At 50.5% G+C, this 57671-nt stretch carries 54 protein-coding genes, 2 pseudogenes and 1 CRISPR repeat array (2 of these 57 only partly in view); of the genes and pseudogenes, 2 read left to right on the top strand and 54 right to left on the bottom strand.

The genetic code is table 11. From position 1 onward, the window contains the following. Both ACESZP_RS04935 and aroD read right to left on the bottom strand, forming a co-directional pair. Positions 1 to 18: the beginning of a S8 family peptidase gene (locus ACESZP_RS04935; RefSeq protein WP_499708215.1), read on the bottom strand. 1716 nt of this gene lie to the left of the window's left edge; the window shows 18 of its 1734 coding nt (coding positions 1-18); the start codon lies at positions 16 to 18; the stop codon falls past the left edge of the window. A 145-nt stretch (positions 19 to 163) separates the two neighbouring features. Then, complete coding sequence (aroD, locus tag ACESZP_RS04930; protein WP_499708214.1) at positions 164 to 925, bottom strand: type I 3-dehydroquinate dehydratase; 762 nt, start codon at positions 923 to 925, stop codon at positions 164 to 166. Positions 926 to 1048: 123 nt separating this feature from the next. Here aroD and ACESZP_RS04925 point away from each other — a divergent pair, with 123 nt between their 5' ends. Then, complete coding sequence (locus ACESZP_RS04925; RefSeq protein ID WP_178039607.1) at positions 1049 to 1753, top strand: S1 RNA-binding domain-containing protein; 705 nt, start codon at positions 1049 to 1051, stop codon at positions 1751 to 1753. A gap of 74 nt (positions 1754 to 1827) precedes the next feature. Here the strand turns inward: ACESZP_RS04925 and ACESZP_RS04920 are convergent, their stop codons facing one another. The 23 genes and pseudogenes from ACESZP_RS04920 to ACESZP_RS04810 form a co-directional block, all read right to left on the bottom strand. Next, complete coding sequence (locus tag ACESZP_RS04920) at positions 1828 to 2364, bottom strand: DUF3592 domain-containing protein (protein WP_499708213.1); 537 nt, start codon at positions 2362 to 2364, stop codon at positions 1828 to 1830. 243 nt (positions 2365 to 2607) lie between these two features. Next, positions 2608 to 3678 carry a DUF3137 domain-containing protein gene (locus tag ACESZP_RS04915; RefSeq protein WP_499708212.1) on the bottom strand — a complete coding sequence of 357 codons (1071 nt, stop codon included), beginning with the start codon at positions 3676 to 3678 and terminating at the stop codon, positions 2608 to 2610. Positions 3679 to 3693: 15 nt separating this feature from the next. Then, positions 3694 to 4812 carry a hypothetical protein gene (locus ACESZP_RS04910; protein WP_499708211.1) on the bottom strand — a complete coding sequence of 373 codons (1119 nt, stop codon included), beginning with the start codon at positions 4810 to 4812 and terminating at the stop codon, positions 3694 to 3696. 18 nt (positions 4813 to 4830) lie between these two features. After that, the gene (locus ACESZP_RS04905) at positions 4831 to 5598 is read right to left on the bottom strand and encodes a hypothetical protein (protein ID WP_499708210.1); all 768 of its coding nucleotides are present in this window, start codon (positions 5596 to 5598) and stop codon (positions 4831 to 4833) included. Positions 5599 to 5610: 12 nt separating this feature from the next. Further along, positions 5611 to 6537 (bottom strand): hypothetical protein, encoded by a 927-nt coding sequence (locus tag ACESZP_RS04900; RefSeq protein ID WP_499708209.1) that lies wholly within the window; start codon positions 6535 to 6537, stop codon positions 5611 to 5613. A 28-nt stretch (positions 6538 to 6565) separates the two neighbouring features. Then, on the bottom strand, positions 6566 to 6805 hold the full coding sequence (locus ACESZP_RS04895; protein ID WP_178039614.1) for a DUF2442 domain-containing protein: 240 nt from the start codon (positions 6803 to 6805) through the stop codon (positions 6566 to 6568). An 85-nt stretch (positions 6806 to 6890) separates the two neighbouring features. Continuing rightward, positions 6891 to 9371, bottom strand: a complete 2481-nt coding sequence (locus ACESZP_RS04890; RefSeq protein WP_499708208.1) for a helix-turn-helix transcriptional regulator — start codon at positions 9369 to 9371, stop codon at positions 6891 to 6893. 182 nt (positions 9372 to 9553) lie between these two features. Continuing rightward, complete coding sequence (locus ACESZP_RS04885) at positions 9554 to 11086, bottom strand: sodium/proline symporter (protein ID WP_499708207.1); 1533 nt, start codon at positions 11084 to 11086, stop codon at positions 9554 to 9556. 261 nt (positions 11087 to 11347) lie between these two features. Then, the gene (locus ACESZP_RS04880; protein WP_178039617.1) at positions 11348 to 11938 is read right to left on the bottom strand and encodes a TetR family transcriptional regulator; all 591 of its coding nucleotides are present in this window, start codon (positions 11936 to 11938) and stop codon (positions 11348 to 11350) included. A gap of 92 nt (positions 11939 to 12030) precedes the next feature. After that, on the bottom strand, positions 12031 to 13017 hold the full coding sequence (gene add / locus ACESZP_RS04875; protein ID WP_349164494.1) for an adenosine deaminase: 987 nt from the start codon (positions 13015 to 13017) through the stop codon (positions 12031 to 12033). A 27-nt stretch (positions 13018 to 13044) separates the two neighbouring features. After that, positions 13045 to 13719 carry a transaldolase family protein gene (locus ACESZP_RS04870; protein ID WP_349164493.1) on the bottom strand — a complete coding sequence of 225 codons (675 nt, stop codon included), beginning with the start codon at positions 13717 to 13719 and terminating at the stop codon, positions 13045 to 13047. A 179-nt stretch (positions 13720 to 13898) separates the two neighbouring features. Then, positions 13899 to 15941, bottom strand: coding sequence for a hypothetical protein (locus ACESZP_RS04865; RefSeq protein WP_499708206.1), 2043 nt, complete (start codon positions 15939 to 15941; stop codon positions 13899 to 13901). Continuing rightward, positions 15938 to 16366, bottom strand: coding sequence for a cytidine deaminase (gene cdd / locus ACESZP_RS04860; protein ID WP_178039621.1), 429 nt, complete (start codon positions 16364 to 16366; stop codon positions 15938 to 15940). The genes ACESZP_RS04865 and cdd overlap by 4 nt, the downstream gene beginning before the upstream one ends. A gap of 14 nt (positions 16367 to 16380) precedes the next feature. Beyond that, positions 16381 to 16806 (bottom strand): GNAT family N-acetyltransferase, encoded by a 426-nt coding sequence (locus ACESZP_RS04855; protein ID WP_499708205.1) that lies wholly within the window; start codon positions 16804 to 16806, stop codon positions 16381 to 16383. Between the two features lie 107 nt (positions 16807 to 16913). Then, positions 16914 to 18179 carry a saccharopine dehydrogenase C-terminal domain-containing protein gene (locus ACESZP_RS04850; RefSeq protein WP_178039623.1) on the bottom strand — a complete coding sequence of 422 codons (1266 nt, stop codon included), beginning with the start codon at positions 18177 to 18179 and terminating at the stop codon, positions 16914 to 16916. Between the two features lie 64 nt (positions 18180 to 18243). Further along, positions 18244 to 18387 (bottom strand): hypothetical protein, encoded by a 144-nt coding sequence (locus ACESZP_RS04845; RefSeq protein ID WP_499708204.1) that lies wholly within the window; start codon positions 18385 to 18387, stop codon positions 18244 to 18246. Between the two features lie 85 nt (positions 18388 to 18472). Further along, positions 18473 to 18793, bottom strand: a pseudogene (locus tag ACESZP_RS04840) (FGGY-family carbohydrate kinase); the annotation flags it as partial. Positions 18794 to 18874: 81 nt separating this feature from the next. Continuing rightward, positions 18875 to 19204 (bottom strand): annotated as a pseudogene (locus ACESZP_RS04835) (response regulator); the annotation flags it as partial. A gap of 74 nt (positions 19205 to 19278) precedes the next feature. Next, positions 19279 to 19470, bottom strand: a complete 192-nt coding sequence (locus ACESZP_RS04830) for a small, acid-soluble spore protein, alpha/beta type (protein ID WP_178039625.1) — start codon at positions 19468 to 19470, stop codon at positions 19279 to 19281. A 65-nt stretch (positions 19471 to 19535) separates the two neighbouring features. Then, complete coding sequence (secA, locus tag ACESZP_RS04825; RefSeq protein WP_178039626.1) at positions 19536 to 22109, bottom strand: preprotein translocase subunit SecA; 2574 nt, start codon at positions 22107 to 22109, stop codon at positions 19536 to 19538. Positions 22110 to 22308: 199 nt separating this feature from the next. Then, a complete protein-coding gene (hpf, locus tag ACESZP_RS04820) occupies positions 22309 to 22833 on the bottom strand; it encodes a ribosome hibernation-promoting factor, HPF/YfiA family (protein WP_178039627.1) in 525 nt (174 codons plus the stop codon). 72 nt (positions 22834 to 22905) lie between these two features. Beyond that, positions 22906 to 23676, bottom strand: a complete 771-nt coding sequence (gene hisA / locus ACESZP_RS04815) for a phosphoribosylformimino-5-aminoimidazole carboxamide ribotide isomerase (RefSeq protein ID WP_499708203.1) — start codon at positions 23674 to 23676, stop codon at positions 22906 to 22908. 130 nt (positions 23677 to 23806) lie between these two features. Next, positions 23807 to 25069 carry a peptidoglycan-binding protein gene (locus ACESZP_RS04810; protein WP_499708202.1) on the bottom strand — a complete coding sequence of 421 codons (1263 nt, stop codon included), beginning with the start codon at positions 25067 to 25069 and terminating at the stop codon, positions 23807 to 23809. Between the two features lie 142 nt (positions 25070 to 25211). Between ACESZP_RS04810 and ACESZP_RS04805 the strand changes: the two genes are divergently transcribed. Continuing rightward, positions 25212 to 26168: a sugar-binding domain-containing protein gene (locus ACESZP_RS04805; RefSeq protein WP_178039630.1), complete on the top strand. Its 957-nt coding sequence runs from the start codon at positions 25212 to 25214 to the stop codon at positions 26166 to 26168. A 5-nt stretch (positions 26169 to 26173) separates the two neighbouring features. Here ACESZP_RS04805 and ACESZP_RS04800 read toward each other — a convergent pair whose 3' ends face one another. The 29 genes from ACESZP_RS04800 to ACESZP_RS04660 all read right to left on the bottom strand — a co-directional run. Next, a complete protein-coding gene (locus tag ACESZP_RS04800; RefSeq protein WP_499708201.1) occupies positions 26174 to 27676 on the bottom strand; it encodes an FGGY-family carbohydrate kinase in 1503 nt (500 codons plus the stop codon). 43 nt (positions 27677 to 27719) lie between these two features. Further along, positions 27720 to 29711: an oxidoreductase gene (locus ACESZP_RS04795; protein WP_499708200.1), complete on the bottom strand. Its 1992-nt coding sequence runs from the start codon at positions 29709 to 29711 to the stop codon at positions 27720 to 27722. Beyond that, entirely contained in the window at positions 29708 to 30421 is a 714-nt protein-coding gene (locus ACESZP_RS04790) for an MBL fold metallo-hydrolase (protein WP_499708199.1), read from the bottom strand. The genes ACESZP_RS04795 and ACESZP_RS04790 overlap by 4 nt, the downstream gene beginning before the upstream one ends. A gap of 10 nt (positions 30422 to 30431) precedes the next feature. Then, the gene (locus ACESZP_RS04785) at positions 30432 to 31610 is read right to left on the bottom strand and encodes a lactonase family protein (RefSeq protein WP_499708198.1); all 1179 of its coding nucleotides are present in this window, start codon (positions 31608 to 31610) and stop codon (positions 30432 to 30434) included. Between the two features lie 40 nt (positions 31611 to 31650). Continuing rightward, on the bottom strand, positions 31651 to 33285 hold the full coding sequence (locus tag ACESZP_RS04780; protein WP_499708197.1) for an ABC transporter substrate-binding protein: 1635 nt from the start codon (positions 33283 to 33285) through the stop codon (positions 31651 to 31653). A gap of 23 nt (positions 33286 to 33308) precedes the next feature. After that, a complete protein-coding gene (locus tag ACESZP_RS04775) occupies positions 33309 to 34268 on the bottom strand; it encodes an ABC transporter ATP-binding protein (RefSeq protein ID WP_499708196.1) in 960 nt (319 codons plus the stop codon). Positions 34269 to 34271: 3 nt separating this feature from the next. Further along, positions 34272 to 35252, bottom strand: coding sequence for an ABC transporter ATP-binding protein (locus ACESZP_RS04770; RefSeq protein WP_499708195.1), 981 nt, complete (start codon positions 35250 to 35252; stop codon positions 34272 to 34274). A 15-nt stretch (positions 35253 to 35267) separates the two neighbouring features. Beyond that, positions 35268 to 36152, bottom strand: coding sequence for an ABC transporter permease (locus tag ACESZP_RS04765; RefSeq protein WP_499708194.1), 885 nt, complete (start codon positions 36150 to 36152; stop codon positions 35268 to 35270). Next, positions 36149 to 37135 (bottom strand): ABC transporter permease, encoded by a 987-nt coding sequence (locus ACESZP_RS04760; protein ID WP_499708193.1) that lies wholly within the window; start codon positions 37133 to 37135, stop codon positions 36149 to 36151. The genes ACESZP_RS04765 and ACESZP_RS04760 overlap by 4 nt, the downstream gene beginning before the upstream one ends. 33 nt (positions 37136 to 37168) lie before the next feature. Then, complete coding sequence (locus tag ACESZP_RS04755; RefSeq protein ID WP_499708192.1) at positions 37169 to 37846, bottom strand: hypothetical protein; 678 nt, start codon at positions 37844 to 37846, stop codon at positions 37169 to 37171. Between the two features lie 13 nt (positions 37847 to 37859). Then, positions 37860 to 38537, bottom strand: a complete 678-nt coding sequence (locus ACESZP_RS04750; protein WP_178039638.1) for a nuclear transport factor 2 family protein — start codon at positions 38535 to 38537, stop codon at positions 37860 to 37862. 15 nt (positions 38538 to 38552) lie between these two features. Next, complete coding sequence (locus ACESZP_RS04745; RefSeq protein ID WP_499708191.1) at positions 38553 to 39329, bottom strand: SDR family NAD(P)-dependent oxidoreductase; 777 nt, start codon at positions 39327 to 39329, stop codon at positions 38553 to 38555. 220 nt (positions 39330 to 39549) lie between these two features. Next, positions 39550 to 40089, bottom strand: coding sequence for a Uma2 family endonuclease (locus ACESZP_RS04740; protein ID WP_499708190.1), 540 nt, complete (start codon positions 40087 to 40089; stop codon positions 39550 to 39552). A gap of 150 nt (positions 40090 to 40239) precedes the next feature. Beyond that, on the bottom strand, positions 40240 to 40779 hold the full coding sequence (locus tag ACESZP_RS04735) for a Uma2 family endonuclease (protein ID WP_499708251.1): 540 nt from the start codon (positions 40777 to 40779) through the stop codon (positions 40240 to 40242). Positions 40780 to 40994: 215 nt separating this feature from the next. After that, a CRISPR array of direct repeats spans positions 40995 to 42482; the repeat unit is 32 nt; unit sequence ATTTCAATCCACGCTCCCGCGAGGGGAGCGAC. Between the two features lie 165 nt (positions 42483 to 42647). Next, positions 42648 to 42938 carry a CRISPR-associated endonuclease Cas2 gene (gene cas2, locus ACESZP_RS04730; protein ID WP_158364165.1) on the bottom strand — a complete coding sequence of 97 codons (291 nt, stop codon included), beginning with the start codon at positions 42936 to 42938 and terminating at the stop codon, positions 42648 to 42650. Positions 42939 to 42946: 8 nt separating this feature from the next. Next, positions 42947 to 43978 (bottom strand): type I-C CRISPR-associated endonuclease Cas1c, encoded by a 1032-nt coding sequence (cas1c, locus tag ACESZP_RS04725; RefSeq protein WP_499708189.1) that lies wholly within the window; start codon positions 43976 to 43978, stop codon positions 42947 to 42949. After that, positions 43975 to 44640: a CRISPR-associated protein Cas4 gene (cas4, locus tag ACESZP_RS04720; RefSeq protein ID WP_499708188.1), complete on the bottom strand. Its 666-nt coding sequence runs from the start codon at positions 44638 to 44640 to the stop codon at positions 43975 to 43977. The genes cas1c and cas4 overlap by 4 nt, the downstream gene beginning before the upstream one ends. Beyond that, entirely contained in the window at positions 44640 to 45551 is a 912-nt protein-coding gene (gene cas7c, locus ACESZP_RS04715) for a type I-C CRISPR-associated protein Cas7/Csd2 (protein WP_499708187.1), read from the bottom strand. Before cas7c ends, cas4 begins: the two co-directional genes overlap by 1 nt. Beyond that, positions 45552 to 47282, bottom strand: coding sequence for a type I-C CRISPR-associated protein Cas8c/Csd1 (gene cas8c / locus ACESZP_RS04710; protein ID WP_499708186.1), 1731 nt, complete (start codon positions 47280 to 47282; stop codon positions 45552 to 45554). Further along, the gene (gene cas5c, locus ACESZP_RS04705) at positions 47279 to 47941 is read right to left on the bottom strand and encodes a type I-C CRISPR-associated protein Cas5c (RefSeq protein WP_499708185.1); all 663 of its coding nucleotides are present in this window, start codon (positions 47939 to 47941) and stop codon (positions 47279 to 47281) included. The genes cas8c and cas5c overlap by 4 nt, the downstream gene beginning before the upstream one ends. A gap of 312 nt (positions 47942 to 48253) precedes the next feature. After that, the gene (gene cas3 / locus ACESZP_RS04700) at positions 48254 to 50404 is read right to left on the bottom strand and encodes a CRISPR-associated helicase Cas3' (RefSeq protein ID WP_499708184.1); all 2151 of its coding nucleotides are present in this window, start codon (positions 50402 to 50404) and stop codon (positions 48254 to 48256) included. 149 nt (positions 50405 to 50553) lie between these two features. Beyond that, positions 50554 to 51411 (bottom strand): hypothetical protein, encoded by an 858-nt coding sequence (locus tag ACESZP_RS04695; protein WP_499708183.1) that lies wholly within the window; start codon positions 51409 to 51411, stop codon positions 50554 to 50556. Positions 51412 to 51489: 78 nt separating this feature from the next. Then, complete coding sequence (locus ACESZP_RS04690; RefSeq protein ID WP_499708182.1) at positions 51490 to 51915, bottom strand: metal-sensing transcriptional repressor; 426 nt, start codon at positions 51913 to 51915, stop codon at positions 51490 to 51492. A 98-nt stretch (positions 51916 to 52013) separates the two neighbouring features. Beyond that, complete coding sequence (locus ACESZP_RS04685) at positions 52014 to 53486, bottom strand: ATP-binding protein (RefSeq protein WP_499708181.1); 1473 nt, start codon at positions 53484 to 53486, stop codon at positions 52014 to 52016. Beyond that, the gene (locus ACESZP_RS04680) at positions 53483 to 54688 is read right to left on the bottom strand and encodes a VWA-like domain-containing protein (protein WP_499708180.1); all 1206 of its coding nucleotides are present in this window, start codon (positions 54686 to 54688) and stop codon (positions 53483 to 53485) included. Before ACESZP_RS04680 ends, ACESZP_RS04685 begins: the two co-directional genes overlap by 4 nt. A 163-nt stretch (positions 54689 to 54851) precedes the next feature. Further along, a complete protein-coding gene (gene asnS / locus ACESZP_RS04675) occupies positions 54852 to 56243 on the bottom strand; it encodes an asparagine--tRNA ligase (RefSeq protein WP_499708179.1) in 1392 nt (463 codons plus the stop codon). A 201-nt stretch (positions 56244 to 56444) separates the two neighbouring features. Next, positions 56445 to 56798, bottom strand: a complete 354-nt coding sequence (locus ACESZP_RS04670; protein WP_349164459.1) for a hypothetical protein — start codon at positions 56796 to 56798, stop codon at positions 56445 to 56447. Positions 56799 to 56959: 161 nt separating this feature from the next. Next, entirely contained in the window at positions 56960 to 57355 is a 396-nt protein-coding gene (locus tag ACESZP_RS04665) for a hypothetical protein (protein ID WP_499708178.1), read from the bottom strand. 67 nt (positions 57356 to 57422) lie between these two features. Further along, a protein-coding gene (locus ACESZP_RS04660) for an ABC transporter ATP-binding protein (RefSeq protein ID WP_499708177.1) crosses the window boundary here: on the bottom strand, positions 57423 to 57671 show its end. The gene runs 1671 nt beyond the window's last position; only the last 249 of its 1920 coding nucleotides appear in the window; its start codon lies beyond the right edge, outside the window; its stop codon occupies positions 57423 to 57425.

Genomic DNA, 57671 nt, shown 5'->3' with positions numbered 1-57671 from the left:
TATGGTGGGATTGTTCATTAAATCACCACATTTTCTATTTCTTATTCACAGATTATGCACGATCTATACCTGGCTCCCTATTTTGCCATCTATTATTTTAGAAAAAAATATCTTATGCTTTTCTAATTCCATCAAAAGTCAGAGCAGCAGATATAAAAGCCTCTCACTCCTGCTGCCGCAGCACCTCCAGCGCCATCTTAAGCTCCGGCACGTTCACCTGCCCCGGCGCGGAAGCTACGCCTGCACTTCCGAAGGTCATAACAGAGCCGAAGACTTCTCCTGCCAGACGGCTCACCGCTCCTTTTGCTCCCATGGACATGGTGACAACGGGCTGCTTTGCATACTGCTCCTTCATTTCCCAAGTGGCAGACAAAAGAGTCAGTACGTCGCCTGCGTCCCGGGGCATCGCAGCCAGCTTCAGCAGATCCGCGCCGCAGTCCTGCATCCGAGTCAGCCGCTCGATAATTTCCTCTTTTGCAGGCGTCTTTTCGAAATCATGGCTGGACGCAATGACTCTGATCCCTTTTTTTCTGGCCTCCTCACAGATATCCCGGAGCAGCGCCTCTCCCCGGAACAGTTCCACGTCAATCAGATCCGCCTGCCCGGACGCCAGCACAGTCCGCAGAAATTCCGCATAAGCTTCAGCGCCGATACTCTGCTCACCGCCTTCTTCCTTTGTGCGGAAAGTCACAAGAAGCGGAAGTTCACCCAGCTCTCCGCGCAGCCGCTCCAACATTTCTTCCAGTTTTTTCTTATCAAATACCTCTTCATACCAGTCGGCGCGCCACTCCGCCAGATCCGGCTTCGCCGCTTTCAGCTCTGCCGTCCGCAGCGCAATCTCCTCTCTGGTGCGGCCCGTTATCGGAACGCAGATCTTCGGTCTTCCTTCTCCAAAAACAATCTTTCTTATTTTCACTCGATTCATCTATTTTTCTCCTGATTCCGTTTGCTTTTTGCACCATTTTACCATATAATAGAACTATTGGACAGCGGATTTCTCAGAAATCTGTCTGTAATCTGAATTTTATAGGAAATGAGGTATTGGGAAATGGAAGAAAAAACAACAATGGACGATTTCAAGGAAGAGCTGGAGGCTTCCTTCCAGGATACACAGGAGAATGATGTGGCTGACATCACAGATCCGGCGTGGCAGACTCTGGTACAGTATCTGGAGGACAAGACCGTTCTCACCGTAAAAATCGGCGGCATTGTCAAGTCCGGCGTAGTCGCTTACGTAGAAGGAATCCGCGGCTTTATCCCGGCTTCCAAGCTTTCTCTTGGCTATGTGGAGAACCTGGAGGACTGGCTGAATAAGAAGATCCAGGTACAGGTTATCACTGCAGATCCGGAGAACCAGAAGCTGGTTCTCTCCGCAAGAGAGCTGCTTCGCGAGAAGGCTGCCGAGGAGCGTCGGTCAAAGCTGGCCAGCGTACAGGTCGGTCTGGTAACGGAAGGAAAGGTCGAGAGCATCCAGCCCTACGGCGCATTCATCGATCTGGGCGACGGTCTCTCCGGACTGGTTCACGTATCCCAGATTTCTGAAAAGCGCATCAAGAGCCCGGATGTGGTGCTGAAGGTCGGCGACACCGTAAAGGTAAAGGTTATCGCTATCAAGGACGGCAAGCTGTCCCTGAGCATGAAGGCGCTGAACGAAACCGCTGCGGAAGATCTTCCGGAAGAAAAAATCGAAATCCCGAAGGCCGAGGAGCTGACCACCACCCTGGGAGACCTTTTCAAGAATATTAAGCTGTAAAAAACAGAAGTAAAAAGCGAAGGCATTTTGGATGCCTTCGCTTTTTGCTTCTATTTGATTCTGGATATTCGGTATCAGGAAATAGAGACCTGACCGGTGAAGGTCATAATGCCGAACCACAGCAGGAACACAGCAAAAACGAAGAAAAGGAATCCGCCGAAAACGGGCTTTCGAGGTCTGTCCTCCGTAATGCGGTCGGGCTGCTTGGGGTCATAATATCCCACCACCTGCCGCCCCAGCTCCCACTTGCCGGACAACGTCTGACGGCTTGCGTAGCGGTAGGTCCTGCCATTTACAGTGTACTCATAGGTTGGAAGATAGACCGTCTCCCGACGCAGCCGATCACTGCCGTCCTCCTGGTGCTCCCACCTTTCATCGACCGATTCCTCGATCCATACCACCTTCATCATCGTGGTGCCCGTGTACCGCCGCACGTCATCCTTGTATCCCTTCCATGCGCCTTTCCGCTGGCGGACCCCGAGCCATGCCACCAGTACAGCCCCGAGAACAAAGCCGGTTCCCGCTGTAATATATCGCGTATATTCCACGGGCCATGCCACAAGCACTACCGTAAGAATGAAACCAATCACGATTACTTTCATATTCTTCATACGTCCTCCTTCCTGCCGCCATGGGCGGGGATTCCTACGACACCGACGGTTGGTTCCGCACGGCATCCACAAACAAAATAGTCAGTCCGATATAAGCGGCACATACCACTGCCAGCAGGACGCAGAACATAACGCAGACGATTTGAACCGGTTTCCGCAAGTAACGGTGTGAGAGAACACTCCCCAACATCGATAGCAACAGCAACATAACAGCGAGCCAAAAAGGCATATGCCCCACCTCCCTTATACGCCGCGGAATACGTCGATCAAATCTGTGAACCAGCGCAGTTCACAGGCAAAGCGCCGGCGCAGCTGATCCGGCATCTCCCGACCCTTGCCGATATCACAAAAACCGCGACCGCTGTGGACGGCAAGATACAGCCTGCCATCCGGATTGAGATTCACGGCAAATTTACCGAAGGAGGCATCTGCCAGTGCCAGGATCTGCTCGATGCAGCCAGGATTCAGGATGCAAAGGGCCGCCTGCGCATCGCCGCTGCTCAGATTAAATCGTTTATCAAACATCTCATTGCCTGTCTTGATCGTTCGGGCGTTGAACAGCTTATCCATTTTGTCCCGCGGCCAGATGGTCAGCCATGTTTGAAATTCTTGTCCCAGTTCACACAGCATCCACTGGCCGGTGTAAACCACCTGCTCGTTCTTTTCCCACAGGCCGGTCTCCTCCCGTTGAAACTCGCTGACTTCCGTCAGCCTTACGGTACATAGTTCCGTGGTCAGGCCGCGATATGTTCCGCGGATATATCCACTGCCGCTGCAATGGGTGTGGCCGGGCAGGGGAATGTTCGTGTCCTCTGCGTCCAGAAGATGCGGCGCAGGGTTCATCTGCACGTTTTCAAGGGCAGCACCCACGATGTCCGGCGCAATGGCATCGAAGGTCTGCCGGCCTGCCTTGTCCTTGGACTTACCCTGCACCATCTGCCCCAGGCTTAGAACCACACCGCCGATGACAATCATCACAAGGTTGCCGCCCAGAATGATGCCCACCACGGCAATCACCACGCCCAGCAGCGAAAGAATTTTTCCGCCCAGCTCTTGCTGCATCAACGCTTTTTTCTTCGTTTGGGCGGGCTTTGCCACCAACAGGAACAGCGCCACACCGGTAAAGACCAGAATGCAGATCACCATGAGATTGCGATACACAAACATCATGATGCACCCGGTGATCACCAGAATAACGCCCAGCAATATGCCGATGCTCTCCATTCTCTGATAGCTTCCCAGCTTTTTTGACAGCTCCGCATCCGTCATGCGCCCTGCTCCCGGCGTGCCAAAGTCATTGCGTTTCATTCCCATAGCCGTTCCTCCCTTTTAGTAACACAGACTGAAGTACAGGCTGCGATAGGGCTCTACCGTGTCGATATCCATAAGGGCAGCTTCGGGCGAAATGCTGTCCAGCTGCATACGTTTGGCACTGTCTTTATAGTTGTCTGGCTGGGCCTCTGCGGCAAAAACGAGTCCGTCATAGTCCTCCGGAAGATAGACGGCGTAGCTCTTGGTCAGAACCTGCGCCCAGTCCCCCACGTTGTACTGCCAGTCGGTTGAATACGCGAATTCGATCAGGTAGCTGTTCCCCTGCCAGCTGACGGTGTGGAGATAATAGTTGTCCCCGCGCTGGCTGTTGCCGTAGGCCGTTGAGGTGGTGAGCCACATACCAGTATAGAAGTCATAGAGTTCACTGCTAGTAACAGTCGTATACTGCTGATCAAAGTAGGGAATGGAGCCTTCCGGAACATAACAGATGGCGTCAAAGTGCAGCTCGCGGATGCCGTCGTGGGTGTAATCGCCGTTCTTTATGATCTCCCAATAGCAGTCGCCGGTGTTGTAGCCGTCGCCAAGTCCCGCATAGCTGCAAACCCCGTCTTCCAGCAGGAAGGTCCCCATCTCCACGGCGGCATTGATCACAAGCCCGTTTCTTGTAAAGTACGGCTCCTGAGACTGGATACCCTCCACAGGCAGGAGCGTGCCGCCGTTTACGCTGTCGATGAGGTCGCCGCTGAGGGCAACGGTGGAGAGATCCTCCCGGAAGACATAGCGCTCCACCGGATCCCAGATCCAGATCAGCTCGGTGGCGTCGCCGTTTTCGTGGATAAAGCTTACCAGCACATCGCTTTCCTCATCGCCGTCGATATCCTCGAAGGAGATGGCGTTGAATGCCTGCTCCGCATTGGGAATATTCATGGGAAAAGACACGCTGTCAAAGAGAATCTGCTCCGGCAGATCCCGGTAGAAGGCCGCGCTGCTCTCACTCACCGTGACCAGCACGTCCACGCTCTCACCATCATGGGTAATGGTACCGCTGCCAGCCACCACGCCGGTGGTGCGCCAGTCATCTCCCACTACATCGTCAGAATTGCCACAGGCGGCAAGATTCAGGCAAATTACCATAGCCAGCACAGAGATAAAAATATGTTTCCATCGATTCTTCATGGTTTTCCCTCCCTTCCATCATTCCATCATGTAGTAAACGCCCTCATCGCCCCAGACCAGAGCATCCTCGTCAACCTCAAAGACCCGGTAAGAAATGCCGTCATACATGGTGGAGTCCGCATAATAGGTGCTCACCTCGTCCATGGAGTAGGTGAACACTCCGCAGTCCATTTCCGCAGGCTCAACGCCGGGAACGCGCTGGTAATAGCTCCAGTTTCCATTACCGTCAATGACGATATAGGTCTCAGATGAAAGATCGCCGTCATAGTACCAGATGCCCTTGAATTCCGAGACATTCCGCTGGCAGAGGTCGGAATCCCAGCTCCAATAGGAGTCCGGGTTTCCATCTGGACTGCCACCGTCCTCATACCAGAGGTACTCCATCCCATCGCCGTAGTTGAAGTAACCGTAAGCGACGCTGTAGAGCTGGCCTTCCTCCATGGCAATGAGGCTGCCGGAATCATCCAGGTTGCTGTAGGCATAGATAGCCTCCCACTCCGGCTCATAGCGGAGGTAGCCTTCATCCACCACTTCCCCGCTGAGATAGAGGGTCCAGTTGCCCTCGGCGTCGATCTCCATGGAATCGTAGTCATTGTTCGCTTCGCCCAGCCAGATACCCTCGAAGCCGCTGAAGTCGTTGACGGTGTCCTCGGTAAGGTCGCCTCCCAGGCCCTCGTTGGGGTCGTCCTGCGGGGCGATTTGTCCCTCCGTATCACCGCAGGCTGTGCACAGCAGGAAAAGCAGTAACACCAGTCCTGCCAGAAGATATGGCTTTTTTCTCTTCATGTAACATCCTCCTTATTCTTCGTCGCTCAAATACAGCTGCGAAAAAATATTTTGATAGATCTCACCCATATCCGCCGCAGCATCGGGAGATACGCAGAATCCGTAAAGATAGGTGCAGACGTCGGTGTCCACGACAAATACGGTCCATTCCCGGGTGTCTTCGTTCTCACCGGCGGTATAGGTTACGATATAAACCGGATAGCTTAAGTTTTTGCTGTATTCCTCATTTTCTTCGACAGACAACAGCTCATAGGTATCCGCATCACTTAAAGACAGAGCACAGGTTGCCAGATAATCGCCCAGCTCCTGTACATCCGGAACAAAGCAGCTTTGCTCCGCCGTATTGACCACAAGGAGCTGCCCGTCCTCGGTGATGTCCTCATAACGGTAGGTGCCGTCATCATGGTTTTCGGAGAGCAGCTTCTGCATATTGGTAAAGGGCAGTGCGCCACCCATCAAAACCGGGATGTCGTCCTGTGCGATCACATCACCCCGGCCGTCGCCGGTCACCTGCGTAAAGGTACCAAGCTCAGCCACGTGCAGCGCGCCGACCTCGTCGAACCAACTGCGATAAGCCACGCCGTCATGCTCATTGTAGAAATAATCATAGTCATAGTCCGGCACGAACTGTATGAAGCCGCTGGCGGTCACCTCTTCGTCGGCATCGTACAGCGCAAAGCGTACCTCGTCGCCGGCTTCGCTGGTGGCGGAGATCAGTGTACCGCCGTCCTCGCCCGTCCACGCGCCTCCGTAGAGGTAGAGGTTCGCCATCTGCTCGGAGTCCTTGACAAGCCCCTCGAAGGAATCCGGAACGCCGTATAAATTGTAATCGCTGCCGTCATCGCCATAGTCTTCGTTACTCTCGCCGCAGGCGACAAGACTCAGGCACAGCGCCAGCGCCAAAGCAAAAGACAGATATTTATTTAAGTGTTTCATCATTTTCTTCTCCTTTTTCAGATAAACGGAGTCAATGCTCCTGTTCCGCCATGGACAAGATCTCGTCATGGCTCAGCTCCACATCGCCGAAGCGGACAAAGATGCCGTTGGTCACAGCGCTGTTCCACACCCGCGCATCTGTCAGCGGGCGAAACCGGATCTTGTCCAGATATGGCTTCATGTCCAATAAAAGCCGGCTTCCGGACACAAAATCTACCTGCAAAACATGGTTGGGCAGCGGCGTGACGGCTGTGAGATACCTTCGGTCCAAGTGCGTACCCTCCTTTCCGCAAAAATAAAAATCCACCGTACAAATATTGTACGGTGGATCCTATGGGATAACCATTAACCAAAGGTTATGTCTTTTGTCCAAATAGCTCGGCTAGCCGTTTCCGCTTGGTTCGGGTGTCGCCCTCGATATGAAGCTTGGAATAGATCTGATTCACATACTGCTTGACACTGCCCTCGGAGAGATAGAGCTTTTCCGCGATCTCCCGGTTGGAAAGGCGCTGTGCCATCAGCTCCACGATCTCAAATTCCCGCATCGTCAGCGCGTCAAAGACTGCCGGGCGGGCGCTTGCCGCGTTTCGCGCCCCTGCCCCTTCGCCAAGCTCGGTGATCTTTGCGAGCAGTTCCGTTTTGATCTCCCGCACCAGCAGGGGCTTCAAATACTCATAATTTTCCACGAACGGCATCACAAGTTCGTCCGGCGCGGCATCAGAAAGCGCCTTTCTTAACCATATGTGGGCTTCCTCGCTCTTGCCCAGCTGCTCATAGGCTGCCGCCGTCTGGATACGGATATGCAACGCTACCAATGCGTAGTGCATCGCCTCGCAGACGGCCAGCAGTTCTGTGCTGCGTCCCACTACCTTGGCATAGGCGCCTTGGGCAAGATACACCTGATTTTCGATCATTTCCATCATGGGCTTGCCCGGCGCAAGCATGTTGATATCAGAAAGGCGGTGCTGCGAAAAAATCTCCGGAATTTTGTCCACTTTACCCTGCAGCGCATGGTAGTAAGCACTGGTGGCACTCCAAAGGTTGATCCACGAGGCATCATGATAGCGCAGCAGATCCGCATATCGCTCCTCAAAGGTATAGCGCTGTTCTACATCTGTGTACAGCGAGAGCCGCCGCGAAAGAAAATCACAGCAGAGCTCCATGTTAATCTGTCCGTTATCCTTGACCTGTGCGTAGGCATGTTCCACTTCGATATGTGCATCGGTAAAGCAGCCCTGACAGAACAGTGCCTCTGCGCGCATGATGGTTTCCGCGCCCTGCCCATGGTGATTGGTGACCTGATAGTAATGGGGCATACATTCGTCCATTTCGGCAAGCTCGCTTTCCATCGCTCCCGGCGCGCGGTAGAACATCATCAGAACAGACGGCGATCCGAAGGTCCAGCCGCCGCTCGATTGGATGCTGATGGCGGGGCGGGACATCCGGGCGCTGGCGCTGCGGTGCAGGCGGCTCATGGCACTGATGTCGTTATAGCAGAGAAAGCTCAGAATGAGGTCGCATTCCCCCAGCAGGTTGCCGCGCTCTTCTTCGGACAGCTCCGGATGCTCCTCGATGGCCGTCAGCAGCAGCGCTTTCAGCTCCAACATTTTCGGGACTTTCCGCCAGGTGAACATCCGACGCATCAGCACCAGAATAGCAAAGGGGCATGCTTTCAGCGTTTCTGCAGGGCATTTATCCAGCGCGTTCAGCACATCCTCCGGCTTCAGCGACGCCAGCAGGATGCCCGCATCGCTGCGAATGACCCGCAGCAGCGCATCGTAATTCTCACTCTTCCGGTAGGCGGCAATGGCGTGGAGATACTGTCGGTGCTGCTCGTACCACAGGCCGAAGCGCTCCCAATAGAGCCGCTGCGTTTCCGCAGGCATCGCCAGAAAGCTGCGCTCGGCACACTCCTTCATCATGTGATGGAAGCGGTAAGTCGCGCCGTCCGGCAGGCGTGTGACAAAGGCGTTCTGCTCCGTCAGCGCAGAAAGAATTTGCCCGGCGTCCGCGTTGCCTGTGACGTACTGCGCCATTTGGACGGTGAATTCATCGGCAAGCCCCATGACCGCCAGAAACTCCCGCTGCTGTTCCGGCAACGGATCGATCATAGCGGCAGTAAAGGTGGCGTAGATGTCAGAATGACGGCTGGGCAGCACGCCGCGCTCAAAGAGCGTCCGCAGATTCAGATAAACGGCGGAGAACCAGCCCTCGCTGGAGTAGAGAAGACTCTCCACCTGCGCGTCGGAAAGCTCCGTTCCGCAGCGGTGGGCATAGATGGCCAGTTCCGTATGGTTGAGGCGCAGCTGCTCCGTGCCAATCTGATACACCTTGGCCCCCAGCCGCACTGCCTCCGCGGCAGGCAAAAAACGGTCCCGGCTGGCAACAATCAGATGCACGTTTGCAGGCAGCCGGTTTGCCAGCATACAAAGGAACAGCGAGGCGCGCTTGTCGGTCAGCAGATGGAAATCATCAATAAAAAGATAGCAGGTCGTCTCATCTGCCAGCGAATGGCAGAGATCGTCCACCAGCAGTCCGCCGCCTGCGGCGTCCGTAGGACAGGGATAGTTACACAGAACATCAAAACCGGCCCGGGTAAACGCCTCCTGCACGCTTTTCCAGAAGATCGCGAGATTGTCAGAGTACACACTGATGCGGATAATTTTCAGGGTTTCCGACTTGGCACGCTCACCCAGATACCAGTTTACTGCCGTGGTCTTTCCGTAGCCCATGGGGGCGACCACAGTGGTCATGGCGCAACGGGAGATGGGCCGCAGACTCTCCTGCAGCCTTTCTGATATGTAAATGGTATTTAAATTCCATTTCGGTTTTGGCATAATGCGTATCTCCTTCTGCTGTGAATTACAACGACTGCCTTCTGCGCAATGCTGTATTCCCCTGTCACGTTCTTATTTTAATTATACCATGAGAATATGAACACGAAAAGATCTGTCCTGCTTTTGCACTACCCACGGGCATAAAAAAACGGCGTGACCTTCACAGTCACACCGTTCATTTCTTATCTTCCTACGGAATCAAACTCCTCGCAGATCTCCTTGGAGGGAGCTGCTGTCAGCAGAGAAACAATGACAATTGCCAGCGCGGATACGATGAACGCCGGAAGCAGCTCGTAGATGTTCCAGATACCGCCCATGGGACGAACCAGATACTTCCATACGAATACCATCACACCGCCTGCGATCATACCGGCCAGAGCGCCCTGCATATTGGTACGCTTCCAGAACAGCGCGAAGAGAACCAGCGGTCCGAAGGCTGCGCCGAAGCCTGCCCATGCAAAGGATACGATATAGAATACGGAGCTGTCCGGATTCCATGCCAGGAAAATCGCTACAGCAGCAATGCCAATTACGGTCAGACGCGCTGCCATCATGGAAGCCTTTGCGCTCATCTTAATCTTCAGGAAATCCTGCAGCAGGTTCTGGGATACGCCGGAAGCCGCCGTCAGAAGCTGAGAGTCTGCCGTAGACATGGTGCAGGCCAGGATACCGGCCAGAACCACGCCTGCAACCAGGGAAAGCAGGAAATTATGCTGTCCCAGCAGATGGGCGAAACGGATAATGACGGTCTCGGACTCCGCGCTGGTCGCAAAGGTCGGAATCGCGCCCTGTACGGAAGCCGCGCAGCCAATCACACCGATCAGGATAGCCACTGCCATGGAAATTACAACCCAGATGCTGGCAATCCGGCGGGAAAGCGTCAGCTTATTCTCGTCTTCGATGGCCATAAAACGAAGCAGGATATGAGGCATTCCGAAATACCCCAGTCCCCACGCCATGGTAGATACAATCGTCAGCAGACTGTAGGGGCTAGCCGTATTAGTGGCGCCATCATGCATCTGCGCCATGGAAAGATATCCGGCCAGTGAGTTCGCATTTGCCATAACCGCGTCCCAGCCGCCTGCCAGATGGATTCCGTAAAATACGATAAACACCAGAGAAATACTCATAACAATACTCTGAATCAGGTCTGTGGTGGATACGGCCATAAAACCGCCCATGACGGTGTAACCTACGATTACTACCGCTCCGACAATCATCGCCACATGATACTCGACTCCGAAGAGACTGGAGAACAGTGTTCCGATCGCCTTAAAGCCAGACGCCGTATAGGGAATAAAGAAAATCAGAATTACAATCGCCGCGATACACATCAGAATGTTTTTCTCGTCCCGGAAACGTCTGGAAAAGAAATCCGGAATGGTAATCGCGTTGCATTTTACAGAATAGCGGCGCAGACGCTTCGCCACAATCAGCCAGTTCAGATAGGTTCCCAGACCCAGGCCGATAGCGGTCCAACCAGCGTCAGAGATGCCGGTCAGATAAGCGACGCCCGGCAATCCCATCAGGAGCCAGCTGCTCATATCGGAAGCCTCCGCGCTCATCGCCGTTACCAGCGGTCCTAATTTTCGTCCGCCCAGATAAAATTCATCTGCCGAATCACCGCTGCCCTTTTTACTGAAATAGAATCCCACGTACACCATTGCGACCAGATAAATCACAATCGCCGCGAGAATTCCCACCTGTCCTGCCATAGTTACATCCTCCTCATTTATCTTTCGATCGCGGAAAACAGCTTCTTCTGCCCCGCACATGGGGCTTATTATAGCACAGAGAAAAATAGACTACAATACAGAATAATGTATAGAATGAATACTGTACTTTTATTTCTAAAAATACATATTTTTATTGATTTAATCGCATTTTATAACTAGACGATATTTTATAAAATAAAGGATACAAATAATAAATTTCTATTGTACAAAAAATAAAACAGGCGCGCTTCAAATCCATATTTAGTTCTGCGGCAGGAAGCTGCTGAGAAACACCGGCAGCACCCGGCTACTGTACTCCACCAACGAATACTCCCCGGCGCAGAGACACCAGTCGTACAGAAGGGCCCGCTCGCAGAGAGCGTAGAGCTTTACCATCTCGCTGACGCCGGACGTTCGACTCAGCTGCCCGTTCTCCCGGCCTTTGGCAATGATTTTCCGCAGCAGCTTATAGTAAATCCGGTTATGATCCAGGAGATGCTTCTCGCCGCTGGTGGTCAGCTGAGTGGAATAGAGTCTGGCCAGCAGATCCAGGGAAATGCTGTCCTCAATCATTTTAAAGAGCTCCTGATTCAGAAAGAGCAGCTGATCCATGGCTGTCATGTCCGGAGTCAGCTCCTCCATCAGCTCCTCATATTTTTCATCAAACAGGGAGCTAAGGGTGGAAAGAAGGGCGTCCTTCCCATCGAAATAATGATAGAAGGAACCTTTGGACGTACCGGAAAGGGCAATGATCTCCTCCACGGTTGTATCCTCGTAGCCCTGCTCATAAAAAAGCTTCCAGGCCGCGCTGACGATCTTTCCTCTTGTATTTCTTGCGTTCTTCTTTGCCATTTTCTTCTCCCTGTCTGCAATTACCCATTTTCCGGGCTATTCATTCAATCTGCAGCTTTTGCGTTCTTGAGTCACTTTCAGCCTTCCTAAATTCAGCAGCATATTTTTTCTATCACATCACGAAGTCTCCACCGCTCTTCTGCCGTTAAAAAGGCCGCGTCCGCCGCGTTCAGAAGCAGCGTCTTCCGTTCTTCCGTCGTCATGCCAAGTTCCCGGCTAAGCAGTCCGAATTCCTTCTCGATGGTGGTATCCGACACCGTCATATTGTCCGTATTAATCGTCACCTTCAGCCCCCGGCGCAGAAAATCAAGTACAGGATGCTCCGCAAGGGTCGCCACCGCTTTGGTCTGCACATTGCTGCTGGGGCACATTTCCAATGGGATCTGCTGCTCCTTTAACCGAGCAAGCAGCTCCGGATCTTCCGCCGCGCGCACGCCGTGACCGATACGGCTGGCTCCAAAGGCAAGCGCCGCCTGAATACTCTCCGGCCCGTCGGCCTCGCCCGCGTGAATCGTAAAAGGCACACCAAGCTCTTTCGCGAGACCAAAGACGTCCGCGAAATCCGCTGTCGGATACAGAGCCTCTGCTCCGGCCAGATCCACTGCCGCCACGCCGCGTCCCAGAAAAGTGGCCGCCGTCCGGACCGTCAGCAGATTTTCCCCAAGATTGTCCGCCCCTCGCATACAGCAGAGAATCAGCTTACAGTTGAAAAACGAACCGATAAGCGCCTCCTGCATGCCTGACAGAGCCGCCTTCACCACCTGCTCCTGGCTCATACCCTTCTTCGTGTGAAGCTGGGGCGCAAATCGGATTTCCGCATAGAGCATCCCCTGCTCCTTTAAGGAGCTGACCAGAATGTACATGGCTTTGCGCACGGCCTCCTTCGTCTGCAGCACCTGCAGGGGCAGGTCAAATTTTTCCAGATATTCGTTAAGGCTTCCACACTCTTCCGGCGCTGCCAGAAACAGCTTTAGCTCGTCCGGTTCTGTGGCCGGAAGCAGGATTCCCTGCTCCTGCGCAAGCTCCAATACGGTGCGCGGAAGCAGGGAACCATCAAAATGCAAATGCAAATCTATCATAAGATATCCTCTTATATGAATCCGTAATTAGCAATCCAACATGGTCTTGCCTTTTCCGCAGACCTTCTCGAAGTCTCTGCGGAACACGTTCAGAGCTGCCGTTACAGAGTCGTTCTTGATCAGCAGATCCAGTACATCCGGGGAAATGGTAGTCGCGCCAATGCCATACTCGCACAGAGTAATCACCTGACGGGAGTTCTTGAAGCTGGCTGCCAGCACCTCGGTCTTGAAGCCGTAGTTGCGGAACATGTCATGAATCTCCTTGGCAGTGCGGACGCCGTCGGATCCCAGATTGTCAATACGGTTAATATAAGGCGCTACATACTGGGCACCGGATTTGGCTGCCAGGAACGCCTGCATCTGGGTATAGATGGCCGTCGCTGTTACATGAATCCCTGCCGCTGCCAGAATACGGATAGCCTTCAGACCCTCCTTGGTGGTCGGAATCTTGATAAATGTATCATCGCCCAGCTCCCGGCGTATCTTGTAGGCCTCCTCCACCATACCATCGGCCTGATCGCTCAGAACCTGCACATGCAGTTCGCCTTCCTCGATGAAATCACGAATCTCCTTCAGTACCTCATAGGGCGGGCGCTTCTCCTTGGCCAGAATGGTCGGGTTACAGGTTACGCCGTCCATGGGAAAATACTCATACATGGAACGAATATCATCAATATTGGCGTTGTCAATAATCAGCTTCATAATGTTCCTCTCCTTTTCGACGGACCTTCTGTCAGGTTCGCCCGATTTAGTTGCATAAATGTCATGTTTTGTTATGTTTTGTTATGTTCTGTTATATTTTATTATACTAGAATTCCATAAAAATACAATGCATAATATGTCTAAAATTAAACAAAAATCCATCCTGATTCTGTACTTTCTTACTGTTTCGCTTTTCCACGAAGCTCTTGCACCAGGAACAGTACCGCCAATCCCTCAAAGGCAATCATAATCGGATAAGCCCCTGACAGATACCAGTACAGAATCGCGTTCCAGCCGGAGATTTCCGAGTAGGAGATGCCGCCCAGTAACACGAAATAGCTGGCCAGCAGCGCGGAAAGGGTCAGCCACACGGACAGATCACGGCCATCCGCGTCCTTCACCTTTTTCAGACGACGTTTCAGCATCCGCACACAGAGAACCAGATAAGCCATCGCTCCGGCTGCAGCCGCGATAGCTCCTGTGTAATGGTACGCCTGACACACCCCATTTAAAATGATGCCCTTATAGTTGATCTTCGCCAGGAACCCATGGCGCTCCGGTACATCCCAGTACCAGTCCAGATTCAGGCAGGAGGTGTCGCTCTCAATCCGGGTCACATCGTCGGACAGCTCATAGGAGTCCAGAAGCGCACCGTTCCGATAGGACTTCAGATATATGGTCTGTGGCTTATCCTCCACGGAAAGCTTCAGGGAAAACCGGCACTTTTCGCTGCCGGGCGCCGCAATGCCCTGTCCGGCCAGATAGGACGCGATATCGTCACTCTCGGTGAAATCCGCCGCTCCAAGTACGGTGCCATCCGCAAGCTCCGCCTGTAAAGTCACGCCATCCATACCCTCATAGGACGCGTACCAGCCCGCCATTTCCACCAGATTCGACTCATACCAGACCGCCTTGTCGCCGGTCATCCGCTCAAACAGCGGGATGCCGCCGTTATCATCCGGTTCGCTGTAGAGGTACACCAGTGTCTCCATCTCATCATAGGTGGTGGTATAAGCGATCGCCTTGCCTAACGCGCCGAACAAATCGCCCAGATAGCCTTTTCTCCAGGGAGACATATAGGTTGAAGGCATGGTCGCCTGCCGTTCCAGGCGTCCCTCATCCATGGCGGTCTCCAGCTCGTCCCGGATCTGCAGGCATACCTGATTGACTGTCCCGCCATCCGTATAATAACCGGCCTGCTCCAGAGCGGTACGGAAAATCCAGAAGACCCAGCCGTCCCTTACCTCCCAGTCCTTCTCATTTTCCTCAGAACCGGCCCAGTAGATGCGGCTGCTCTGAATATAAGGCTCCAGCTTCTTCAGAGTCGGACACTCGTCGCACATCCGCGCCACCTTCTCCCTGGTCATAGTGACGCCCGGAATATCCTCCTCCGGCTTCACTGCCATCATGCTCTTATACATTTCTGCAAAGCCGCCTTTTTGCAGCTCGTTGGTCAGACTGATATTATAATGGGTATAGTTCTCCTGGGCAATCAGCTGTCCCGCACCCCAGACGCTTAAAAACGGCAGCAAAATCAGAACCGCTTTCGCCACGTAGACTTTTGCGTGCTCCTTACGCCACAGCACAAACAGATTTCCCAGATATACCAATACAAATACGATGAGAAACGGCTCCACCCAGATAGCGTCCTCCCTCGTATAGAAAAATGTCACCATACCGATCGCAGCGGTCAGAAGCCACAGAAGCTGTTTCTTTACCGGCTCCTTTCTACGCAGCCACAAAGCCAGCAGGCCGCCGAAGATCAGCAGCACCTGGATATAGGAAATACTGTTGCGGTACACTCTCTGAAACGCCTGAACCGAATAGGACACCGGATTCCACAGAAGCACCAGATACAGGGTCAGGCAGGCCCGGTATTTTTTCAGAAGAGGTCTCAGCGCGTACACGAAAATCATGCAGCTGACCGTATACAGAAATGCCGACACGCTTAGGTAAGACAGGTGCAGAAAATTCAGCACTGCCAGATAAAAGGGGAAAAACATGCCCTTGGTCAGGGTCAGATCGTTATATTCTCCCAACCACCGGCCACCACGCAGGGCATCCGCCATATGTACCATAATCCAGTCGTCATGGATGCCCTTCGGCACCGCCATAATCGGCAGATTGTAAACCAGAAACTCTTTCAGCACACCAAACAGCACCATGGACAGGAAAAAGAACACTTCTTTTCTCCGAGTTGATAGATTTTTCCAGAAATTCATGAATGTTTCTCCTTCCCGTTCAGATTATCCGGTCCAAAGCTTAAAGGAAGCAGCTCTTTTAACAGGTACACCTGCTTCTCCCCGGTTCCGGCTCCCAGAATGATCCGAAACTCCTCCGGATCGCAGAATTCCCGCATGACCTGGCGGCAGACGCCGCAGGGCGCAGTCAGAGCCGGTGCACTGTCTTCCGATCCGCCTGCGATGGCGATGGCTGTAAACGCACGTTTTCCCTCGCTGACTGCCTTATAGATGGCGGTGCGCTCCGCACAGATGCCCGGCGTAAAGGCCGCATTTTCGATGTTGCAGCCGGTATAGACACTGTCATCGGCGCAGAGCAGGGCCGCTCCTACCCGGAAATGGGAATACGGGCTGTAAGAACTCTCCCGCGCCTGCAGCGCAAGCTCCATCAATTTTTCATCACTCATCTGTATCTCCTTATTTATCGATCGAGAACCATCTGATCATAGGCCAGAAATTCAAAACCCAGCCGCTCATACAGGTGCACAGCTTTCTCATTGCTGCGGGTGACCTCCAGACGGAAACGGCGCACCTGCGGCTTCGCCTTCATAATTTCATCAAAGAAACGGGTGCCATAGCCTTTTCCCCGGAATTCTTCCTTCAGAAACAGCTCCTCAAACATCAGACAGCGTCCGCCCACCTCACAGGCATAGTATTCCGTAATATAGGCAAAGCCCACGGTTGTATCATCCTCGTTCAGCACAAAGCCCTCGAGAATCGAATCCTCACTGACAGCATCCGCGAAGGTCTGCTCCAGTTTTTCCATCGGAACCGGATGGCTGACTGCATCGCTGTGGTAGAACTGCTCCACCATGGCCAGGACCTCATCGTGCATTTCTTTTGTCATTTTTTTTAAATAAAACATGGTAAACGGTATTCTCCCTTATATATTAAGTACTTGCCTACAGTTTACCCTGAATCCGCTTTTCCGTCAACCATGCTTGCCCGGACGCCTTAGCGCTCCTGGATCTGATAGGCCAGTCCTGCCTCCTCCATCAGATCCATGTAGGGACGGGAGGGGAAGTACTCCGGCGAGAATACGCCGGCCTCCTTCCAGATTCCCCGACCCATAAGCTCGATGGCCAGAGCCGCTCCGAAGCCGGTCTGGGCTACCACTGCCTGCAGTCCGAAATCCCGCAGCGCCTCCTGATTGTCAAAGGGCTGATAGATAAAATATTCCTTCTTCTCTCCATCCTTGATACCGATACAGTCCACGCCCACGCACATACCGCCTGTCATGTCCTCTCCGATATCCTTGGGCTGGGGCGCGCAGGCCGCTACCACGTCCCGGGGCACTACCTTCACATCTCCCACCTGGACCGGATGGATATTCCGGAGTCCCAGCTTATCCAGAACCTTCAAGGCGTTCAGCAGGTTATCGTCCAGGGCAATCTTAAAGCTGGCCTTCTGTAATCCATATTTTTCCAGGTAACGCGGCATAGTGACTACCTCCTCGTGCTCCACCTTTACCAGATGGTTGACGCCGAAGGGATCCGGCATCCGGAAGTCCTCTTCTCCCGCAAAGGCGTCCTCGATGAGGAAGCCGCCCTCCCGGCTCCATTCCGCGTTGGGATTCATCACCTCGTCCAGTACCGTCCATACATTGAAGCCAAAGATGATCTCGTCCTTCTCGCTCTCCGGCGGTGTCAGATTGCCGCCGTCCTTCACATGCACCTCCAGCAGCTCATCAAATAAGTATTCTGCCGCGTATTTTGCAAATACATTTACCACGCCCGGATCGATGCCCAGACAGATACAGGCCATCTGTCCCTTTTCCTTCCAGGCCTCGTGCCGGTCAAAATTGTACTTGGTCATGGGCTCCAGGTAAGCCCCCTCAAAGCCCTTTCCGAATTCTGGGTGATCCTTCGGCACCGACCAGGTTCCCATGCTGGCATAATCGGCTCCCGCCTCAAAGGCCGCGTCAAATATAAAATTGCTCACAAAGGGAGAGGCCGCGTCCATCACAAAATCAATCCGGTGCTCCCGCATAAGCGCCGTCAGCGCTTCCCGGTCTCTGGCGTCCACCTGCGCCGTCTCATACTGCGTTCCTTCCCGGTATTTCCGCTCCTGCTCCAGATGGCTCTTTACCTCGTCCGCCCGTTTTAAATCAAAATCCGCCAGCAGCACATAGGAAAGCCACTCTCCCTTGGGATCCCGCTTTTCCAGCATTTTTAAAATACATTCTCCTACGGCGCCTGCGCCTGTCAGCATCATTCTCATATCTTTTCTCCTTTTCCATAAAAAATAGAGAGACTGATGCCTGTGCATCAATCTCTCTGTCCTTTTACCAGTTGGTTATCTCCACGTAGGCGGCGATTGCTCGCTCTCTCCAGAGTTCCGTCGGATAACCTTCCTTTTGCCTGTCAGTTTCCACTGCGGAATGATGAATTCCCACAGTTTGCTTCTTCGGCGCTCCTCTTGCTTTCATCAGCCGGAGTCTCTAGAGTTATCCTCTGCCGGATCTATGAATTTGAACCAAGTATACCAGTCCCAGCTCCTTCATGCAAGCTTTTTTACTCAATTACCTGAAATAATTCCTTCACGGTCGGGTAGATTCTGCGGAACTTCTGATACTGCTTTTCATATCGGGCCGCGTTCTCCGGGATCGGCTCCACGGTATCCACAATTTCCACAATCTTTTCCGCCGCTTCTTCCACACTTGCGTATTCACCACAAGCTACCGCAGCCAGCATAGCGCCGCCCATCGACGGCCCTTCTTCGCTCTTCGGAATATCCACCTTAATATTCAGGATATCCGCCACCATCTGACGCCACAGCGGACTCTTGGCTCCACCGCCGCAAATCTTGGTACGTTCTATCTGAATGCCCAGCTTCTGCTTCTTTTGCTCCAGATTTTTCTCCGTCAACACTTGATGCTCCATATAACGCTGACGCACCTTCTGCAGCGTGGCATTCAAAGCTTCCTCATTCACCGGTTTTAATATATAATCGCTGACTCCATAGCGGATAGCGGTCTGCGCATATTCAAAATGGGAATATCCACTGATAATAATAAATTCCATATCCGGGTTTTGGATGCGCGCCCGTTTCAAAAGCTCCATGCCATCATATCCGGGCATCCGGATATCCGTCAGCACCAGATCCGGATGTTCCGCTTCTATCATCTGAAGGGCTCCAATTCCATTCGATGCCGTTCCTACCAGCTTCATTTCCAATTCTTCCCAGTGAATCAGCTTGCAAATCAACTGACATACCTTTTCATCTGCTACTAATACACGGATCATACATTTTCTTCTATTCCGTTTTTTGTATTCTTCATTATATACAACCCCGTTAAAAATAGCAAGCTGGCTGCGTCTTACCTGGATTTGTTCAGTTCCTTTTTCTTCTTCGTCATCAACCCGCCGATTCGTCCGGTCTCCTTGGAAGAAAGAGATTTCCAGCCATCCTTAAGCACTTTATCCAAAAGCCCCAGTTCCTCCGCGATTTCATATTTCAACTGTTCCTCCGGCTCTAAATGCTTCAGTTCCGGCTTTTTCTTTTTTGACATAAAAAGACCATACCCCTTTCTGATCATTTTAAAAAGAGTATGGCCTTCTTTTTTATGCTTTATACTTACGCGCCTTTTCTTCCGCAGCACTGCTTATACTTCTTGCCGCTTCCGCAGGGACAGGGATCGTTCGGGTAAATCTTAGCGCTTTCCCTTTTCTTGGGCGCTGCTGCCAGGGAGGTATCCTTATTGGTTCCTGTTACCTTGGCTACCTGTTCACGCTCTGCTTTCTCCTCCACGCGCACATGAAGCAGAATCCGGACGGTTTCCTCCTGAATGCTGGCTGTCATGGCAGAGAACATCTCATAACCGCTGAGCTTATACTCTACCAGCGGATCACGCTGGGCAAATGCCTGCAGGCCAATACCCTGGCGCAGCTGTTCCATATCGTCGATGTGATCCATCCATTTGCGGTCAATGACCTTCAGAAGGAATACACGCTCTAATTCTCTCAGCATCTCCGGATTCGGGAACTCCGCCTCCTTCAGCTCATAGAGCTTCACTGCCTCTTCTTTCAACATATGCTTCAGCTCTGCTTTATTCTTCTTATCGGCAATGCGCTCCGGCGTAATGGTCTGCAGCGGTATCGTGCGGAGCAGAGACTCGTTCAAGCCTAAGAGATCCCACTCGGACTTATCCTGATCGTCGCCAATCAGGCTGTCTACCACATTTTCTACGGTATCGGTGAGCATCTTATAGATGGCATCACGCATGCTCTCGCCGTTCAGTACCCGGCGGCGCTCCGCGTAGATGATCTCACGCTGCTCATTCATAACCTGGTCGTACTCCAGCAGGTTCTTACGAATACCGAAGTTGTTGCTCTCGATCTTCTTCTGAGCCTTCTCAATGGCGTCGGAAAGCATCTTATGCTCAATCTGCTCATTTTCCGGCACGCCCAGGGCGTTGAACACACTCATCAGACGCTCGGATCCGAAGAGACGCATCAGATCGTCCTCCAGAGAGATGTAGAAACGGGATTCTCCCGGGTCTCCCTGACGACCGGAACGTCCGCGCAGCTGGTTGTCGATACGACGGGACTCATGACGCTCGGTACCGATAATCTTCAGTCCGCCTGCTGCCTTGGCGTCATCGTCCAGCTTGATATCGGTACCACGGCCTGCCATATTGGTAGCGATGGTAACTGCGCCATGCTGGCCTGCCAGGGCTACGATCTCCGCCTCGCGCTCATGGAACTTGGCGTTCAGGACTTCATGCTGAATGCCCTTCTTGCGGAGCAGTCCGCTTAAGTACTCAGAGGTCTCGATGGTAATGGTACCTACCAGAACCGGCTGACCCTTGGCGTGAGCACGCTCGATCTCCTCCACAACTGCATGGAACTTCTCTTTCTTGGTCTTGTATACCGCGTCGTCCAGATCCTTTCGGATAACCGGACGGTTGGTCGGGATCTCGATAACGTCCATACCGTAAATCTCGCGGAACTCCTTCTCCTCGGTGAGGGCGGTACCGGTCATACCGGCCTTCTTTGCGTATTTATTGAAGAAGTTCTGGAAGGTAATATTCGCCAGCGTCTTGCTCTCCCGCTTAACTTTTACATGCTCCTTCGCCTCGATAGCCTGGTGAAGTCCGTCGGAGTAACGGCGTCCCGGCATAATACGTCCGGTAAACTCATCAACGATCAGAACCTGATCATCCTTTACCACGTAATCCTGATCCCGGAACATCAGATAGTTGGCGCGCAGGGCCAGAATCATATTGTGCTGGATCTCCAGGTTCTCCGGATCCGCCAGGTTCTCGATGTGGAAATAATCCTCTACCCGCTTCACGCCGTCTGCCGTCAGGTTGACGATCTTATCCTTCTCATTGACGATAAATTCGCCGGTCTCCTCGATCTCCTCGCCCATAATGGCGTTCATCTTGCTGAACTCACCGCTGGCCTCGCCGCGCTTCATGGTCTTCGCCAATGCGTCACAGATCTCGTAAAGCTTGGTGGATTTGCCGCTCTGTCCGGAGATAATCAGCGGGGTGCGGGCCTCGTCGATAAGGATGGAATCGATCTCGTCGATGATGGCGTAATGCAGGTCTCTCTGCACCAGCTGCTCCTTGTAGATAACCATGTTATCACGCAGGTAATCAAAGCCCAGCTCATTGTTGGTTACATAAGTAATATCACAGTTATAAGCGGCGCGCCGCTCATCTCCTGTGCTGCTGTTCAGAACCACGCCGACGGTCAGTCCCAGAGCCTCATGTACCTTGCCCATCCAGGACGCGTCACGGTGAGCCAGATAATCATTGACCGTAACGATATGGACGCCCTTACCCTCCAATGCGTTCAGGTAAGCCGGAAGGGTGGACACCAGGGTCTTTCCTTCACCTGTCTTCATCTCGGCGATACGTCCCTGATGCAGGATAATACCACCAATCAGCTGTACCCGGTAATGCTCCATACCAAGCACACGCTTCGCAGCCTCGCGGACAGTCGCGAAGGCCTCTACCAGCAAATCATCCAGGGTCTCGCCATCGGCCAGACGCTGCTTGAATTCTTTTGTCTTTCCCTTCAGTTCTTCATCAGAAAGCTTCTGCATCTCCGGGCGGAGCGCTTCGATCCGATCCACCAGCGGGTAAATCAGCTTCAGCTCCCTTTCACTGTGAGTACCAAACATTTTTGTAAATAAATTCATCTGCAAACTCCAATCTTAAGTTTCTGCCATTTCAGACAATACTCTGTTTAACATTTTAACACTACACGGCGGAATATTCAAGAAGTTTCCAATATCCCTGCCCTGGGGCCGGAACCCCAAAATAGAATCCTGCAACATGGTATTTCCTATAGACCAAAAAGGGACTGCGCCTGCGCGCAGCCCCCGGATAAATCATATTTTACTGTTCCGGCTCAATCAGTCCGTAGGTATTGCCCTTTCTCTTGTAAACCACGTTGATCTGCTCGGTCTCCGCATTTACAAATACGTAGAAGCTGTGTCCCAGCATCTCCATCTGTACGCATGCATCTTCCGGATACATGGGCTTCATATCGAACTGCTTGGTACGGATGATGCGAACCTCTTCATCCTCTGCCTCTTTGTCGATAAACTCCTGACGGAAGCTTCCTGCACCCTGCTCACGCTGTACAATCTTGTTCTTGTACTTGCGAAGTTGACGCTCAATGACCTCTTCCACCAGGTCGATAGATACATACATATCATTGCTTACCTGCTCGGAACGAATCACAGTTCCCTTTACAGGAATGGTTACCTCAATCTTCTGTCTTTCTTTCTCGACACTTAAAGTAACATGTACTTCCGTGTCCGGAGTAAAATAGCGCTCTAACTTTCCGAGCTTGTCCGTGATCGCTGTACGGAGCCCCTCTGTCACATCGATATTTTTGCCGCTGATTACATAACGCATAAAATCAACTCCTTTACGGGTATTTAGACGAGATCGCAACTGTTCAGTACCTTCACTGTTACAATCTTTCATCTAACGCAAGTATACCACATTTCGGTACGGGATACAACCGCCAAAAAGATCTAAGGCGCTTCCGATGGTCACGTCCAGGCGGCCCTTTCCGAGGGTGCGAAGCGACTCCACATCCTCCAGGCTGCCCACGCCGCCCGCATAGGTAACGGGAATTCCGTCCCAGGCGCCCAGCATCTTCGCAAGCTCCGTTTCGATACCTGAGGCCTTGCCCTCCACATCCACGGCGTGGATTAAAAATTCACTGCATTTTCCGGATAATTCATCCAGAAGGGCGGGCGTCACCTGCACATCTGTAAACTTCTGCCAGCGGTCAGTGACGATGTAGTACGCGCCGCCCTTTTTGCGGCAGCTCAAGTCCAGCACCAGGCGGTCGCGGCCCACAGCTGCGAGCATTTTCTCCAGATTCTCATACTGAATCCGACCATTTTTGAAGACATAAGAGGTCACGATGACCTGACTGGCCCCGGCGTCCAGATATTCCGCCGCGTTGTCCGGATGGATGCCGCCGCCGATCTGAAGGCCCCCCGGGTAGGCCTTTAACGCTTTCAACGCCTGCGCTTTCGTAGCCTCATAATAAGGAGAATCCGCGCCATTTAGCAGGATCACATGGCCTCCTTTCAGGCCGTCCTCCTGATAAAGCTTCGCGTACCAGGCCGCGTCCTGCTCCGACACAAAATTTTCCCTGGCGAAATCATTTTTATCGGTCAGGCTGCCTCCCACGATCTGCTTTACCTGACCGTTGTGGATATCGATACATGGACGAAAACGCATAAATTTCTTTCCCCGCTTTCCAATCATTTTCCCTATTATAATAGAATTGTTTTTCTTTTGTAAAGCGAAAAATACCGGTATTCAGAGAGCTATTATTCATTCCCTGAATGCCGGTACTTTTTAATCTGTTCTAGCTCAGCTCCGCGATTCTGGACACGCCTACATAGATCTCCGAAATCTTATACCAGGTCCGATAATCCACCACACCCGTCTGTGGCAGCCCGAAAATAGACTGGAACGTCCGCACGCTCTCCGCCGTGGCCGGGCCGTAGATGCCGTCCTCTGAGATAATCGGTATGGCCGGATAGTTACGTGCAATCCGGTTCAGCTGCTCCTGAAGCTGCAGCACCTTCTGGCCGGACGCACCGTTCTTCAGCTCATAGCCGGGCCAGGAATAGGGTACGCCTGAGATCTCCTCCGCCGTATTGATGTACATGGATTCCCCGTAATAATTCCGCAGGATCTCGATGGCCGTATAGCCCTGCTCGCCCAGAGACTGACTTCCCCACTGGCTCATCCAGTTGGGGCAACTCACCCGTCGGCCGTCGCAGTACTGGGTCAGGATGGGCTGCTTCACATTGGGCCGGGACAGATAGTCCGCAAAGAGCTCATCAACGATCAGGGAGATGTTTTCAAAAATGTTGCGGTTGTGAATCCATTTATGATCGAAAGCGGTGGATGAGGTGATGGTGAAGTCGTAGCCCTTGTTTCTATACCATTCGGTATACACCCGGTTGAGGGTAAAGGACATAATCGCCAGCACATTGGCCCGGATGGCCGCGTCGGTCCATGTAGCATAGATTTCACTGCAGGCCACATTTTTGATATAATCCCGGTAGCGGACCCAGTAGTCCGACGCCGAGCTGTCTGAGGGCGCACCGTCGTGGACAATGACATATTCCGGCACCACCACACGGCTCAGGACAATCTCGCCGCTGCCGCCGGTGGGCTTAATCTCCGCCTCCGCGATCTTCGGCGGGTAATCCCCAAACAAGGTATGGGCCCCAATCACATAGCGCTCATACTCTTCTCCCTGCTGAGGCTCCATCTGTATCTCCTGAATCGCCGTCACTTCCGGCAAAATTTCTGTCCCCGCAATTTCCACCGACTCATAGCCCGGCGCTTTCACAGACAGGGTATACTCTGAATAGGGCTGGGGCTCACTGGGTTCCACGCTGTATTCCAACGGCGGCGCGGCCAGCTCCACCTCGTCGGTCTGACCAGAGCTGTTCGTCGTCAGTTCCTCCATGATCCGCTGCGGCTCCCCCGTATACGAGATCTCCACCTTCGCTCCCGGAATGGGCTCCGCACCCCGGGCGGAAGTAATATGAATCTGCAGCTTTCCATAGTCCGGCAGGTCGGACTGCATGGCTTTTAATTTCAAATTTTGCATCGTAGGTTCCTGTATGATGTGTTTCTACAAACTATGCTGCCCCGCCGGAAAAAATACTTTGAAATTCCATTGCATAGCGTTATAATATACATATCTATTTTAGCTAATTCTATCTATATTTCGACTATCCATGAGGTGACCTATGAATCAGAAGGAACTAAAAAAATTAAGTCTACTGGCCGAGGTGGCCTGCGATTATTATGAGCGCGGTCTTACGCAAAATGAGATTGCCGACAAGCTTTTTCTCTCCCGCACCCGCGTTTCCCGCCTTTTAAAAGAAGCCGTAGATGAAGGAATCGTTTCCTTTTCAGTGAATTATACCTTTGAACGCCACTATGAAATCGAGGAGCGTCTGAAAAACCGTTTCGGCCTGAAGCATGCACGCGTCCTCAATAACCGTATCAGCGAGAAATCCATGTATCACCGGGATGTCTGCAAGCTGGGTGCGGAATATCTGATGGAACATATTAAGAAAAATATAATTATCGGCACCGGCTGGGGTGACAGTCTGGCCGTCCTTGTAAAAATGCTTCAGCCTCTGGATTTAAATCCGGATATCGTCCAACTCATGGGATCCGTTACCTGCGAATCTATCAGCAGCACTCCCCAGGCGGTCGTAACCTCTCTGGCCGAGATGTTTCACGGACATGCGGATTTCTTAAATCTGCCGCTCTATATCCCCAACGACTACGTGCGGGAAACCCTTTGCAATGACGCCAACAATTCTGTGATTTTGAAAAAGGGAATTTTCTGCGATAAGGTGATTGCCAGCATCGGAACCATGGGGAAGATTCGGGAAAGCGATTACTGGCGGGGCAGTATGCCGCCTGAGATTTATAAGGATCTGGTGGAAAAGGGTGCCTGCGGATCCATTCTGGGCCGTTTCTTTGACGCCAATGGACAAGAGCTTGCCTGTGATTGGAATGAGAAATCCATCAGTTTATCCATTCAACAGCTTCGCAACATCTCTGACGTAGTGATCGTGGCCTCTCCGGTATCCAAAGCGCCTGCGCTTCTGGCCGCCCTGAAAGGCGATTTTATCAACACATTAATTACGGATGGCACGACGGCCACCCGTATCTTAAATGAAGCAAAATAAATTTTTTAATACATATCCCGGGACAGCTTTTTCACACTGTCGTACAGCGCATTCATCTGCCGCTGTTTCCGGAGATAGATTTCCGCATGGGCAGGATTGGGAGAATACATCTCTACCTGCTCTTTTTCTTTGGCTGTCTCAATTGCTTCGCTGTGCGTCTCATAGATACCAAGCGCCACCGCCGCATTGGCCCAGGCTCCCAGGGCGGTCTGCTCTGCGCTTGACTGGTTATGCAACAGCTTCTTCTGGTAGATATCCGACTGCATCTGATTAAACTCCGGGAATCTGGTAAGGCCACCTCCGATCAGCAGCTTGTCGATGGTTCCCACGTAGCCTTCCACGATATCCAGGTTGTTCTTGGCTTCCAGGGCGATTGCCTCCAGAACGGCCCGCGCCATATCCGCGCGCGTCGTATTCAGTCCCAGATTTGCGAAATGCCCCTTGGCGTCCGCGTTCCAGTCCGGGGTTCCCCTTCCCTGGAAATAAGGCAGTGCCAGACAGTCGTTGGCTCCCGGCGGACTCTGCTTTACTGCCTCATTGATGCGCTCGAAGGGATTCTCATCCCCTTCACTGTCCGCGAAGAAATTGGCCTTCGCCCAATTGTACAGGGCCGCGCAGGTCAGCATACTGCTCTCCAGCACGTATTTGCCCGGAATCGCATGGGCACCGCAGATGATATTATTGGTCAGGTTCTCAGGCACCTTCTCACTGTAACCCAGCATAAAGGCTCCGGTTCCGGTGGTAATCTCCAGACTGCCCGGCGCTGTCACGCCATGACCTAAGGCTGCGCACTGCTGGTCTCCGCCTGCGGATATGAAGGGCGTGCCCGCCGTAAGGCCGGTCTTTGCCGCAAATTTCTCCGTCACTGTGCCAATCACGGTACCCGGCTCCCGCAGCTCGCAGAGCCTGTCTGCCTCGATTTCGAAGATATCCAGAAGCTTCGGATCCCACTCTCTGGTCCGCACATTCATCAGAAGGCTGCGGCTGCCGTAGGTGTGATCGGTCCGGTACTCTCCGGTAATCTCATGTGTAATAAAGTCCGCAATCGTACAGAATTTATAGGTTTTCTCATAGATCTCCGGCGCGTTCCGGCGCACCCAGGTCATCTTGGTTCCGGAAAATACGGTATTGATCCTGGCTCCGGTCAGCTTATAGATGGCCTTTTCCATGCCCCGGAATTCATCGGCGATCTCCTTATTGCGCTTATCCTGCCACATGATGGCGGGCATCAGCGCGTGGCCGTCCTTATCCACCGGTATTACGCTGGAGCGCTGGCTCGTCAGAGCCAGCCCGCCAATCTTTACATTTTCTTTTTCACAGTATGCGGCAGCCACCCGGCTGATTTCCACGATGGTGTCTGACCAGTCGGATGTGTCCTGCTCCGCATGGGTTCCGTCGATGAAATGCACCTGATAGGGAATCTGATGGCAGAAGATTTCCGTTCCCTTCTCATCGTACAGGACACCGCGGATGCTTGAGGTTCCCACATCAATTACTAAAATGTTCATAGGCGTTGCCCCCTCTCTACTCCGATACCGGATTGCTCCGTACTCAGATGTGATTTGCCACCTCAAACGCATCCCAGATAGCATACATGATATTGGACACCTTTCCTGCATCTCCCAGCAGATACAGATCCGCCACGTCAAATTCCAGCTCATGATAGAGCTCGTCCGCGCTGCGGTAGCCTACGGAGAGGATGACGCTGTCTGCGTCCAGCTTCTCTGCTTTTCCGGCAGTCTCGTAGCTGACTGCGCCGTCTTTAAAGCCTGTCACCTTAGCATTGCAAATGATATTCACACCGTGGAAGGGAAGCAGCTCCTCCAGCATCTCCTTATTTGCTGAACAGATAGGACCGTTCACCGCCATAATCTTCGGCAGGGCCTCCAGAATCGTAACCTTCTTGCCCTTCTGGGCCAGGTCCAGGGCCATCTCACAGCCTACCAGACCGCCGCCCACGACGACTACCCTGTCGCCCGGATCCTTCTGGTTCATCAGTACCTGCTCCGCGCAGTATACCTTCTCATCGTCGCCCAGAGAGAACATCTTCGGGCGGGAACCGGTGGCTACGATGACTGCGTCGCAGTCGCTCTCCAACACCATTTCCTTCGTAACCCTTGTATTTAGATAAACCGGAACGCGCAGGCGCTCAAGCTCGTTTTCATACCATTTCACCAGCTGCAGGTCGTCTTCCTTGAAAGCAGGCGCCCCGCCCGGAAGCAGATTGCCGCCAAGCCTCTCGGACGCCTCGTACAGCACCGGCTCATGGCCGCGCTCCGCCAGCACTCTGGCCGCCTCGCAGCCTGCCACGCCGCCGCCCGCGATAAGCACGCGTTTCTTCCGCGCCACCGGCTCGTAGGCCGTCACGCGCTCTCTGGCCGCCTGGGGGTTTACCGCACAGTTGATCATGGAGTAGGTCTGGATTCTTCCCATGCAGCCCTCCTGACAGGAGATACAGGGGCGAATCTCACAAACGTGGTTCGTACGCAGCTTCTTTACGTAATCCGGGTCTGCCAAAAGCGGTCTTCCCAGGGAAATCACGTCACAGGTACCGTCCTTTACACAGCTTTCAGCCATCTCCGGCGTATCCATGCGGCCCGCCATGAAGACCGGAACCTTTACGATCTCTTTGACTAGCTTCGCGTATTTCCGATAGGGCCCCTTCTCCATATACATAGGCGGATGGTTCCACCACCATGCGTCGTAGCATCCCACATCCACATCCAGAGCGTCGTATCCATAGGCTTCCAAAAGCTTCGCAGTCTGAAGGCCTTCCTCCAGGTTACGTCCCTTCTCCTCAAACTCCTCATTCGGAAGAGCGCCCTTTCTCCAGTCTTTGAGCATACTCTTCGGACTAAAGCGCACCGCCACCGGGAAGTCCCAACCGCAGGTCTTCGCGATTTCTTCGCGGATCTCTTTCGCAAAGCGTAGCCGGTTCTCCAGGCTTCCGCCGTACTCGTCGGTTCTGTGATTGAAAAAGGCAATAGCGAACTGGTCGATGAGATAACCCTCATGAACCGCGTGAATCTCCACGCCGTCGAAGCCTGCTCTTTTTGCGTTAAACGCGCCCTTTCCAAAGCTTTCTATAATCTTGTGAATTTCGTCCCTGGTAAGTTCCCGACAGGTCTTATCAAGCCAACGATGGGGAATGGGAGAGGGAGCTACCGGCGGGAACTCTCCCAGATTTGTAGGAATTGTCACACGCCCAAATCCGCCTGACATCTGCAAAAAGATTTTCGCCCCATAGGCGTGAACACGCTCTGTCATCTCCCGGCTTGTTCTCACAAAATGCACGGGATTGTACGTACTGTTGGGAGCGTTCGGCATGGACTGGGTCTCTACCTCACAGTCTGAAAAGGTTACTCCGGTGATGATAAGCCCGGTGCCTCCCTGCGCCCGTCTTGTATAATAGTCAATACCCCTCTGATTCCAGCCGCCTTCGCTGTCACCCAGACCCAATGGCCCCATAGGGGCCATTGCAAATCTGTTTTTTAATGTGATTTTGCCAATCTGGATGGGGGTGAACAATGTCTGGTATTTCACTGCTGTGCCTCCTTCTCTGCCAAATGATACAGTATCTCAAACAGCTTCCTGCTATCACCGAAATAGATGCTTCCGTGTCCCGGTGCCACCAAGTCCACCGGCGGCAGCTCCTTAAGCTTTCGGAAAGTCTCCAGATTCTTCTTGCCGTTGTAGTCGGGGCCTCCGGTCCAGCCAATTTCAGGCTGAAGCTCATCTGCCGGATTACATGCTTTCAATACAAAAATATCGCCTGCGAATAAAATTTTCTTTCCGTTTGTCTCCGCCAGAATGGAAATGGTTCCCTCTGTGTGACCCGGATGTTCCAAAACAGTCAGCTGTGTATTGCCATAATCAAAGGTCTGTCCGTCCCGGACTTTTCCGTCCGGTGTAAACGCGTGAAATTTTCTTCCAAATAAATCACTAAGCGTTCTTTCATCTGCTTTTTCCAGAGCTTCCGCATCGTCTGCTCCCACATAAACTTTCGCGCCATTCTGCTGCAGAAGCCAGCTATTGCCTGCATGGTCAAAATGACTATGCGTAAGAAATACATCGCGAATTTTCTTAGTTCCAAGATCGTCCTGCTTTCTCCGGAAACGCATAACATCATATTGTTTTTCTGAAAATCCGGCGTCTATCAATACCAGTCCTTTGCTGGTATCAATGCAATAGGTACTGGAATTTGTCCCATATATAACGCCGCTTGTCTGATATACATTTTCTATAAGTCTCATAACGCTTCCTCTATATCTCTATGCTTTTCAGGCATACAGTTCTCTCAATATGCCCTGCTTCACCTTTATATCTCGGAATTCTCTTCTCATCCAACTGAAAAGCGCTGATACACTCTCCTACCTTATTGCCCACATACATCCAGGTTCCCTGTGTTGAAAAATCCATGCTCCAGGGGAATTTTCCTTCCGTGGAAACCAGTTCCACCTGTGTCAGCAGGCCATTTTTCGGTGAGATTTCAAAGCAAGCTATCGTATCTGGCCCCCGGTTGGCCACATACAGCATTCCTCCGTCCGGATGAATCCGGATATCAGAAGGGTGGGCATATGCAAAGAAATCATCCCCCTGCATATACTCCAACTCATGCTTTTCCGTCAGATAAGACGCTATCTCCGTCAGCTCTGCCGTCTGCGCGTTATATTGATATACGGTTACATATGGTTTTACTTCTCCGACGACATATACAAATGGCAACGTCGGATGAAATACACAATTTCTCGGCCCGACTCCATGCTCTGTCGCATATTCATGAATCCGGGTAAATTCCTTTTTTTCCGCGTCATAGTGACAGGTCACAATCCTGTCACAGCCGCGGTCTGCCACCAGAAGCATCTGATCCGATGGATCCAACCCGATACAGTGGGGATGGGGCGCAGCCTGGAACCACTCAAAATATCTGCTCGGCTCCCCGGAGAAAAGGTGCATCGCACTGATTTCTCCCAGGCTGCCATCCTCCTGTAAATCCACGGCAATCATGCTGGATTCTTCATATACTTCCTTCAGAACATACCTGCCCTCTTCATTCTTCCTGCTTCTGATTACCATATCCTCCGAACCGTAATTGATTCCGTACAGGTATCTTCCATCGGAGGATAACACAAGATAGTTTGGAAATACACCGCATGAGGAAATATGGTTCAATTCCAGTAAAGATCCGTCCTTCTGATTGATAGCGTAGGCATAGATTCCTCCTTCTGTTTTTACCACATCCGGGCGTCTCTTTATTTCATTGACTGTATACAGATATTTCTTATCCGCTGATATTGCGATATATCCTGCTGCCACATCTTCTGCGATATGGTCGAGCAGCTCCAATTCTCCGTTTTCTTTTATCTGATACCGATGAATTCCGCCTCCGGCTCTTCCTGAATCATCCAGCCATGAGCCTGCATACAGGTAATTTTCAGCCATGTTTCCTCTCCTTTATGCCGCGTTTCTTTCTATTACTTTTTTACTCAAAGTAAGCGTTTCTTACATTCCAGTATAACTGTCCGCACTTTGTCAGGTTCTTAAGTCCGGAATTTACCAGAGTATAGGTCTTCTGCTGTACCAGCGGGCAGCTGTACAGACACTCATTCAGGTAATAATCCTGCAACTCCTTGAATACTGCAGTTCTCTCGGTATCATCCATAGTCTCGCCCATCTTGGATGCCAGATCCAGCATCTTTGCGGAGGAGTCCTGCTTGTCGATAAAGCAGTTCATCGGAATGTTGGTTGCGAAATAGTCATGGGCGCTGGGCGCATTTCCGATACCGGAGCCGAAGTTACGGAGCCAGAAATCCCAGGACTCAGGCTGATCAGTAATGGTGGATGCATATGTTGCGATATCTACTTCCTTAATCTCAAGTGTAACACCGATTGCTTCCAGATATCCGCCGATCATCTGCGCTGCGTCTGTACGGGGACCGCCGCCTGCACCTACGATACAGGTTAAAGTAAGCTGACCCGGCTCATAACCCGCTTCTTTCAGAAGCTCTTTCGCCTTTTCCGGATCATAGCTGTACGGCCAGCTATCTGCATAGTCGATGGTTCCTGGAAGGGACTCGGATACCAGACAATAGGAATTCTCTCCAGAGCCAAGGAATGCGCCCTGCGCAAGCTCATCCTTGTTGATAGCTGTAACAACTGCCTGACGAAGCTTCAGGTTGCTTAACGCACCAGAGCAGTTCATACCAAACTGAAGCATATACGCGGAAGACTCTTCCCAACAGTCAATACCAGATGCCGCGCCTGCAAGAACGCTGTCTACATCTGTCCAGTTCGGGGATGTTACGATATCCACACCGCCATTCTGAAGCTCCATGTAAGCTACGGATGCATCGGTGATGAAACGAAGACGAAGCTTCTGAATCTTCGGCGCGCCTGCGAAATAGTTCTCATTTGCTTCCATATCCAGATAGTCGCCGCCTACCCAATCTACAATCTTGTACGGGCCGGTTCCTACTGCGCTTGTGGAGAAAAATTCTGCCTCATTGTTCAGCTCGTTATAGTACTGCTCAGAGTAAATCGGAATAGTTGCGCCGATGTTATATAATGCGTTCGCGTCTTTCTTTAAGAAAGGAACGTGAACGGTATTGTCTGCGGTCTCAATGTTGTCAAAGTCTACCATCTGATAGAAGGACTGATCGCTGCAGAGACGGATAGAAAATGCCACGTCTTCCGGAGTCAGCGCGTATCCGTTGGAGAAGGTTACGCCATCACGCAGGGTAAAGGTAATTCCCATATCGTCGTCATCATAGGTATACTCTGCTGCCAGAGACTCGTCTCCGATAGCCGGAAGCACGGTTCCGTTTGCGTCATACTCCTGAATCAGAAGATGATTTACTACGAACGGCGCCACATAGTCATATGCTGTGGAATAATGCATATCAATGGTACCCGGATCACTGGGCATCGCGATCGTCAGGGTATCCTTTGACGATACGGCGTCTGTCGCGCTGTCTACCTGTAAGTCAGACGCATTTGACGCACTTGTTGCTTCTCCCCCATTTTCGGTCGTGTCGGATGAATTTTCCCCACATCCGGCCAGGCCCAGTGAGCAGACCATGGCTGCTGTCAATAACAATGCCAAACCTTTCTTTCTCATAAAATACCTCCTTGGTTTATGTTTCACATTTTATTGATTTCTTTTACAAAATGGCATTTCACCATATGTCCTGGTTTTACCTCTGTCAGAGGTGGAATTTCCTTGCGGCACTTGTCCTGCGCGTATTTACATCTTGCGCAGAATCTGCAGCACTGCGGCGGGTCAATTGGTGATGTAACCTCTCCTTCCAGTACAATCCGGTTCTGTTTCGCATCCACATCCGGAAACGGAACTGCGGAAAGTAATGCCTTTGTATACGGATGCAGAGTCGATTCAAAAAGCTCCTCTGTCTCCGCAAATTCTACAACCTCTCCCAAATACATTACCATTATTTTTGTGGAAATATATTTTACTACCATCAAATCATGGGTAATAAATACATACGTTAATTGCTTCTCCTCCTGCATATCCAGCAGAAGATTGATAATCTGCGCCTGAATAGATACGTCCAGCGCGGATACCGGCTCGTCACATACGATAAAGTCCGGTTCCAGAATCATCGCGCGGCCAATGCCGATTCTCTGGCGTCTGCCGCCGTCCAGCTCATGGGGATAGGTATTGACCAGTCTCCTTGCCAGACCGACCGTATCCATCATGGCGTATACTTTTTCTTCAATTTCTTTCTTGGAATAGCCGCCCGCTATCTCCAGTGGCTCCGCAAGCGTCTGATATACGGTAAATCTCGGATTCAGGGACGAAAACGGATCCTGGAAGATAAACTGCATTTCTTTTCTTAACTCGCTCAGCTTCTTCTTATTGATCTTGGTAATGTCCTCTCCCTTGAAACGAATCGTACCGCTTGTGCTTTCGTGCAGATGAAGAAGCGTTCTTCCCATGGTAGACTTTCCACAGCCAGACTCTCCTACCACTCCCAGGGTCTCTCCCTTGTTGATGGAAAAGGTGATGTCATCCACTGCATGAAGGGTTCTGCCTCCTACGGGGAAATATTTTTTCAGATTATTTACCTCTAAAATAGTTTCCATCTTCTACACCTGCCCTTTCTGCGCTCTCAGGCAGCGGACCATATGTCCGTCTCCCATATCGATAAGCTGCGGCATTTCTTTCTTGCACTGCTCACAAGAATAGGGGCAGCGCGGCTCAAACTTACACAATGGCGGTAAATCGGAAGGATCCGGCATCAGGCCGTCGATCTGTTTCAGACGTTTTCCTGCGCTGTATCCGGGTAATGATTCAAATAAACCCTTTGTATAAGGATGAAGGATATTCTTGTATACCTGCTGCACGGTTCCGATCTCCAGAATTTCTCCCGCATATACAATCGCAACCCGGTCGCACATCTGTGCCACCACGCCCAGGTCATGGGTAATCAGCATAATGGCTCCGTCATGGGTTTTCTTGATATCGTTCATCATTTCCAGAATCTGCGCCTGAATAGTCACGTCCAGTGCCGTCGTAGGCTCATCTGCCAGAAGAAGTGCAGGTGAACATGCCAGCGCCATCGCGATGACAACTCGCTGTTTCATACCGCCGGAAAACTGATGCGGATATTCTCCATAACGTTCTTTTGGAATTCCTACCATCTCCAGCATTTTTCCAGCCTGCTCAATCGCTTCTTTTTTGCTGATATGGTTATGTAACTCAATAACCTCGGCAATCTGATCTCCGACCGTATCAATCGGGTTCAGAGTCGTCATCGGATCCTGGAAAATCATAGAAATTTCTTTTCCACGAATTTTCTGCATTGCCTTGTTATTTTTCTTTAACAGGTCTTCACCCTTGTATACAATCTTACCATCTACAATTTTTCCGGGCGGAGAAGGAATCAGTCCCAGGATGGAAAGCGCAATAGTTGTCTTTCCGGCCCCTGTCTCGCCCACCAGGCCGATGGTCTCACCTTCGTAGATATTGAAGGATACGTTATTGACTGCCTTACAGGTACCCATATCCTTCGTGATATAATGTACAGATAAGTCCTGAATCGACAGAAGTTCTTTTCTCTCACACATAATTTCTGTTCCTCCTTATCTCTTCAGTCTCGGGTCCAGTGCGTCTCTCAGACCATCGCCAAACAGGTTCATGGAAAATACCACCAACGCAATCGCAATACCCGGCTCAATACACAGATACGGATATCTGGTAATGTACTGACGTCCTGCAGAAAGCAGTCCGCCCCACTCCGGAATCGGCGGCTGAATTCCCATTCCGATAAAGCTTAAGGATGATACGCACAGAATGGAAATCGCAGTACCCATGGTAAACTGTACAATAATCGGTGACAAAATGTTCGGGAGAATATGCTTGAACATAATTCTCTTGTCGCTGGCATCAATGGAGCGGGCTGCTTCTATGTACTCCTGTCCCATAATCGCCAGCATCGGTCCGCGGACGGTTCTCGCAAATCCCGCGATGGTCGATACCGCCACTGCAATCATCGTGTTCACGGTTCCGCTTCCCAGACAGGCTGATACCAATACCGCCAGAAGCAGGTTCGGAATGGAATTCAGGACGTCCATACATCTCATGATGATATTGTCCACCATTCCGCCGTAGAATGCTGCCAGCATTCCGAGAATAACTCCCACGACGGCTGCTATCAGAGTTGCCGCGAAGCCAATCAGAAGGGAGTTCCGGCCTCCGTAAAGGATACGGGCCAACATCGGTCTTCCCAGGTTATCGGTTCCGAACACATACTTTCCAAACGGAGCGCTGAATGCATCCGGGATGTTCTGTGTGTTATAGCCTTCCGGACATATCACATTTGCAAATACACAAAGCAAAATCATGGCTATCATAATGATCAGTCCGAAGATTGCAGACTTGTTGTGCATCAGTCTGTTCATGGCTTCCACAAACATGCTTCTCTTTTTTATTTCTTTTCTGTTAAAAGCTGCCTGCTTTGCACTCATGATTTTGCCACACCTCCCTGCATCCGTTTTTTGATAATGCTGGTTCCGCCTTCCTGCTTCAGTCTCGCCTTGATTCTCGGATCGATGACCGCGTAGAATAGGTCAATCAACAGGTTAATGACGCAGGTCGTAACTGCTACCAGAAGAATACATCCTCTGAGTACCGGATAATCTCTCTGAGTAACCGCTGTTATCATAAGGGAACCCAGTCCGGGCAGGGAAAAGATCTGCTCAATTACGATGGTACCTGCCATGTTGCTCACTAGGAAAATGCCGATACAGGTGGTAATCGGTATCATGGCATTTCCCATGATATGATGCATAATAATCTTAGATTCTTTCTGGCCCTTGGCCCGCGCTGTTCTTACAAAATCCTGTTTTACATTATCAAGCACTGCGGATCTGGTATATCTCATGATATTGGCCGCATTGTTGATACCCAGTGTCGCTATGGGAAGCACCCAGTAGATCGGTCCGTAAGAACCGGATACCGGGAACCATTTTAAATTCAGGGAAAAGATAATAATCAGCATCAACGCCATCCAGAAGTTCGGGATAGAAACTCCCAGAACTCCAAAGGATCGGGCCGCAGAATCTATCCATGTTCCATGTTTCAGCGCAGAGAGTATTCCAAGAGGAATTCCGATAATTGCCGCCACTGCCAAACTCAGAAGACAGGTCTTTAATGTGGTAGGCCAACGCTGAATCAAATCTCCTGTAATGGGTTTGCCGTTTCTGTAGGATGTTCCGAAATCGCCCTTAGTCACAACATTTTTTACATATCGGGCATATTGGACAACCATCGGATCATTTAACCCATTCGCCTCTCTCCACGCTTCTTTTTCCTCTATTGGCGCATCCTGTCCCAGTACGATGTTGGCCGGATCTCCCGGCGTCAGTGCCTGAATCGCAAATAACAGGATGGAAACCCCTATCAATACAGGAATCATCATTAAAATTCGTTTTACAATATATCGTGCCATACTACTACCCCATCTGTCAGTTTTCTGAAGCGGTTAATTCTTAAGATTAATGAACTGATAACTCGGATCCGTCTCGTCCGGCCATACCTCCCAGGTGTCGTCATGGGGCGGTTCCGGCGCGGGCTTGCGGATTTCGTCTTTCTGATATGCGTATTTTCCAAGCATCGCTCTGTCCTGCTCCGGTGTAAGAGGCGGTCTCGTGTTGGTCGGAACCATACTCTCTACCCAGCCTGCGTGATACTCGTTCTTGGTGAGACGAAGCCATGCTCCCCACAGCCGCTTCCACTCGCCATCCTCCAGTACATTGGCTCCCTGTACGCTTCCGAGAGATATGATAGCCTGCGGCTTCTCCCGGAATTTGGACAATCCCTCGACGCCGATGGAACGCCATACGGCGCGGCATTTTGTGTTGGTCTTGTCCACCACGATGACGGGTGTGGTCAGCGGATGAATCAGGGAGTTTCCCTCCAGAGAATCTACTACCGCTTTGTTGCGGAAGGCCATCTCAGCCTCCACATTGACACTCGGATGTTTCAGTGCCATATACTCGTGACGCTTCTCGCCGATTCTCTGGTCGTCCCAGTAGATAGCGGATCCACCGCGAGTATTGGATACCTTCCAGCATGAAGTGAGTCTTCCCACCTCAAGCTCCATTGCTTCGAATTCTTCATCGGTCAGGAGGTCAAAATCTTCCATTGTCAAATCAAACATCTGCCGTTCCTCCTTACCAGTTCTTGTTTACATCCAGCTCCCAATTCTTATCCTTCTCCGCATCGTATGCCGCGTAGGGCTTCGGCGGGCAGGGGATGCCAACACGGATGTTGGTGGGTGAATAGGGATTGTGATAAGTGGTGGTGTCTGACATAGGATGAAGCGGTGTGTTCAACCGGTTGATCATGCTTGTGTCGTCTACCCAGCCCTTCTTATAGTCGCATTTCATATAACGGAAATAGTGGAGCTTCCAGATCTTCCACGCGCTGTCTTCCTGCACGAAGGTCACTGCCAGCTCGCCCCAGGCCCAGATAGCCATCGGGTCGCCTTCCTCCTGAGGAATAGCGCCCGCGCCGGGCATCCACCATACACATTTCGCGGTCTGGAGGTCGTCGGCAATCTCGATAATCGGGGTGGTCAGCTGCATATCCAGCATCTCGCCGGGCTTCGGCTCCTTTCCTACCACGTCATTTACGATGGCCCTGACTGCTTCCGGTCCGTTGAAGACACCCTCGTCGGCGTATTCCAGAGACACATCTGCTTTATCCAGTGCGAAAAAGCTTAAAAGCCGGTCTGCCTGACGGAAGTTGAAGGCTGCTACCGCACGTCCCATCTCATTCTGAATCTGTCTGTATGCTTCCAGCTTTTGCATGGCGTTCAGAAGCGCTGTCTTTCTTTCTGCTGCAATCATGTTCTGTCCTCCCGCCTATCTTGCCAGTGTCAGTCCGCCGTCTACCGCGATAACCTGCCCGTTTACATAGCTGGATGCCGGTCCGAGCAGGAACAGGATAACGCTTGCTTCCTCCTCCGGACGTCCCGGACGTCCCATGGGGTTGATGGAAATCAGATGCTGCATGAATTCGCCTTCTACTGCGCTGTGGTTTCTCGGAGTGTGAATCGGGCCTCCCGGGCATACGCAGTTCATACGAACACGTCCCTTCAGAGCATCTGCCTGATTCTTGGTATAGCCTGCGATACCGGCCTTTGCTGTCGCGTACCATGGGTCTCCACCGCCGCCCTCGAAGATTCCGGCTACTGCAGCTACGTTTACTACCGCTGCGCCTTCGTCCAAATCCAGTGCTTCGAATGCGGTGCAGAGACGGTGAATCATACCACACGCGATTCCGACTACTTCTTCGTAGTTCCACTGGGTGTTCAGCATCTTCGGTCCCGCTACGTTAGCCAAGTATTTCGGCTTGCAAAACTCCAGGGTTTCTTTCATAGCTCTGTCTACTGCCTCATCGGACGCCAGATCTGCCTGAATCGGTTTGATGTTGCAGCCGAACTCACCTGCGCGCTCGATGGTCTCCTGTACACCCTCTACGAACATATCCCACGCTGCTACCTTTAATCCATGCTGTGCTGCCAGAATCGCGGTAGCGGCTCCGATTCCGCTCGCTGCTCCTGTCACGATGATTCCGGTACCCGGTTTGTCGGTCCATCCTTCGAAAATGATTTTCGGTTCTCTGTAATTGCTTGCCATAGTTTTATTTTCCTCCTTGCATTATCATTGTTTACTTTGTATCTAAATTATAGATCTCATTCCTTGTTTTTGTGCGTTTTGTCATTATTTGCACATTTTAAACCAAAAAGCCATAGTCGAAACGTCTATCTTGTTCGACCATGGCTTTTTTGCATTCATTTGCGCACAAATGTGCCTTTTTGGACTTAGTTGCTAATTTTTTAACAAAGCGGCGAGGAAATTACTTTATCGTAATCTCAAGTTCTTCGTATATCCCTGCCTTTACCGACTCGCCGAATTTGTATATTACCGGGAAGCCTTCTTCCTCACGCTTATAAACTACGGTCACCTCGCGCATCGGATCCACAATCCAGTATTCCCGGACACCCTGCTCCATATAAATCGCAGTCTTTTTCAGGTAATCCCGCTTCTTACTAGAGGGCGATACAATCTCTATCACCCAGTCTGGAGCGCCATGACAGCCTTTTTCGTCCAGCTTGTCCAGATCGCATACTACCACAATATCCGGTTCCAGATAATCGTCCTCTCCTTTTTCATTTTTCAGGAATACGCCAAAGGGAGCCGCATATACCTCACATGTCCCCTTCTTACTTCTGATATAGAGGCTTATTTCCGTCAATAGATAAGTAGAAAGCCACTGATGTCTTCTTCCAGGCGGTAACATCATATACATCTGCCCGTCTATCAGTTCTGCCCTTTCTCCTTCCGGCAACGCATAAATATCTTCGATCGTATAGTGTTCCTTTTCCATAAGCGGCATAATCATATACCTCCTCATCTCTCCTTCCTTTATTATATTTGATTCTTTTGCCAAAGTAAAGGCGTCGCTAATTCTGTAAAATTTTTTACATCTATATAGTAAACGCCACCCCGGGCGTACATGAATTGTATCTACCCGGGGTTCCATTTTCTACTCTATTGTAATCTCAAAATCTTCGTAGATTCCGACTTTTATCGGTTCGCCGAATTTGCAAATCGTAGAGACACCCTCTTCTTCCTGCTTATAGACAACCGTTGCCTCGCGCATCGGATCCACAATCCAGTATTCCCGGACGCCATTGTTCATGTACAGGTTTGCTTTTTGCAGGTAATCCCTCATTTTGCTGGAAGGGGAGACTATCTCTATCACCCAATCGGGTGCGCCGTGACAGCCTTTTTCGTCTACCTTATTCGGATCGCATATTACCATAAGATCTGGCTCTACGAAATCCTCTCCCCATTTTTCATTTTTCAGGAACACACCAAACGGTGCATAAAACACCTCGCACTTTCCCTTTTTCGATTCAATATAGGAATCTATCTTTCTAAGCAAGAAATGCGATAATCTCTGGTGTCTCGTACTGGGTGTCGCCAACATGTATATTTGTCCATCTATCAGTTCTGCCCGTTCTCCTTCCGGCAGTGCTTCAATGTCCTCTATCGTATAGTGATCCTTTTCCATAAGCGGCATAATCATATACCTCCTCATCTCTCCTTCCTTCATTATATTGGATTCTTTTGCCAAAGTAAAGGCGTCGCTATCTTTTGTGGGCTCACAATCTCTGGAATATTTGGAGTGATTCACTCCCTGAACTTTTTCAGATAATGATGATAAATTCAGACTAGCATAATTTTACATCGCCGTCAAATATTCTTGTTCGACAAATATAATGTGGCATATTGCAAATTCCAATCCACGCTCCCGCGAGAGGAGCGACTTTGCAACGCAGGATATTTTCTGATGATAAATTTTATTTCAATCCACGCTCCCGCGAGGGGAGCGACACAAAATGGCGCTCATCTGTCATACTATTATTAGAAAATTTCAATCCACGCTCCCACGAGGGGAGCGACCATACCGACAACGGAACCAACAAGCAGAATCAAATTTCAATCCACGCTCCCACGAGGGGAGCGACTTCAAGTGCTGACAGGTCCGTATCAGATTTAATCTATTTCAATCCACGCTCCCGCGAGGGGAGCGACACAAAACAATTTTCCAGAGCCGTAAGGAATCTGCGATTTCAATCCACGCTCCCGCGAGGGGAGCGACCTCAAATATATAAACTGGGTGGTGCCAGTAGGATTTCAATCCACGCTCCCGCGAGGGGAGCGACCCGTCTTTGCCGTCTGCATATAGAGACTATTTAATTTCAATCCACGCTCCCGCGAGGGGAGCGACGGTTCTTTGTCCAGCTGCGCGATGGCTACCCCCAATTTCAATCCACGCTCCCGCGAGGGGAGCGACTTGCGACGTGGCTTAACAGCAAAAGAGTATGACATTTCAATCCACGCTCCCGCGAGGGGAGCGACTTCCTGTCCATTCATTTTACTTTTCACCTCCAAAATTTCAATCCACGCTCCCGCGAGGGGAGCGACCAAATCTCCTTTCTTTATGCAGAGTGCCAAATACGATTTCAATCCACGCTCCCGCGAGGGGAGCGACTAAGCGCCTACTGAAAGCGATACAAACAAAATGATTTCAATCCACGCTCCCGCGAGGGGAGCGACAACCATACTGCGTTGACAGCCTTCCTGAAGATATATTTCAATCCACGCTCCCGCGAGGGGAGCGACAAGGATTGCGGGCTGACCAAGGATAAACGTAATAAGAATTTCAATCCACGCTCCCGCGAGGGGAGCGACATAGCTCAGTACCAGCAGCTGTAAGCGCTTCAAGAATTTCAATCCACGCTCCCGCGAAGGGAGCGACAAACAAGCCCGTCACAATCAAACCTCAACGATAAATTTCAATCCACGCTCCCGCGAAGGGAGCGACAAGAACAAAATGTGTCAGATACCGACACATCCGAGATTTCAATCCACGCTCCCGCGAAGGGAGCGACCCCGGATTATTGCAAAAGGTGTATTTATTCCAGATTTCAATCCACGCTCCCGCGAAGGGAGCGACTTTGGGCGTGTCCGTATCGGTGGAATACTATTTGATTTCAATCCACGCTCCCGCGAAGGGAGCGACGCATTTGACCGTATGGCTTATAGCGTGATAAATATTTCAATCCACGCTCCCGCGAAGGGAGCGACAACCGCCGGGTTTCACACGGATGATGTATACCAGGATTTCAATCCACGCTCCCGCGAAGGGAGCGACGAAGTTTGGGACTTTGAATATGACGGGCAAACGATTTCAATCCACGCTCCCGCGAAGGGAGCGACAGCAATTTTTACCTAAAATCTTATCTGATTCTCAGCAAAAATTGTTTAAAACTTTTAAAATTATTAAACATTTCGATTTTACAGAACATATTTAAGCATTCCATGACTTATTTTCAGGTGCGAATCCCTCCGTCCATTTATGTGTCATTGGCTTTCGCACCGAACTTATAAAATAAGCGTCTGATCTGCAGCAATCCCTCTGTCTACTCCAATATGTTCTATCTTCGTTTGATATTTGTTTCCTAAATAATAAATACGAAGACTATCCTTCTCTGGATCAATAATATCCGCAAGGATTGCTTTCAAGGTAATACTCTGTGCATTATCTAGGAGGCACTCAAATACCGAATTTTGCACTCTTCTGCCATAATTGACACACTGCTTTGCGACTTTCCGCAGCCTTGTCTTTCCGGCCGCATTTTCGGTATTCACATCATACGTAATTAATACTAACATTCCACACCTCATTTCCACAGAAAAACCGGATAGCCATCCAAATCGCCACGCAAAAAACGTGCCAGTAACATTGCCTGAACATAAGGAACCATTCCCCACTCCACCTTTTCCTGTAAAAACGGATGCGTTATGAACTCCTTTTTTCTGTTCTGCCATTCCGTCAATATCAATCTGCGTCCATTGTCATCAAGAAGTACCGCACCGTTTTCCTTCTGTGTAAAATTTTTGCCTGTAATCATTTTCTTATTCACTAACGACAACACAAACCGATCTGCCAGAACTGCCCTGAGTTCTTCCATCATATCCAGTGCTAACGAAACTCTGCCGGGCCGTTCTGTATGAAGGTAACCGACACAGGGATCCAGCCCTACACTTTCCAGTGCAGACGTCTCCATATTGGTCAGCAATGTATAAACAAATGACAGCATTGCATTCATCTTGTCCATAGGCGGTCTTCTATTCCTGCCCCGAAACATAAAATCCTTTTTCTGCTGCAGGATCAGCTCGTCAAATACTCCAAAGTAAATACTGGCCGCTTCTCCTTCATATCCTCTGAGTTCGTCCTTTGATGTACTGCTCCGAACCATCGCAATAGAATTTTTTAACAGTTCAGACGCCTTTTTTACACGCTCCGCATCTATCTGCATAGCGTGATCCCGAATAGCCCGCTCCAGAACCCAGCGCGCATTATGCACCTTTCCCAAAATGCAACTCTTGGCAATCTCCAGCGCGATTGTATCATCGTTACTGCTCTCGTACTGCTGCTTGCGCAGAACTACATTTCCCCGTGTTTTTCCTGTAACGCGCGCCAGGAATTTCCCCTGAGGAGTCATATAGCACAGGGAAATATTTTTTTCTGCGCAGGCGCCCATAAGCGCCGGACTGGTTCCACGATAACCAAAGGATACAATTCCTTCCAGATTATGCAACGGGACTCTTCCCAGTTCGCTTTCCTTCTCATAAATAACAATATTCTCGCCGTCCAATGACAGATAACTGTTTTCGGAAGTAACATATAACGTATTCAATAATTTTTTCATACGTCTTCCTCCATAAGCGCCTGGGCCAGATACATTTTCACAGAACCGTTTTTTCCAAGTTTTGGAAGGCATACATCTTTCAGCGAGCATGCTGTACATTTCTTGCCCTGTTTTACCTTCGGCGTATACCGTCGCTTATAATATTGATGCATCTCCTGAAACATTTCTTTTACTTCATTGCGGAGCTCTTCCGTTATTTCCACAGGTTCACGCCGTCTTGTTTCCCCGTAGAACAAAGCCCCCTCTGAAATATGCGTGGAAAGCATTTCCTCCAGGCACATTGCCTGTGCGGTCAGCTGCAATCTGTCTTCTTCCGTAATTTTAGGCTTTCCTTTTTTGTATTCTATCGGATAAACAGAAAAATTGCCTCGATGTCCATACAGGCGAATTCCCTCCTCATATCGGTGAAACTCTACTACGTCGCATTCACCAGTGACACCCATTTTTCTGGACGCCACCGGCATAGCCCGCGCAATGATGATATCTTTTCGTTTTTCTGTAAGATAGGGATCGTGTACTTTTTTATGCATCAATTCACCAATGACTGTGTGTTCATTCTCTGCCCACTGCTGTTCTATGTGAATCAACGCCCACTGCCTTTTACAGAACCTGAAATGCTGAATTCCGGATATCATAAGATAATCGTCTTCTGTGTATTCCATCAATTTATCCTTCTTACTTCTACGGAATCAGGAATCTGTTCTTTGTGAACCGTTACGATATAATCCTGATATTTTCTGGGGTATTCCACATCTTCCTTTCTCTTTACTTCTACCGCGTCGAATAATTTGTACGCCGGACAATCTCCCAATTCCTTACTGTGCTTAAAGACAATCAACTCCCGTACTGCCATATTTCCCCTTGCAGCAGAATGATCTATTTCAAACATATTGAGAATTGCTTCCCACAACAGTTCCAGATCTTCTTCCGAAAAGCCGGTTACTTTTCGCGCCAGATTTGCAGAAATATATCCCTCCGCGCGATAAAGTCCATAAGGAACGATCGTCTTTCTGCCCATTTCTGTATTTTTGTTTTCCGCATCTTTTTCAGTAGTGATAGCAACTCTCGTAATTGTCACCTCCTGACCGATAATCGGATCAACGCTGCGGGCGAAACCAATCTGAACCGGACCTCTTACCTGACCACAGTTCAAAGAGGCTTTGACAAAAGTAGTCATTACGGCTCCAAAAGTACGAATGTCATAGAAATTCCGGCACATATAATCCTTCAGCTTAAGATCTGCGTCCGGATCATCTTTCTTTAATTTCTTCAATTCTTCCGTTACCTTTTTTTCCTCTGTTTCCCTGATTCCCAGATCTGCGCAGGCCTCTCTGTCACTGCGATTCAAAGGTACAGACTCTTTGATGTAAATTTTATATCCCTGCGCATCCTCTTTTACTGTTTCCACATAATTGCGAATCTTGCGCTTCAGGCAAACATCTGTTACCAGTCCCAGTCCACTCTCGGGATCGATTCTGGGCATATTGCCTGCGTCGGGGTCGCCATTTGGATTTCCATTTTCCACGTCAAATAATATCACGAACTCGTATCTGTTTTTAATCGCTTCACTCATTTATTTTTCCTCCCCTTTTTCATATCTTTTCTGCTGCTGATGATAGTAACCCAGCGTAAATTGTCCCTGCTGCTCCAATGATAACCGTTTTGGAAATTCCTCCAGTCTCCCCATGATATCTGTCAGCTGTTTTTCATAATAAATTTTTGCGCCCCCTTTATCTCTTTCCAGCTTCTTAATATGACTGTTTTTCAATTTGATCAACACCGGGAATACGCTTGCAGGTGTTGCACAGGCGGAATTAAAATACCGATCCCGGATTGTCGTTGTGATTGATGGATTTGCTTCTTTCTGTATTGCTTCCAGAAGGGAAAATAATCTTCCTAATACATAAGCTGTATCCGTGCATTCTTCCTTTAGTCCCATAAATCTTTCTCCTTTCTTCCACCCATAGTTGCGATTCAGATATGCTTTGATAATAGCGGCTCTCCCCCATGTAATCTTGCCATTCTCTGCCCGTATGCGAATCAAAGTATCTGTATAAAGACTTGCCGGATATCTGCTTCCTGACAGAATCGCCTGCAATACAAGCGATGACATATTTGAAATGGGTGTTTTATCTTTCGACTTCTGGTTCACGGTCTCATTCAGCATATCGCGAATTCCCAAATAATCCTGCTCTGCCCAGGCCGGTTTTACAATGCTGAGCCGCTCATAATGTTCCGCAATATTCTGCAATATCTTCCCAAATGAATTCATGTAAAAAAATCGTACCGATAAGCGAGCCGCATTGGGCGCCAACGCCAGGATATAAAATTTCTGTTCCGGATCCATCTCTGTGTTTTCCAGATATACCTTCGTATCTTCTTTTAAACTATCAAAAATATCCTTTAATTTTTTTTGATTATCTTTGGTCGGTCTCAGGATATCAAAAAAGCACTTCTGATATTCTTCTTTTCCGCTTTCTGCCCAGTACACCACCATGGCGTCGCCCAGAGAAAAGGTATAATCTCTCTGTGTCAAAAGATAATTTAATGCTGTCGTATAGGCAAATTCCGCATATTTCCCCACCGGTGCATTATAGCTCTGTTCTTTTCCATAAGACTCAAATGCCGGGGCATTAAAAGATACCAATGTCGCTCCGCTGGACTGCGCGCCCGGAACCCCTTTGATCACTTTATGGATTCGGGAAATCTCAGTTTTCCTACCTGTAACAAGACAAAGCCCCTTACGTTCACCATCGTCTTGCTCCCGGTACTGTTCCCAACACGTCCGGATTTCCTCGTCCTCCTGCGCCTCCTGTCCTTCTACGCTGAAAATCAGGTTTCCGCCTTCTGTCAACTTCTCCCAGTTTTCTCGAATAACCGGATGCTGTTCTGCTTTTTGCGGATCCCACTTCTCAAAATAGGCCAAAATCGCGCGGGCTATTTCTCCCTGCGCGTTTTTCAATACGCTCCGGTGCTTTTCTCTTGTGGCCCGAAAGCAATCCATAACACGCTGATTCGTTCCCTGCACATCGATTCCAAGCATATATTTGGAATTATCACACAGGAAATTAGCTGCCACACCAGAAGAGCGCGTCACCATTTCCGGGACAATCAGAGAAGCTGGTGCCCAGACGGTTTTTTTACCGCGCATTTCTTCTATCTTCCGCGAAGTAACGCCCAGAACGTCTCCATTTTTTGACAAATCAAGTTCGTATGACACTTTGGCCTGACACCAGCCCAGCCCGGATACTTTTCCCTGTCTTTCCAGATTCTCATATTGTTTTACCAATGCCTGCAAGATCATCGTAACACCTCGCATTCTCTTAAATCTATCACGCCGTGACGCATAACCGCATGGAAAAACATGGGCTGAATATTTTCCGGGTCGCTGTAATCCATATCGTATAACATAAGTCCCAAATCTTTTTCCGGCACTTCATCATAAGCGGTATGGATCTCTTCTTCCTCGCAGAGAGCGAAATTTGCCGGAAATTCTCTGCATCCGAGGCAAGGCATATGGAAGCACTCTCCCCTTCGCAATCGCCGCATAATGATATCCTTAAATTTACCCGGATTATCCGACGCATTTGCCTTGTCTGTCATTTCAAAATGCGCCTCTATCACATAGGAAACATTACACAACACCTGCGCTGCCCTCTGGACAATGTCCTCCCTGGCGCTGATATACAACGGCTTGTCTGCGCCATTGTATGCCTGTAGCACATTGCTTGCCAGAATTTTGCTTTTTACTTCGTTCCGCCGTACACTTGTAAAACAAATAGGATTTTTCACATAGATTTTATCGATGACCCATCTCATACCTGGATGCCAATATACGGCGTCCAGGATGCCGCGGGCCGCCGAGGGGGTAATGACGTCATAGCTGTAGCGTTCTGTCTTAAGCTCCGGTCTCGAAAACAATGCGTAATCACCCCATACATGCACCTTTACTCCAATTCCCATTTTATTTTCACCTTCTTTCATCGTTAAACTATTACTCTCATCTACAGTATCTGCGAGATAACGTTATATTTCGTTCTGCATTTATCTGATAATTAGACTGTATCACATTTATTTCATAATTGCAACAAGAATATTGATTCGTGGAATAAATTATAATTGAAATATTTATTGCATTGAATAATTCATTTCAGTTGTGATATACTGTATGTGTCAGGAAATTCCTGTGGATTGAAATAATTATAATTTTTGCCACAAGGCAAGAGCGGCGGTACACTTTTTTATGGTGTACCGCCGTTTCCATTCTTCCTTTATTCAGATCAGTATCATTCCGCCCATTTCCACGTCCAGTTTCATTCCTGTATTTTCCAGATACTGCTCTTTATCTGTAAGCTCATAAAAATCCTGTGCTCCGTCCACCACCAGACGCAGCATTCCCGCTCTGTACATTTTCTCAAACAGCATTTCTTTCCGGCCGTCTCCCCGATAGACATTTACGCAATATTTTCCAGCCTTTCTCATCAATCCCTTTGTCAGTCCCTTTTGCCGAATTTCCTGCAAAAGCTCCTCTGCCTCCGGTTCTCTGTTTACATATACGGTAACTGAATTTTCTTCAATCAGATTAAATTCCCTGGCGACTGTTGCAAAATGGTAATCTCTGTCTTTGAATTTATCTAAAACATCTTTTTTATCCAGGCTCCCGCCCCTGATGCGATAAAGTCTGCGGAAATATTCCGTAATATGCTCCTGGGTTGTAATATCTTTTCCCTCTGCCAGCAGACTTTTTGTCGTATCGATCTGCTGCTGTTGTCCCGGTATGTGTTCTTTGTCCTCCCATTGAAACATATGGACCACACTCTCTTTTTTATCTCTGTTCCCATTTCGATTGCAGCGTCCTGCTGCCTGAATAATGGAATCCACACCGGCAAGTTCCCGATATACAGACTTAAAATCCAAATCTACTCCCGCCTCTACCAGACTTGTGGAAATAACGATACATTTTTTATCCTTCTCCTTTATCCTGCTGCGGATTTCATTCAGGACTCTCCTTCTGTGTAACGGATACATGCTGGTCGATAAATGATAGATCCCCTCGCCCCGCAGCTGTTCATAAAGTCTCTGCGCTCTTTTCCGTGTATTAACAATACACAGTGCCTGTCCCTCCTGACACAGACTTTCTATCATATTCTCTTCCGTTACCGTTCCCATATTCTGATAAGTAACTCTTTCAAAAAATTGAAACTGTTCCTCTCTTCTTGGACATAATTCTCTGACCGTCTGTTTTCCATGAAAAAACGGAAGCAACGCCGGCTGTGTCGCCGTACACAATACGATGCTGGCTCCATATCGCTGCAGCAATTCCTCCATGATTGCAATACACGGCTTTAAATAATTTGTCGGAAGCATCTGTGCCTCATCAAATATAATCACACTGTTTGCAATATTATGCAGCTTCCGGCATTTCGATGATTTATTGGCATACAGAGATTCAAAAAACTGGACATTTGTAGTCACCACTATCGGTTTATCCCAGTTTTCCGCCGCCAGCTGCATCGGTTTAAATTCCTCTGAGCTTTCATAATCCACATTGCTGTGATTTTCCAATACATTTTCGTTCCCCAGTATTTCACGAAATACCTGTGCATTCTGTTCAATAATACTTGTATAGGGAATGACATAGATGATCCGATCCATCTGATTTTTCACGGCATGCTGCAATGCAAATGCCATCGAAGAAATCGTTTTTCCTCCACCGGTAGGCACCGTAAGTTGAAATAACCCCTTACATGATTTGCCCTGCTCCAGACAATTTCTGAGAATCTCACTTCGTCTGCCGTTGATGGTTCTATCGTCCCAATCTTCAAGCCATGTAGCTATATGCTTTTTGAACCTGAGTAAAAGATTTTCCATATTCTCCCCGGAATCTCTTTGAGCTGCCCCGCCGCTCATGAATTGTTCCGTATCAAGGAAATCTGCATCTACCAGACAGGAGTATAGCATACGGATAAAGGTACTCAATGAGAAATCAAAATCCGCCACCTGTTCCGGCGCAAATGGCTCCGTAGTGATTTTCGGTATCTCTATTTCTTTTTTATATTCGCTGTAATCACAAACCTTTTTTTCAAGTCTGCCCAACAGGCTGGCGGATACTCCTTTTCTCCCGCAATCCGGAAGTCCGGCATGGTGTCCGGCGATACAATAGCTCATCAGGCTATAATATGCGCCCAATTCATTGCTTACCTGCGCCCCTGCCGTAGAGTGATCCACGCGCAGATCCGGATTCTCCTGAATTTTACGCTGGAATTCCGATGAATACTTTCCTATATCGTGAAGTAATCCGCAGTAATATCCCCACTCTGCTGAGCCGAATTTTGCGGCAAACTTTTCAGCAAGCTTTGCTGTTCCCTGTAAATGTTCTTTTACCGATTGTTTCCTGCTCTCCGTCAGATGTGCATAATAATCCATTGAATTCCCCCATATATGAATCGTCATTTTTTATATTGTACCAAGCCAACGCTCCGACATCTAGATCTAAGTTTCTAAAATAATTCTTTCAAATTCGTGCAAAAACACCCGGCGGAAGGATTCCTTCCGACCGGGTGCCACACCTGTCTTTAACCTGCATAGGGCAGCGATTCAAACAGCTCATTCTCATCTACGCCGCCAATTGTATATACGTAATTTCCTTCCCCGTCCAGATCCACCTGGAAGCTGCCCGGAGTGCCGTCCTCCCTTTCAAAATAAAATACTCCGTCCTCCGAATATGCCGTCGGGGTAATCACGTCGCCAGGCTTCAGCTCCGTACTGCCGCCTTCGATCCGGCAGCTGATCTCGCCTGTTACGGTTAGCACAGGCCTGTATCCGTCCGGAGTGCCCCGGAATTCATACAGCGTGCTGTCTGTGGTAAAGCGGCCGTTTTCAATGGTGTAAGTCCGGGTGCCGCCATAGCTGCCCAGCACGTTTATCTTGGAGGTAATAGAAAATCCGTCCTCGGGATTCTTTGGCATATCACCCAGAGAACCATCTACCACATCTGTCTCGGTGATTTCCTTCGCATCTGCCCGAAGCAGATAGACCACCCGCCAGTCATTGAAGGTGCCGGTTTCTGTCAGCATATAGGTACCGTCCTTCTGAACTACCTCGTAGATACCCTTTACCCCCAGACTTTCATCCAGCTTCAGGGTCTGATCCCCATATATGGCGTTGACTGCCAGGATTTCGTCGTCATCCGGATAGGCCTGCTCTGTGGTTACGGTGAATTCCGTTCCGTTTATCTCGGTCGGCACCCCCACAGCCAGCGAGGTGACGCTTCCGGATTTTTCGTTCTCGGATATCAGCGGGGTATCGGAATCTGCGGTGTCTTCGGTACCCTGGGATGGTGTTGTTGTATCCGTATCTGTGTTTCTGGCATTGCAGCCGGCCAGCAGGGCTGCAGTCAGCAGCATACATAGCAATATCTTTTTTCTCTTCATATTCTTGCGCCTCCTGTTTCTGTTATCTTAGCGCATTTTTCCGTAGCTTCGTTTAAATTTTTATGAAGATTTTTTTATTTATTTGATAAACCGGTCGATGGCCGCCGTCAGCTCCTCAATGGCTTCGTGATCGCCGCTCTCCACCGCGTCTACCATACAGTGCTCGATGTGATCCTTTAAGATCACCTTTGCCGTATTATTAATAGCTGCCTTTACGGCGGAAAGCTGTACCAGCACTTCGCTGCAGTCCCGGCCGTCCTCCACCATCCTCTTGATGGATTCCATATGGCCGATGGCCCTGGAGAGACGGTTCAGCACAGCCTTGGTATTCTGATGGGTATGGGTATGCCCGTGACCATGGGCATGACCGTCCTCATGACTATGCTCATGGCTGTGCTCATGTGAGTGCGGTTCCAAATGGCTGTGTTCCCCATCTGTGTGCGTATGCTCATAGACGGTGCCGTCCGGCGCTATATGTGTATGGGTATGTATCTGTTCCTTCATAATCATCGTTCTCTTTCTTGAGTTTTGTCCAGTATAGCACACGCATATTCAAAATACAATCCGGGGTGAGGGGATGTTTTTTCCACTTTTTCAGGCTTTTACGCCTGCTGCTCCGTCAATTTCCGGCGAAGCTCCTCCTCTTTTCCTCCGGCATTCAGAAAGTCTTCCGCCTCCCCGGAAAGCTCCCCCAGTTCCTCTTGCAATACCCTGCTGCAGACCGGCTGCTCCCGAAGACCGGTCAGGAGGATCACCAGCTCCTGCTTTTTCCCGAAGGCTTCACGGACGAAGGCTGCGCCGTTTTGCATGGCTGCGGTCAGTTCTTTCCGCTGCCGTTCTGCCCGGATCTGTTCCTGTCCGCTTCTCTCCGAAAATGCGTCCGTAGCTCCGCCTGTCCTGACTGCCTCCCTGCAGTCCCGGATCACGTTGAAAAGCCGCTGTTCCCGTTCTTCTTCCCCTGCATCCAGCAGACCGTTTTCTTTGCGTACCGCCAAGCTCTTTCTCCGACGGTCCAGGCGCTCGTCCACAAGCGCTGTCAGCTGCTCTGCGGTTCCCTGTCCCAGGCCGTCCGCAAAAAAGCGCAAACTGTCGGACAGCTTCTGCTGCTCTTCATACGCCCTTCCCATGGTGTAAATGCGCTGTAACAGAAGCCAGACGATGCAGAGGCGCTCGTCAAAGGGCAGGGACGGCAGATTCGTCGGCACGTCCGCTGCTCCGGTCAGAATCTGCTCGGGCTTCAGCTCCTTCTTCCATTTTTCATAAAGACGGTAATAAAAGGTAAATTCCGTCGCCGTGTCCTCGTCCTGAAGATACTGACCGAACAGCGCCTCCTCAACGCCAAGCTCCAGTTCCTCCATGGTCAGCAGTATCTCTGACAAATCTTCCCAGGCCCGTCCGGTCACAAAGCCCTTCTCGCCAGGCTCCATCACGTAAAAGCGTTCCGGGCGCAGCTCCAGGAAGGACAATACCGCCGGATGCAGGCCGCGCTCCACCGCATAATGCTTCCAGATGGGAAAATCCGGTTCCACCTTCATATAGCGCACCCGATCCAGGGTAACCGTATCGAATTCCCGCACCGAACGGTTGTAGGCAGGCGGGTTACCGGCCGCCACGATGACCCAGCCCTCGGGAAGCTGATGGCTTCCGAAGGTCTTATACTGGAGAAACTGCAGCATGGCCGGCATCAACGTCTCTGACACACAGTTGATCTCGTCCAGGAATAAAATGCCGTCCCTGCAGCCGGTTTTTTCCATCTGCTCATAGACCGACGCAATGATTTCACTCATAGTATAAGAAGTCACGGTGTACTCTTTTCCCGCGAACTGCTTTTCTGTCAATACCGGCAAGCCGATGGCGCTCTGGCGGGTATGGTGGGTCATGGTGTAAGACACCAGGCCGACGCCGCATTCTCCGGCAATCTGCTCCATGATGGCGGTCTTGCCGATACCCGGCGGGCCAATCAGCAGCACCGGCCGCTGTCTCGGCACCGGGATCCGGAAGGTTCCCGCCGCCGTTCTGGCTGTGTAAGCCCGGACTGTCTTTTTGATTTCTTCTTTTGCTTCCTGTATATTCATGCCCTTTTCTCCTCCAATACCAGTCTGTGTACCCAGTCCGGCATATCGATACTGTCAAAATGCCCCTGCAGCATTACGAACCAGACCTGATAGTCCGGCTCCTTCTTCGGATACCAACCGCAGCCGTCCGTAAAATACAGAATTCCCTGTAAATCCCGCAGTTCTCCCCGCTGCCTCAGCTCCTCGATCCGTTCAAAGGCCGGACGGAAATCTGTCCCACCCCCGCCCCGGATCTCCAGGTGCTCCAGATATTTTTCGAATTCTTCCCGGCTGTGAATGCAGTCGTCCTGCTGGATCTGATTGTCGCATTGGATCAGGTGCAGGCAGAAGCTTCGGAAAAACAGGCGATCCTGTTCCAGAATCCCCCTGGTCTCCTCCAGGAATACCCGCACCAGTTCTTTTTCACAGGAACCGGAGGTATCGATGACAATGACCAGGTCGGCGATTTTCCGTTCCTCACTGTATTCCAGCGGTTCTATCAGCGGCATATTTCCATACATTTCCAGTCCGTAAGTGTACCAGGAATACTGAAACTCGTCCAGATTCAGACGGCTGTCCTCCCGGTAGGAGGACAGGCCTCTTAAAATACTCCGATAATCGCCACGCTGACCGGCTGCCGGAACAAGCTGCCGGGTGCGGTGCCGCTTGGCCGTCCCCGCTTTCCGTTTTCCTCTGGGATTGCCGCTTCGAAGCAGCTTCTCCCCCTGCCCCTGCCAGAAGGCCTTTTCCCGCTCGTCAGGCTTCTGTCCCCAGAGGCTGTGGTCGTCTACCGGGGACTTTTCCGGGATAGATTTCCCCAAAAGTTCTTCCGTCAGCGCCCAAGCCTTTTCGTCGCAGTCAGACTCCCAGGCCTTTCGTTCCTTTGGTTCCACACGCCAGGTCTCGAAGGGGTGCCCCAGGAGACAGTGACTGAGCATGTGCAGCAGCTCCCGGCAGAGGAAATCGCTGTCTTTTAAGAAATCTGACCTGAGCCGGGACGGGGAGAGATAAAAGACGCGGCCGTCGATCCGAAAGCCCGCGCAGGCCCTGTCCGCGCTTTCCTGTTCCACTCCCCCATTAGGTTCCGGCTGCTTCGGCTCTTCGATCCGGAACTTCACCGCGCCCAGCACCGGAGCCAGGCCGTGAAGCTGCTGGTAGAGTTTCAGCTTCAGCAGTTCAAGGATTTCGTATTCGGTTGTGTACTGGCCGGCCTGATTTTCCATATCCCCGCTCCGCTTCCTTTCACCTTTCTTCTTAATTTTTATTTTAACATGGCACCATCATTTTATAAAGAATCCTTTCCGCGAAAAAGGAAGGAAAAAAATATCTGTACCACGCCCCCGGGGGAATGATACAGATATTTGCAATTTTCTGTAAACTGCAATCTTACAGCTCGCAGTTATTTACGGTTCTCGGGAACGGAATCACGTCGCGGATGTTGCCCATGCCGGTCAGATACATCACGCAGCGCTCGAAGCCCAGGCCAAAGCCGGAATGACGGACAGAACCGTATTTCCGCAGATCCAGGTAGAAACCGTAATCCTCTTCCTTCAGACCCAGCTCCTGCATACGGGCGGTGAGCTTGCCCAGATCATCCTCTCTCTGGCTTCCGCCGATGATCTCACCGATACCCGGTACCAGACAGTCCATAGCGGCTACGGTCTTGCCGTCCTCGTTCAGCTTCATATAGAAGGCCTTGATGTCCTTCGGATAATCTGTTACGAAAATCGGACGCTTGAAGACCTGCTCGGTCAGATAACGCTCATGCTCGGTCTGCAGATCGCAGCCCCAGCTTACCTTATAATCAAAGTTGTCATTGTTCTTCTCCAGAATTTCAATGGCCTCGGTGTAGGTCACATGGCCGAACTCGGAGTTCAGCACGCCGTGCAGTCTGTCCAGAAGTCCCTTGTCCACAAACTGGTTGAAGAAATTCATCTCCTCCGGAGCGTTCTCCATCACGTAGCTGATGACATATTTCAGCATCGCCTCGGCTACTTCCATATTGTCTTCCAGATCGGCGAATGCCATCTCCGGCTCAATCATCCAGAACTCAGCCGCATGGCGGGTGGTATTGGAATTCTCCGCACGGAAGGTCGGTCCAAAGGTATAGATGTCACGAAACGCCATAGCGTAGGTCTCGCCGTTCAGCTGTCCGCTTACGGTCAGATTCGTCTCTTTTCCGAAGAAATCCTGGCTGTAATCGATCTGTCCCTCTTCGGTCTTCGGTACATTGTTCAGATCCAGTGTGGTTACCTGGAACATCTCGCCTGCGCCCTCGCAGTCGCTTCCGGTAATCAGCGGCGTATGTACGTATACGAAGCCTCTCTCCTGGAAGAACTGGTGAATCGCGTAGGCAATCAGGGAGCGAACCCGGAATACAGCCTGGAAGGTATTGGTTCTGGCGCGCAGATGGGGAATCGTTCTCAGATACTCGAAGGAGTGGCGCTTCTTCTGCAGCGGATAATCCGGCGCGGAATCGCCCTCTACCACAACCTCTTCTGCCTGAATCTCGAAGGGCTGCTTTGCCTCCGGTGTAGCAACCAGAGTTCCCTTTACAATCACAGCTGCGCCCACGTTCAGCTTGGAAACCTCTTTAAAATTCCCCATGTTATCATGGTATACGATCTGCAGTGTCTGGAAGCAGCTTCCGTCTCCCATAACCAGGAAGCCGAATGCCTTGGAGCCACGGTTACTGCGGAGCCAGCCTGCTACTGTGATTTCCTTATCCAGATAGCTTTCGGTGTTGCGATATAATTCTTTTACAGTAATGCACTTCATTGTTTTATCCCTGCCCTTTTCTTTCTCTTGCTTCCGGCGCTTTTCCCGTGCGCCGATTCAGTCTACAGTATAGCGCATTTTGGACGGGTCTGCAAGACGGGAATCGCAAAGAATCTCACCGTCAGACCAGGTTTTCCCATAAAATTGCCCTGCAAATCCATCTCGATCTGCAGGGCATTGCTTTTTGCTTTCTTTTCAGGCTTAACGAGTGGTCTGGTTTGTGGTGCCGTTATTGGTGTTCGTTGTCCCATTTGTCATATCGTCTACAACATTTTCGGTGCCGTCTACCACGTCGTCCACACCGTTCATGATGCCGTCGCCCACATCCTCGACTGCGTCGCCTGCGCCGTCTACGGCGTCGTCTACGATGTTGCCGTCATTGACGGTTCCATTGTTCACGGTGCCGTCGGTGGTGGCTCCGTTATTGGTAGTTCCGTTGTTTTCGGTGTTCGGCTTGTTGGTTCCGCCGTTGTTGTCGGAATTGCCACAGGCGCTTACGCCCAGGACCAGTACAAGCAGCAACAGTCCTGCTGTGTATTTTCTGAACCTCTTCATAATATAGAATCTCCTTTCTGCCGTCGCTGGACGGTATCCGTTTCTATCCACATTATGAGCGGTTCCTGATTTTTTTATACACAGGGAAATGTTATTTTTCCACTTTGTTCTATTAAAAAAAGCAATGTAATCTTTTTACAGACTGCATTGCTTTTTGGGTTTTAGCTTTTTTTCTGAAATTCCGTCCGGCATTTGGGGCAGGTTACGATGATTTTGCCTTTGCCCCTGGGGACACGGATCTTCTGGCCACAGCTGGGACACTTGTAGATGTGATGGGTTTTGCGGTCAGCCAGGTTTCTTTTCCAGTTATTTACTTTGTATTTTATTTTGTTCTGCCAGGTCAGGAATTTCTGATTCTCGGCGTAGCGGCGGTTGTAGTCGCGGGAGAACATGCGGTAGTAGCAGTAGACTAATATCGCCATGACCAGGTAGACGATGATGTTGCTGCGGACAAACAGGTTCAGAATAATCAGAACCAGGCCGATGGCAGTCAGAAACCGAGACAGCTGATCGGCGCCGTAACGGCCTTGCATAAAATGTTGAAATTTTTCTCGCATAAAAGCTCCTTTTAAGACGGACACTCTGTTTTTTCGAACCCCACAGAGCTGGTTTTCGAGATTAAGGTTATGAGAGTTCAAAGGCTCCGGTATAGAGCTGATAATATTTGCCCTTCTGGGCAATCAGTTCCTCGTGATTGCCCCGCTCTATGATGCGTCCCTGCTCCAGGACCATGATCACGTCGGAGTTCTGGACGGTGGAGAGGCGGTGGGCGATGACGAAGACCGTACGGCCCTGCATCAGGCTGTCCATGCCTCGCTGGACGATTGCTTCGGTTCGGGTATCGATGCTCGACGTCGCCTCATCCAGGATCAG

The organism is Candidatus Dorea massiliensis AP6, from assembly GCF_964245105.1.
In the GTDB taxonomy this organism is placed as follows: domain Bacteria; phylum Bacillota; class Clostridia; order Lachnospirales; family Lachnospiraceae; genus Laedolimicola; species Laedolimicola intestinihominis.
Note: the sequence above shows the minus strand (reverse complement) of the source record. Positions and strands in the feature narration are given on the sequence as shown.

Bases quoted from the DNA above. Each gene is read 5' to 3' on its own strand.
- aroD (WP_499708214.1), bottom strand. From the start codon at position 925: ATGAATCGAGTGAAAATAAGAAAGATTGTTTTTGGAGAAGGAAGACCG.
- ACESZP_RS04925 (WP_178039607.1), top strand. From the start codon at position 1,049: ATGGAAGAAAAAACAACAATGGACGATTTCAAGGAAGAGCTGGAGGCT.
- ACESZP_RS04920 (WP_499708213.1), bottom strand. From the start codon at position 2,364: ATGAAGAATATGAAAGTAATCGTGATTGGTTTCATTCTTACGGTAGTG.
- ACESZP_RS04915 (WP_499708212.1), bottom strand. From the start codon at position 3,678: ATGGGAATGAAACGCAATGACTTTGGCACGCCGGGAGCAGGGCGCATG.
- ACESZP_RS04910 (WP_499708211.1), bottom strand. From the start codon at position 4,812: ATGAAGAATCGATGGAAACATATTTTTATCTCTGTGCTGGCTATGGTA.
- ACESZP_RS04905 (WP_499708210.1), bottom strand. From the start codon at position 5,598: ATGAAGAGAAAAAAGCCATATCTTCTGGCAGGACTGGTGTTACTGCTT.
- ACESZP_RS04900 (WP_499708209.1), bottom strand. From the start codon at position 6,537: ATGATGAAACACTTAAATAAATATCTGTCTTTTGCTTTGGCGCTGGCG.
- ACESZP_RS04890 (WP_499708208.1), bottom strand. From the start codon at position 9,371: ATGCCAAAACCGAAATGGAATTTAAATACCATTTACATATCAGAAAGG.
- ACESZP_RS04885 (WP_499708207.1), bottom strand. From the start codon at position 11,086: ATGGCAGGACAGGTGGGAATTCTCGCGGCGATTGTGATTTATCTGGTC.
- ACESZP_RS04880 (WP_178039617.1), bottom strand. From the start codon at position 11,938: ATGGCAAAGAAGAACGCAAGAAATACAAGAGGAAAGATCGTCAGCGCG.
- add (WP_349164494.1), bottom strand. From the start codon at position 13,017: ATGATAGATTTGCATTTGCATTTTGATGGTTCCCTGCTTCCGCGCACC.
- ACESZP_RS04870 (WP_349164493.1), bottom strand. From the start codon at position 13,719: ATGAAGCTGATTATTGACAACGCCAATATTGATGATATTCGTTCCATG.
- ACESZP_RS04865 (WP_499708206.1), bottom strand. From the start codon at position 15,941: ATGAATTTCTGGAAAAATCTATCAACTCGGAGAAAAGAAGTGTTCTTT.
- cdd (WP_178039621.1), bottom strand. From the start codon at position 16,366: ATGAGTGATGAAAAATTGATGGAGCTTGCGCTGCAGGCGCGGGAGAGT.
- ACESZP_RS04855 (WP_499708205.1), bottom strand. From the start codon at position 16,806: ATGACAAAAGAAATGCACGATGAGGTCCTGGCCATGGTGGAGCAGTTC.
- ACESZP_RS04850 (WP_178039623.1), bottom strand. From the start codon at position 18,179: ATGAGAATGATGCTGACAGGCGCAGGCGCCGTAGGAGAATGTATTTTA.
- ACESZP_RS04845 (WP_499708204.1), bottom strand. From the start codon at position 18,387: ATGAAAGCAAGAGGAGCGCCGAAGAAGCAAACTGTGGGAATTCATCAT.
- ACESZP_RS04830 (WP_178039625.1), bottom strand. From the start codon at position 19,470: ATGTCAAAAAAGAAAAAGCCGGAACTGAAGCATTTAGAGCCGGAGGAA.
- secA (WP_178039626.1), bottom strand. From the start codon at position 22,109: ATGAATTTATTTACAAAAATGTTTGGTACTCACAGTGAAAGGGAGCTG.
- hpf (WP_178039627.1), bottom strand. From the start codon at position 22,833: ATGCGTTATGTAATCAGCGGCAAAAATATCGATGTGACAGAGGGGCTC.
- hisA (WP_499708203.1), bottom strand. From the start codon at position 23,676: ATGCGTTTTCGTCCATGTATCGATATCCACAACGGTCAGGTAAAGCAG.
- ACESZP_RS04810 (WP_499708202.1), bottom strand. From the start codon at position 25,069: ATGCAAAATTTGAAATTAAAAGCCATGCAGTCCGACCTGCCGGACTAT.
- ACESZP_RS04805 (WP_178039630.1), top strand. From the start codon at position 25,212: ATGAATCAGAAGGAACTAAAAAAATTAAGTCTACTGGCCGAGGTGGCC.
- ACESZP_RS04800 (WP_499708201.1), bottom strand. From the start codon at position 27,676: ATGAACATTTTAGTAATTGATGTGGGAACCTCAAGCATCCGCGGTGTC.
- ACESZP_RS04790 (WP_499708199.1), bottom strand. From the start codon at position 30,421: ATGAGACTTATAGAAAATGTATATCAGACAAGCGGCGTTATATATGGG.
- ACESZP_RS04785 (WP_499708198.1), bottom strand. From the start codon at position 31,610: ATGGCTGAAAATTACCTGTATGCAGGCTCATGGCTGGATGATTCAGGA.
- ACESZP_RS04780 (WP_499708197.1), bottom strand. From the start codon at position 33,285: ATGAGAAAGAAAGGTTTGGCATTGTTATTGACAGCAGCCATGGTCTGC.
- ACESZP_RS04775 (WP_499708196.1), bottom strand. From the start codon at position 34,268: ATGGAAACTATTTTAGAGGTAAATAATCTGAAAAAATATTTCCCCGTA.
- ACESZP_RS04770 (WP_499708195.1), bottom strand. From the start codon at position 35,252: ATGTGTGAGAGAAAAGAACTTCTGTCGATTCAGGACTTATCTGTACAT.
- ACESZP_RS04765 (WP_499708194.1), bottom strand. From the start codon at position 36,152: ATGAGTGCAAAGCAGGCAGCTTTTAACAGAAAAGAAATAAAAAAGAGA.
- ACESZP_RS04760 (WP_499708193.1), bottom strand. From the start codon at position 37,135: ATGGCACGATATATTGTAAAACGAATTTTAATGATGATTCCTGTATTG.
- ACESZP_RS04755 (WP_499708192.1), bottom strand. From the start codon at position 37,846: ATGTTTGATTTGACAATGGAAGATTTTGACCTCCTGACCGATGAAGAA.
- ACESZP_RS04750 (WP_178039638.1), bottom strand. From the start codon at position 38,537: ATGATTGCAGCAGAAAGAAAGACAGCGCTTCTGAACGCCATGCAAAAG.
- ACESZP_RS04745 (WP_499708191.1), bottom strand. From the start codon at position 39,329: ATGGCAAGCAATTACAGAGAACCGAAAATCATTTTCGAAGGATGGACC.
- ACESZP_RS04740 (WP_499708190.1), bottom strand. From the start codon at position 40,089: ATGCCGCTTATGGAAAAGGAACACTATACGATCGAAGATATTTATGCG.
- ACESZP_RS04735 (WP_499708251.1), bottom strand. From the start codon at position 40,779: ATGCCGCTTATGGAAAAGGATCACTATACGATAGAGGACATTGAAGCA.
- cas2 (WP_158364165.1), bottom strand. From the start codon at position 42,938: ATGTTAGTATTAATTACGTATGATGTGAATACCGAAAATGCGGCCGGA.
- cas1c (WP_499708189.1), bottom strand. From the start codon at position 43,978: ATGAAAAAATTATTGAATACGTTATATGTTACTTCCGAAAACAGTTAT.
- cas4 (WP_499708188.1), bottom strand. From the start codon at position 44,640: ATGGAATACACAGAAGACGATTATCTTATGATATCCGGAATTCAGCAT.
- cas7c (WP_499708187.1), bottom strand. From the start codon at position 45,551: ATGAGTGAAGCGATTAAAAACAGATACGAGTTCGTGATATTATTTGAC.
- cas8c (WP_499708186.1), bottom strand. From the start codon at position 47,282: ATGATCTTGCAGGCATTGGTAAAACAATATGAGAATCTGGAAAGACAG.
- cas5c (WP_499708185.1), bottom strand. From the start codon at position 47,941: ATGGGAATTGGAGTAAAGGTGCATGTATGGGGTGATTACGCATTGTTT.
- cas3 (WP_499708184.1), bottom strand. From the start codon at position 50,404: ATGGATTATTATGCACATCTGACGGAGAGCAGGAAACAATCGGTAAAA.
- ACESZP_RS04695 (WP_499708183.1), bottom strand. From the start codon at position 51,411: ATGAAGAGAAAAAAGATATTGCTATGTATGCTGCTGACTGCAGCCCTG.
- ACESZP_RS04690 (WP_499708182.1), bottom strand. From the start codon at position 51,915: ATGAAGGAACAGATACATACCCATACACATATAGCGCCGGACGGCACC.
- ACESZP_RS04685 (WP_499708181.1), bottom strand. From the start codon at position 53,486: ATGAATATACAGGAAGCAAAAGAAGAAATCAAAAAGACAGTCCGGGCT.
- ACESZP_RS04680 (WP_499708180.1), bottom strand. From the start codon at position 54,688: ATGGAAAATCAGGCCGGCCAGTACACAACCGAATACGAAATCCTTGAA.
- asnS (WP_499708179.1), bottom strand. From the start codon at position 56,243: ATGAAGTGCATTACTGTAAAAGAATTATATCGCAACACCGAAAGCTAT.
- ACESZP_RS04670 (WP_349164459.1), bottom strand. From the start codon at position 56,798: ATGAAGAGGTTCAGAAAATACACAGCAGGACTGTTGCTGCTTGTACTG.
- ACESZP_RS04665 (WP_499708178.1), bottom strand. From the start codon at position 57,355: ATGCGAGAAAAATTTCAACATTTTATGCAAGGCCGTTACGGCGCCGAT.